53 protein-coding genes and 1 tRNA gene (1 of these 54 only partly in view) are annotated in these 57671 nt (G+C 46.4%); 46 read left to right on the forward strand and 8 right to left on the reverse strand.

Translation table 11 applies throughout. From position 1 onward, the window contains the following. From C2759_RS03940 to C2759_RS03950, 3 genes are all read left to right on the forward strand, one after another. Positions 1–21: the 3' portion of a phosphatidylserine decarboxylase gene (locus C2759_RS03940; RefSeq protein ID WP_215356370.1), read on the forward strand. Its footprint begins 627 nt before the window's first position; the window shows 21 of its 648 coding nt (coding positions 628–648); its start codon lies beyond the left edge, outside the window; its stop codon occupies positions 19–21. A gap of 28 nt (positions 22–49) precedes the next feature. Then, a complete protein-coding gene (pssA, locus tag C2759_RS03945) occupies positions 50–913 on the forward strand; it encodes a CDP-diacylglycerol--serine O-phosphatidyltransferase (protein WP_046329935.1) in 864 nt (287 codons plus the stop codon). A gap of 269 nt (positions 914–1182) precedes the next feature. Further along, the gene (locus C2759_RS03950) at positions 1183–2730 is read left to right on the forward strand and encodes a 2-isopropylmalate synthase (RefSeq protein WP_215356371.1); all 1548 of its coding nucleotides are present in this window, start codon (positions 1183–1185) and stop codon (positions 2728–2730) included. 39 nt (positions 2731–2769) lie between these two features. Here the strand turns inward: C2759_RS03950 and C2759_RS03955 are convergent, their stop codons facing one another. After that, positions 2770–3363 (reverse strand): YSC84-related protein, encoded by a 594-nt coding sequence (locus C2759_RS03955; RefSeq protein WP_215356372.1) that lies wholly within the window; start codon positions 3361–3363, stop codon positions 2770–2772. An 85-nt stretch (positions 3364–3448) separates the two neighbouring features. Between C2759_RS03955 and C2759_RS03960 the strand changes: the two genes are divergently transcribed. From C2759_RS03960 to C2759_RS04090, 27 genes are all read left to right on the forward strand, one after another. Then, positions 3449–4654: a patatin-like phospholipase family protein gene (locus C2759_RS03960; protein ID WP_215356373.1), complete on the forward strand. Its 1206-nt coding sequence runs from the start codon at positions 3449–3451 to the stop codon at positions 4652–4654. A gap of 226 nt (positions 4655–4880) precedes the next feature. Next, positions 4881–5150, forward strand: coding sequence for a 30S ribosomal protein S15 (gene rpsO, locus C2759_RS03965; RefSeq protein WP_112204355.1), 270 nt, complete (start codon positions 4881–4883; stop codon positions 5148–5150). Between the two features lie 271 nt (positions 5151–5421). Continuing rightward, positions 5422–7587, forward strand: a complete 2166-nt coding sequence (pnp, locus tag C2759_RS03970; RefSeq protein ID WP_215356374.1) for a polyribonucleotide nucleotidyltransferase — start codon at positions 5422–5424, stop codon at positions 7585–7587. A gap of 27 nt (positions 7588–7614) precedes the next feature. Then, positions 7615–8613 (forward strand): NAD(P)H-quinone oxidoreductase, encoded by a 999-nt coding sequence (locus C2759_RS03975; protein WP_215356375.1) that lies wholly within the window; start codon positions 7615–7617, stop codon positions 8611–8613. Between the two features lie 17 nt (positions 8614–8630). After that, positions 8631–9389, forward strand: coding sequence for a triose-phosphate isomerase (gene tpiA / locus C2759_RS03980; RefSeq protein WP_215356376.1), 759 nt, complete (start codon positions 8631–8633; stop codon positions 9387–9389). Positions 9390–9411: 22 nt separating this feature from the next. Next, on the forward strand, positions 9412–9759 hold the full coding sequence (secG, locus tag C2759_RS03985) for a preprotein translocase subunit SecG (protein WP_215356377.1): 348 nt from the start codon (positions 9412–9414) through the stop codon (positions 9757–9759). Between the two features lie 85 nt (positions 9760–9844). Further along, positions 9845–9929 (forward strand) — tRNA-Leu (locus tag C2759_RS03990). A gap of 109 nt (positions 9930–10038) precedes the next feature. Continuing rightward, positions 10039–10398: an NADH-quinone oxidoreductase subunit A gene (locus tag C2759_RS03995; RefSeq protein WP_011902892.1), complete on the forward strand. Its 360-nt coding sequence runs from the start codon at positions 10039–10041 to the stop codon at positions 10396–10398. Positions 10399–10403: 5 nt separating this feature from the next. Then, the gene (locus tag C2759_RS04000) at positions 10404–10886 is read left to right on the forward strand and encodes an NADH-quinone oxidoreductase subunit B family protein (protein ID WP_011902891.1); all 483 of its coding nucleotides are present in this window, start codon (positions 10404–10406) and stop codon (positions 10884–10886) included. Between the two features lie 3 nt (positions 10887–10889). Further along, positions 10890–11489 carry an NADH-quinone oxidoreductase subunit C gene (locus C2759_RS04005; RefSeq protein ID WP_215356378.1) on the forward strand — a complete coding sequence of 200 codons (600 nt, stop codon included), beginning with the start codon at positions 10890–10892 and terminating at the stop codon, positions 11487–11489. Between the two features lie 3 nt (positions 11490–11492). Then, a complete protein-coding gene (locus C2759_RS04010) occupies positions 11493–12746 on the forward strand; it encodes an NADH-quinone oxidoreductase subunit D (RefSeq protein ID WP_215356379.1) in 1254 nt (417 codons plus the stop codon). Positions 12747–12769: 23 nt separating this feature from the next. Further along, positions 12770–13276 (forward strand): NADH-quinone oxidoreductase subunit NuoE, encoded by a 507-nt coding sequence (gene nuoE, locus C2759_RS04015; protein WP_215356380.1) that lies wholly within the window; start codon positions 12770–12772, stop codon positions 13274–13276. Next, positions 13273–14571, forward strand: coding sequence for an NADH-quinone oxidoreductase subunit NuoF (nuoF, locus tag C2759_RS04020; RefSeq protein WP_215356381.1), 1299 nt, complete (start codon positions 13273–13275; stop codon positions 14569–14571). Before nuoE ends, nuoF begins: the two co-directional genes overlap by 4 nt. Positions 14572–14602: 31 nt before the next feature. Beyond that, on the forward strand, positions 14603–16918 hold the full coding sequence (gene nuoG / locus C2759_RS04025; RefSeq protein ID WP_215356382.1) for an NADH-quinone oxidoreductase subunit NuoG: 2316 nt from the start codon (positions 14603–14605) through the stop codon (positions 16916–16918). 8 nt (positions 16919–16926) lie between these two features. Continuing rightward, positions 16927–18000 carry an NADH-quinone oxidoreductase subunit NuoH gene (gene nuoH / locus C2759_RS04030; RefSeq protein WP_215356383.1) on the forward strand — a complete coding sequence of 358 codons (1074 nt, stop codon included), beginning with the start codon at positions 16927–16929 and terminating at the stop codon, positions 17998–18000. A gap of 11 nt (positions 18001–18011) precedes the next feature. Beyond that, entirely contained in the window at positions 18012–18503 is a 492-nt protein-coding gene (gene nuoI / locus C2759_RS04035) for an NADH-quinone oxidoreductase subunit NuoI (RefSeq protein WP_215356384.1), read from the forward strand. Between the two features lie 21 nt (positions 18504–18524). Then, positions 18525–19172 carry an NADH-quinone oxidoreductase subunit J gene (locus C2759_RS04040; protein WP_215356385.1) on the forward strand — a complete coding sequence of 216 codons (648 nt, stop codon included), beginning with the start codon at positions 18525–18527 and terminating at the stop codon, positions 19170–19172. Beyond that, the gene (nuoK, locus tag C2759_RS04045) at positions 19169–19477 is read left to right on the forward strand and encodes an NADH-quinone oxidoreductase subunit NuoK (protein WP_015420930.1); all 309 of its coding nucleotides are present in this window, start codon (positions 19169–19171) and stop codon (positions 19475–19477) included. The genes C2759_RS04040 and nuoK overlap by 4 nt, the downstream gene beginning before the upstream one ends. A 2-nt stretch (positions 19478–19479) precedes the next feature. Then, on the forward strand, positions 19480–21540 hold the full coding sequence (gene nuoL, locus C2759_RS04050) for an NADH-quinone oxidoreductase subunit L (RefSeq protein WP_215356386.1): 2061 nt from the start codon (positions 19480–19482) through the stop codon (positions 21538–21540). Between the two features lie 24 nt (positions 21541–21564). Then, complete coding sequence (locus C2759_RS04055; RefSeq protein ID WP_046329954.1) at positions 21565–23031, forward strand: NADH-quinone oxidoreductase subunit M; 1467 nt, start codon at positions 21565–21567, stop codon at positions 23029–23031. Positions 23032–23041: 10 nt separating this feature from the next. Continuing rightward, positions 23042–24547, forward strand: coding sequence for an NADH-quinone oxidoreductase subunit NuoN (gene nuoN / locus C2759_RS04060; RefSeq protein ID WP_215356387.1), 1506 nt, complete (start codon positions 23042–23044; stop codon positions 24545–24547). A gap of 105 nt (positions 24548–24652) precedes the next feature. Further along, a complete protein-coding gene (locus C2759_RS04065) occupies positions 24653–25255 on the forward strand; it encodes an NUDIX domain-containing protein (RefSeq protein WP_215356388.1) in 603 nt (200 codons plus the stop codon). 60 nt (positions 25256–25315) lie between these two features. After that, the gene (locus tag C2759_RS04070; RefSeq protein ID WP_215356389.1) at positions 25316–25843 is read left to right on the forward strand and encodes a DUF1178 family protein; all 528 of its coding nucleotides are present in this window, start codon (positions 25316–25318) and stop codon (positions 25841–25843) included. An 81-nt stretch (positions 25844–25924) separates the two neighbouring features. Further along, positions 25925–26677 carry a transporter substrate-binding domain-containing protein gene (locus tag C2759_RS04075; protein ID WP_215356390.1) on the forward strand — a complete coding sequence of 251 codons (753 nt, stop codon included), beginning with the start codon at positions 25925–25927 and terminating at the stop codon, positions 26675–26677. Between the two features lie 44 nt (positions 26678–26721). Next, positions 26722–27375: an amino acid ABC transporter permease gene (locus tag C2759_RS04080; RefSeq protein ID WP_215356391.1), complete on the forward strand. Its 654-nt coding sequence runs from the start codon at positions 26722–26724 to the stop codon at positions 27373–27375. Between the two features lie 34 nt (positions 27376–27409). Then, positions 27410–28141: an amino acid ABC transporter ATP-binding protein gene (locus C2759_RS04085; protein ID WP_215356392.1), complete on the forward strand. Its 732-nt coding sequence runs from the start codon at positions 27410–27412 to the stop codon at positions 28139–28141. Further along, positions 28141–28806 carry an amino acid ABC transporter permease gene (locus C2759_RS04090; protein WP_215356393.1) on the forward strand — a complete coding sequence of 222 codons (666 nt, stop codon included), beginning with the start codon at positions 28141–28143 and terminating at the stop codon, positions 28804–28806. Before C2759_RS04085 ends, C2759_RS04090 begins: the two co-directional genes overlap by 1 nt. A gap of 86 nt (positions 28807–28892) precedes the next feature. Here the strand turns inward: C2759_RS04090 and C2759_RS04095 are convergent, their stop codons facing one another. Then, entirely contained in the window at positions 28893–30413 is a 1521-nt protein-coding gene (locus C2759_RS04095; RefSeq protein ID WP_215356394.1) for a CoA-acylating methylmalonate-semialdehyde dehydrogenase, read from the reverse strand. Positions 30414–30565: 152 nt separating this feature from the next. Between C2759_RS04095 and C2759_RS04100 the strand changes: the two genes are divergently transcribed. Both C2759_RS04100 and C2759_RS04105 read left to right on the forward strand, forming a co-directional pair. Beyond that, positions 30566–31687, forward strand: coding sequence for an NADH:flavin oxidoreductase/NADH oxidase (locus tag C2759_RS04100; protein ID WP_215356395.1), 1122 nt, complete (start codon positions 30566–30568; stop codon positions 31685–31687). A 44-nt stretch (positions 31688–31731) separates the two neighbouring features. Beyond that, entirely contained in the window at positions 31732–32391 is a 660-nt protein-coding gene (locus C2759_RS04105) for a SprT family zinc-dependent metalloprotease (protein WP_215356396.1), read from the forward strand. A 12-nt stretch (positions 32392–32403) separates the two neighbouring features. On the opposite strand, the gene dnaQ is transcribed toward C2759_RS04105, so the two are convergent. From dnaQ to C2759_RS04130, 5 genes are all read right to left on the reverse strand, one after another. Continuing rightward, on the reverse strand, positions 32404–33114 hold the full coding sequence (gene dnaQ / locus C2759_RS04110; RefSeq protein WP_215356397.1) for a DNA polymerase III subunit epsilon: 711 nt from the start codon (positions 33112–33114) through the stop codon (positions 32404–32406). After that, on the reverse strand, positions 33114–36212 hold the full coding sequence (locus tag C2759_RS04115) for an efflux RND transporter permease subunit (RefSeq protein WP_215356398.1): 3099 nt from the start codon (positions 36210–36212) through the stop codon (positions 33114–33116). Before C2759_RS04115 ends, dnaQ begins: the two co-directional genes overlap by 1 nt. Next, positions 36209–37528 (reverse strand): efflux RND transporter periplasmic adaptor subunit, encoded by a 1320-nt coding sequence (locus C2759_RS04120; protein WP_215356399.1) that lies wholly within the window; start codon positions 37526–37528, stop codon positions 36209–36211. The genes C2759_RS04115 and C2759_RS04120 overlap by 4 nt, the downstream gene beginning before the upstream one ends. 114 nt (positions 37529–37642) lie before the next feature. Next, entirely contained in the window at positions 37643–38098 is a 456-nt protein-coding gene (rnhA, locus tag C2759_RS04125; RefSeq protein ID WP_215356400.1) for a ribonuclease HI, read from the reverse strand. Between the two features lie 4 nt (positions 38099–38102). Further along, positions 38103–38918 (reverse strand): class I SAM-dependent methyltransferase, encoded by an 816-nt coding sequence (locus tag C2759_RS04130; RefSeq protein WP_215356401.1) that lies wholly within the window; start codon positions 38916–38918, stop codon positions 38103–38105. Positions 38919–38924: 6 nt separating this feature from the next. On the opposite strand from C2759_RS04130, the gene gloB reads away from it, so the two are divergent. From gloB to C2759_RS04165, 7 genes are all read left to right on the forward strand, one after another. Then, positions 38925–39734 carry a hydroxyacylglutathione hydrolase gene (gene gloB / locus C2759_RS04135; RefSeq protein WP_215356402.1) on the forward strand — a complete coding sequence of 270 codons (810 nt, stop codon included), beginning with the start codon at positions 38925–38927 and terminating at the stop codon, positions 39732–39734. Then, positions 39716–41143: a transglycosylase SLT domain-containing protein gene (locus C2759_RS04140; protein ID WP_251367024.1), complete on the forward strand. Its 1428-nt coding sequence runs from the start codon at positions 39716–39718 to the stop codon at positions 41141–41143. The genes gloB and C2759_RS04140 overlap by 19 nt, the downstream gene beginning before the upstream one ends. 34 nt (positions 41144–41177) lie before the next feature. After that, positions 41178–43061, forward strand: a complete 1884-nt coding sequence (locus tag C2759_RS04145) for a propionate--CoA ligase (protein WP_215356403.1) — start codon at positions 41178–41180, stop codon at positions 43059–43061. Positions 43062–43305: 244 nt separating this feature from the next. Next, positions 43306–44499, forward strand: a complete 1194-nt coding sequence (gene carA, locus C2759_RS04150) for a glutamine-hydrolyzing carbamoyl-phosphate synthase small subunit (protein ID WP_215356635.1) — start codon at positions 43306–43308, stop codon at positions 44497–44499. Further along, a complete protein-coding gene (carB, locus tag C2759_RS04155; protein WP_215356404.1) occupies positions 44499–47762 on the forward strand; it encodes a carbamoyl-phosphate synthase large subunit in 3264 nt (1087 codons plus the stop codon). Before carA ends, carB begins: the two co-directional genes overlap by 1 nt. A gap of 19 nt (positions 47763–47781) precedes the next feature. Continuing rightward, entirely contained in the window at positions 47782–48258 is a 477-nt protein-coding gene (gene greA, locus C2759_RS04160; RefSeq protein WP_215356405.1) for a transcription elongation factor GreA, read from the forward strand. A 17-nt stretch (positions 48259–48275) separates the two neighbouring features. Further along, positions 48276–48761 carry a DUF4149 domain-containing protein gene (locus tag C2759_RS04165; RefSeq protein ID WP_215356406.1) on the forward strand — a complete coding sequence of 162 codons (486 nt, stop codon included), beginning with the start codon at positions 48276–48278 and terminating at the stop codon, positions 48759–48761. 77 nt (positions 48762–48838) lie between these two features. On the opposite strand, the gene C2759_RS04170 is transcribed toward C2759_RS04165, so the two are convergent. Next, positions 48839–49465 (reverse strand): YhbY family RNA-binding protein, encoded by a 627-nt coding sequence (locus tag C2759_RS04170; protein ID WP_215356407.1) that lies wholly within the window; start codon positions 49463–49465, stop codon positions 48839–48841. 137 nt (positions 49466–49602) lie between these two features. On the opposite strand from C2759_RS04170, the gene C2759_RS04175 reads away from it, so the two are divergent. The 7 genes from C2759_RS04175 to pstA all read left to right on the forward strand — a co-directional run bounded on the left by C2759_RS04175 (position 49603) and on the right by pstA (position 57619). After that, a complete protein-coding gene (locus C2759_RS04175; protein ID WP_215356408.1) occupies positions 49603–50277 on the forward strand; it encodes an RlmE family RNA methyltransferase in 675 nt (224 codons plus the stop codon). Positions 50278–50404: 127 nt separating this feature from the next. Continuing rightward, positions 50405–52282 carry an ATP-dependent zinc metalloprotease FtsH gene (gene ftsH, locus C2759_RS04180; RefSeq protein WP_215356409.1) on the forward strand — a complete coding sequence of 626 codons (1878 nt, stop codon included), beginning with the start codon at positions 50405–50407 and terminating at the stop codon, positions 52280–52282. Beyond that, the gene (gene folP / locus C2759_RS04185; protein WP_371816920.1) at positions 52275–53159 is read left to right on the forward strand and encodes a dihydropteroate synthase; all 885 of its coding nucleotides are present in this window, start codon (positions 52275–52277) and stop codon (positions 53157–53159) included. The genes ftsH and folP overlap by 8 nt, the downstream gene beginning before the upstream one ends. A 40-nt stretch (positions 53160–53199) precedes the next feature. Next, the gene (gene glmM, locus C2759_RS04190) at positions 53200–54540 is read left to right on the forward strand and encodes a phosphoglucosamine mutase (protein WP_215356411.1); all 1341 of its coding nucleotides are present in this window, start codon (positions 53200–53202) and stop codon (positions 54538–54540) included. Between the two features lie 117 nt (positions 54541–54657). After that, positions 54658–55680: a phosphate ABC transporter substrate-binding protein PstS gene (gene pstS / locus C2759_RS04195; RefSeq protein ID WP_215356412.1), complete on the forward strand. Its 1023-nt coding sequence runs from the start codon at positions 54658–54660 to the stop codon at positions 55678–55680. An 86-nt stretch (positions 55681–55766) separates the two neighbouring features. Next, positions 55767–56756 (forward strand): phosphate ABC transporter permease subunit PstC, encoded by a 990-nt coding sequence (gene pstC, locus C2759_RS04200; protein ID WP_046329978.1) that lies wholly within the window; start codon positions 55767–55769, stop codon positions 56754–56756. Next, positions 56753–57619, forward strand: coding sequence for a phosphate ABC transporter permease PstA (pstA, locus tag C2759_RS04205; RefSeq protein WP_215356413.1), 867 nt, complete (start codon positions 56753–56755; stop codon positions 57617–57619). The genes pstC and pstA overlap by 4 nt, the downstream gene beginning before the upstream one ends. Positions 57620–57671 lie beyond the last annotated feature (52 nt).

Here is a 57671-nt window from a genome sequence, read left to right on the forward strand (position 1 = left end):
CGCGTACCCGGCTTAGATTAATTAAGTCGTTTTTAACTGGGAATACTCTTTGCCTACATTTCGCCGTCGTGGCCGTATCGATCGCAGTCGCTTAGCAAACTCTCGTACTGATCGCACTCAAGATGAGTGGGCAGAAGACTTGGGTGATGGGATTGATTTTGAAGTCGAAGAATTACATGTAGATAAGCCACGCAAACGTAGCAAAGGCATTTACCTGCTTCCCAATGCATTTACTACCGCAGCCTTATTCTGCGGTTTCTTTGCCATCGTCAATGCGATGAACCACCAGTTTGAGATTGCTGCTATTGCCATCTTTGCATCTTTAGTTTTGGATGGCATGGATGGTCGCGTTGCTCGTATGACTAATACCCAAAGTGCTTTTGGTGAGCAATACGATTCTTTGGCTGACATGGTGTCGTTTGGTGTGGCGCCAGCATTGGTTGCTTACGAGTGGGCCTTAAAAGACCTGGGTAAGTGGGGTTGGTTAGCTGCCTTTACTTATTGTGCAGGGGCAGCCTTACGTTTAGCGCGCTTCAATGTGAATACTGGCGTAGTAGATAAGAAGTTTTTCCAGGGCTTGCCTAGTCCAGCTGCTGGCTCCTTAATTGCTGGCTTTATTTGGCTGGCTGACGACAACAAGATCCCTGTACGCGACAGCGCTATCCCATGGATCACTTTCTTCTTAGCGGTTTATGCTGGCTTGACCATGGTATCCAATGCCCGCTTTTATAGTGGCAAGGCCTTAGATGTGCGTTATCGCGTGCCTTTTGGCGTCATGGTTCTCATGATCCTGACCTTCGTTCTGATTTCTTCTAACCCACCTTTAACTCTGTTCGGCCTCTTTGTGGTGTATTCCATTTCCGGCTATGTGATTTGGGCTTGGGAGCATCTGAGTGGCCGTCGTTTTAGCTAATTTATAATATTTAGGTTATATTTAATCAATGTTGATGAATTTCTCACTCTCTAACTTGCCTAGCGGGAAACTGCTTCTAGCGCTAAGCCTTGAGCTTGGGGCAGGTAAGGCCTGAGTTAATGAGATTAAAGTAATTCATTAGCCGCCACATACCAGCCCCAGCAAATTGCTGGGGTTTTTGTTTTTAGGGGTAGTAACTAGTGTTTAGTAGTTAGTAAATATAAATTAGCAGTAAGCATAATGAAGCAATATTGAACCGGAGAGTAGTGATGAGCGACAAAGTAATCATTTTTGATACCACCTTACGTGATGGTGAACAATCACCTGGCGCTTCCATGACCAAGGATGAGAAGGTTCGCATTGCTCGCCAGTTAGAGCGCCTTAAGGTGGATGTGATCGAAGCTGGATTTGCTGCGAGCTCAGAAGGTGATTTTCAGGCAATCTCTGCAGTGGCGGCAGCCGTGAAGGATTCGATTGTCTGCTCACTCGCACGGGCTAATGACAAAGATATTACTCGGGCTGCTGATGCATTAAAGGCTGCAAACGCAAAACGGATCCATGCATTTTTGGCAACTAGCCCATTGCATATGGCAGTGAAATTACGCATGTCTCCAGAAGAGGTTTTGGAGCAGGCTAAACGGTCCATTCGTTTTGCTAGAAACCTGGCCGAGGATGTGGAGTTCTCAGCAGAAGACGGCTATCGCTCAGAAATGGATTTCTTGTGCAGAGTGGTGGAAGGAGTGATTAACGAGGGTGCTACTACTATCAATATTCCGGACACCGTAGGCTACGCTACTCCAGAGTTGTATGGTGAGTTCATCAAGACTTTACGTACTCGAGTCCCCAACTCTGATAAAGCAGTGTGGTCGGTGCACTGCCACAATGACTTGGGTATGGCCGTCGCTAATTCCTTGGCGGGCGTCAAAATTGGTGGTGCACGTCAAATTGAGTGCACCGTGAATGGTTTAGGTGAGCGTGCTGGTAATACAGCATTAGAAGAAATTGTGATGGCCTTGCGTACTCGCAAAGATTATTTCGATCTGGTTTGCGGTATCGATGCCACTCAAATTGTTCCTGCATCGAAGTTGGTTTCGCAAATTACCGGCTTTATTGTTCAACCGAACAAGGCAGTTGTGGGTGCCAATGCGTTTGCGCATACCTCGGGAATTCATCAAGATGGCATCTTAAAGAATCGCGATACCTACGAGATCATGCGTGCAGAAGATGTGGGTTGGGCTACTAATAAGATTGTCTTGGGTAAATTATCTGGCCGTAATGCTTTCAAGCAGCGCTTACAGGAATTAGGTATTGCGATTGAAGCTGAAGCGGATTTGAACGAAGCTTTTGTTCGCTTTAAGTCATTGGCCGATCAAAAATCAGAAATCTTTGATGAAGACATTATTGCCATCATGTCAGACTCTGCTGCAGCTGAAGAAGGTGAGTTTTATAAATTCATTTCTTTAAGTCAGCATTCTGAAACAGGTGAGCGACCACAGTCTAAAGTGACCTTCCGGGTTGGTGACAAAGAGGCTAGCTCCGAGGCTGAGGGTAATGGTCCAGTCGACGCGAGCTTGAATGCCATCGAGCAGATCGTGAAAAGCGGGGCAGAGCAATTGCTCTACTCCGTAAATGCAATTACCTCAGGCACTCAATCTCAGGGCGAGGTTACTGTCAGACTTGCAAAGGGCGGACGTATCGTGAATGGTGTTGGAACTGATCCGGACATCATTGCGGCTTCAGCGAAAGCCTATTTATCAGCGCTAAATAAATTGCACGATCCTAGCCAAGCAAAGCTCAATGCCCAGATGACACCTTAAGAAGTTTCCGGCGGCATCTGCAGGCCCTGTACTGATGTCTTATTTATTTAGATCTGTGTTTTTATAATACTTAGTGCCTTTGCCGGTGATTTCAGCGGCAAGGCCTGAGTCTGTCAATTGATACATTAATACGCCAGGTGCTACGTTAGCAGCATCTTGGTATGCACCACCATTAGCCTCATACTTAGCGGCAGCTGTAACTTGACCGCCAAATGTCCATCCAGAATTAACAAAGTCATTCAGTGCGCTTTGTGTTTGAAATACGAAAATATTTTGGAAGGATTTAATTCCAATGCCCAGTCCAGCTTGAACTTCAGCCATGTTCATGTAAATCGGTTTGGCGCCATCCTTTAAAATGACAACACCGCTACCAGTACCGCCGCCAGCAATCAGAATCTTCATTCCAAAGTTGCTAAAGGTCGCGTAACCGACAGATTTATCAATGACCTCTTTTGCTTTGGGTTGAGCTTGGTAAAGCGCCTTCAGAGTCTCGTCACTCTTTTTGAGGATGTCTTGGCGTTGCTGGGCAATGGTTTTTTCGGCGGCAAAAGGATTTGAAAATTGTGCAAAACTGAATGTAGAAAATAGAGTTAATAGACCAAAGGCTAATGCTTGAATGAATTTAGTTTGCACCGATTTTTTCCTTTGCTGTATTTTCGCAATGAGTGAATTCCATCTTTATACTCCAACAAGCCTTCTTATTAAATAACAAACCAATATGACTCTGTTAGCTCGCTGTATCTTTACTCTCTTCATACTTTCCTTGGTAGGTTGCGGCAGTTTGCAGCGCAAAGCGGTAGTGCCATCGCAGCAGATGGGTCAAGCGCAAATTGCCGGTCTTACTTGTGCGCGCTATATGGTGGCCAGTCAATCGAGCGTAGACCAGATGGCCATGGATATTCAGGCGGGATTTAAGGTGAGGGATGAAAAAACCTTAAATGCACCGGCAAATTATTTATCCCTCTCTGGTGGTGGCGATGATGGTGCCTATGGTGCTGGATTATTAATAGGGTGGGCGGACCGCGGCGATCGCCCGCAATTTAACTTGGTCACTGGTATCAGCACTGGCGCATTAATTGCCCCATTTGCTTTTATGGGCAAAGAATATGATCCGGTCTTACGCGATGTTTATACAAAATATGGCCCTCAAGATATCTTCACGGAACGTGGATTAATCTCAGGCATTTTGAGTGATGGCTTATCTGACACCACCCCCTTGTTTCAATTGATCTCAAAATATATTGATGAAGATTTTCTGAAGAAGGTGGCAAATGAGTACACCAACAAAAACCGCTGGCTTTTGATTGGGACAACTAATTTAGATGCAGGTGTGCCTGTAGTTTGGAACATGGGCAAGATTGCCAGTATCGGTACTCCAGAAGCCTTAGAGCTCTTTAGAAAAGTCATGCTGGCTTCTGCATCGATTCCTGGGGCCTTTTCTCCGGTGATGTTTGATTTTGAGGTTTCTGGCCAGAGTTTTCAGGAGATGCATGTCGATGGCGGTGCTATTACTCAGGTATTTCTCTATCCAAGCGCCTTATCCCAGCGAGCTCAAGATTTAAAACTCAAGCTACAAAAGCAGCGCAATGCCTACCTTATTCGCAATGCCCGCTTGGATCCTGAGTGGCGCGAGACAGAGCGGGGCACCTTAAGCATCATTCAGAGAGCGATTTCCAGCATGATTCAGACTCAAGGAATTGGCGATCTCTATCGCATTTATCACACTACCCAGCTTGATGGAGTCAGTTTCAATTTGGCTTTTATCGGGTCAGACTTTAAGTTCCCCCACAAGACTGAGTTTGACACCGCCTATATGCAAGCCCTTTTTGATTATGGTTACAAGCAGGGGCTGGGCGGTAAGGAGTGGCAAAAGTACCCGCCAGGCTACAAAAAGGGATTTGATGGAGAAATGCCTAAAAAATAGGCATTTTTAGTCAGTTTCTTCATTATTCTCATATAAATCAATGGCTTAAAAAGGTATCCACTGCTCAAGCCTTATTTGAGTGCCTAGCCCTAGGGTCAGGAATTTAAGGTGAATCTGCTACAATTCGAGGGCTTTGATTCTTAAAGCTTTTTTGTTTTATTTGATTAATAAATGCACGACACAAATTGGGTGAAAGCTCAGGTGTTCGCAAGTAAGGAGTATGAAAATGGCAGTTGCTGATATTAAGACGGCGGAAATCGTCAAAGATAACGCGCGCAGCGCAAACGATACGGGTAGCCCTGAAGTTCAAGTTTCATTACTAACAGCCCGCATCAATGAATTAACTCCCCATTTCAAAGCTAACGCTAAAGATCATCACAGCCGTCGTGGTTTGTTGAAGATGGTTTCACGCCGTCGCCGCCTTTTGGATTACCTTAAGGGCAAGGATTTGGGTCGCTATCGCGCATTGATCGAGAAATTAGGTCTCCGTAAGTAATTCTTATCGGTATTGCAATGCCATCTATCTTAGGGTTGTTTCGTCACCGAATCAGTCTTAAGCAGATGGCATGTTTTTTGGGCGCTTCAAGATTATTTGTGTAGGGGATCGTGTCATTCCAATGAGTTTCTGGGTTCAAAACCCCAGTGTCTCCCTGGAATGGCATCCCTTGTAATCTGCAAACGCTCCAGTGTTGTCGTGACACTGCTTTATCCCACGACAAGCGTGAAATCCATGTGGCTTTTGCGTGAACAATTTGGAGAAGATCAGAATGACTATGTTTAAAAAAGCAGTAAAGACGTTTCAATGGTGTAACCATCAAGTAACAATGGAAACAGGCGAGATTGCTCGTCAAGCTGGTGGTGCTGTGATTGTTAATGTGGATGACACAGTAGTAATGGGTACAGTAGTTGCCTCTAAATCTGCTAAGCCAGGCCAGTCATTTTTCCCATTGACTGTTGATTACCTAGAGAAAACTTACGCAGCAGGAAAAATTCCTGGTGGTTTCTTCCGTCGTGAAGGTCGTCCATCAGAAGGCGAGACATTGATCTCCCGCTTGATCGATCGTCCATTGCGTCCGCTGTTCCCAGAAGGCTTCTTGAACGAAGTCCAAGTAGTGGTTCATGTGTTGTCTATCAACCCAGACGTTCCTGCTGATATCCCTGCATTGATCGCTGCTTCTGCAGCTTTAGCTGTTTCAGGTATCCCATTTGCTGGCCCAGTTGGCGCAGCACGTGTTGGTTACGCTAACGGTCAATATTTGTTAAACCCAACTCGTACAGAGCAAGCTACTAGCGAAATGGATTTGATTGTTGCTGGTACACAAGCGGCTGTATTGATGGTGGAGTCAGAAGCCAATCAGTTGTCAGAAGAAGTGATGTTGGGTGCAGTTGTATACGGTCATGACCAAATGCAAACTGCAATTAACGCTATCAATGATTTAGTGCGCGAAGCTGGCAAGCCAGAGTGGGATTGGACTGCTGCTCCTAAAGATGAGCCATTTATCGCTAAGGTCACTGCATTGGCTGAATCGCCATTGCGTGAGGCTTATCAGATTCGTCAAAAGGGCGCTCGTTCAGACAAGCTCAAAGAAATTACTAAAACAGTTGTAGCTAAGTTACAAGAAGAAGGTGATGTTGATGCTGTTGCCGTGAACGACATCTTGTTTGAAATTGAAGCCAAGATTGTGCGTAGCCAAATCTTGAATGGCGAGCCACGTATTGATGGTCGTGATACACGTACCGTTCGTCCGATCGAAATTCGTAATGGCGTATTGCCACGTACACACGGTTCTGCATTGTTTACTCGTGGTGAAACACAGGCTCTCGTAGTAGCTACTTTAGGCACTGCACGCGATGAGCAGATCATCGATGCGCTCGAAGGTGAGTACCGTGATCGCTTCATGTTCCACTACAACATGCCTCCGTTCGCTACTGGCGAAACAGGTCGTGTAGGTAGCCCTAAGCGTCGTGAAATTGGTCACGGTCGTTTAGCTAAACGTGCATTGATTCCAGTATTGCCAAGCGCAGAAGATTTTGCTTATAGTATTCGTGTAGTTTCAGAAATCACTGAGTCCAATGGCTCTTCATCCATGGCTTCCGTTTGCGGCGGCTGTTTGGCAATGATGGACGCTGGTGTTCCAGTAAAAGCTCACGTAGCTGGTGTTGCAATGGGCTTGATTTTGGATGGTAACCGTTTTGCTGTGTTGACCGATATCTTGGGTGATGAAGATCACCTGGGCGATATGGACTTCAAAGTAGCAGGTACTGCTAACGGTATTACTGCTTTGCAAATGGACATTAAAGTTCAAGGTATTACTAAAGAAATTATGCAAGTTGCATTGGCTCAAGCTAAAGAAGGTCGCTTGCACATTTTGAGCAAGATGCAAGAAGCAATGGGTTCAGTTCGCACTGAATTGTCTGCACATGCTCCACGTATGGTTTCTTTTAAGATTCATCCAGACAAGATTCGTGAAGTGATCGGTAAGGGCGGCGCAACAATTCAAGCCTTGACTAAAGAAACAGGTTGTAGCATCGACATTAAAGATGACGGCACGGTAACAATCGCCTCTACTTCTGCTGAAGGCATGGCTGAAGCAAAAGCACGTATCGAAGGCATCACTGCTGAAGCTGAAGTAGGTAAGATCTACGAAGGCCCAGTTGTGAAGTTGCTCGAGTTCGGTGCTTTAGTAAATATTCTTCCAGGTAAAGACGGTCTCTTACATATCTCAGAAATTTCTAATGAGCGCGTAAAAGAAGTTAAGGACTATTTAGCAGAAGGCCAAGTAGTGCGCGTGAAGTTGTTGGCTGCGGATGAGCGCGGTCGTTTGCGTTTATCTCTTAAGGCTGCGATGGCTGATGAGGGCGGCACGATTGCTCCTTTAGCTGGCGCTACTGAAGCCTCTGATGCAGCCCCTGCATCTGGCGAAAACGCTTAAGTAATTTAGTTAGCAAGCGGAATTCATATGCGCGTAATGGAGATCAAAGAATTTGGCGCACCAGAAATGCTGGTGGCGGCCACTCGTCCTGACCCAGTGGCTCCGGCCGCTGGAACGGGTGAGATCTTGATTAAGGTAATCGCTGCTGGAATTAATCGTCCAGACGTTTTACAACGTAAAGGCCATTACCCAGTCCCAGCAGGCGCATCTGATATTCCGGGTCTTGAGGTAGCAGGTGAGATTGTTGGAGGTGACTTAGCTCACGCTGACAATCTGTTTGGCCTCAAAGTTGGTGATAAGGTTTGTGCGCTGGTACAGGGTGGCGGTTACGCAGAATTGTGTACGGCTCCTATTGCGCAATGCTTGCCTTACCCCAAAGGATTTACTGATCAAGAAGCGGCATCTTTACCTGAAACTTTTTACACTGTATGGAGCAATGTCTTCATGCGTGGTGAGTTATCTGAAGGTGAAACTTTGCTAGTGCAAGGCGGCTCTAGTGGTATTGGTGTCACAGCCATTTTGATTGCAAAAGCTTTAGGTCATAAAGTATTTGTTACTGCTGGTACAGATGAGAAGTGTGCTGCTTGCGTGGCTTTGGGTGCTGACTTAGCAATCAACTATAAGACGCAAGACTTTGCAGAAGAAGTAAAAAAAGCAACTGACGGCAAAGGTGTCAATGTGATACTCGACATGGTTACGGGCGCTTACGTACAAAAAGAAATTGATTGCCTAGCTGACGATGGTCGTATTGTGATTATTGCAATCATGGGTGGCTCAAAAGCAGAGGTGAATACGGGGCAAATTTTGCGTCGCCGTTTAACTATTACTGGTTCTACTTTGCGCCCACGTCCAGTGTCATTCAAGAAGCAGATTACCCAGCAGTTGCATGCGCGCATCTGGCCTTTACTAGATGCAGGCAAGTTAAAGCCAGTGATTTATAAAACATTCGCCTTAGACCAAGCGGCTGATGCCCATCGTTTGATGGAGTCTTCTGAGCACGTTGGCAAAATTGTTTTGACCGTTTAAGTATTGAGCTAGATTTAATGCGCCCACTCACTGTTATCGGTAATTGGAAAATGAACGGCAGTTTTGCTAGTAACGCAGACTGGGTTAAGACTGTTTGTCGTGGCATGGAGCAGGGAATGCCTGCAGGTCGTAAGTATGTAGTGTGTGCTCCAGCACCTTATTTGTCACAGTGCGGTGATTTAATTCGTGACTGTTCTTTAGCTTTTTTAAGTTTAGGTGCTCAAGATGCATCAGCTTATTCAGCGGGGGCTTATACCGGTGATATTGCAGCCTCTATGCTGAAAGAATTAGATTGTGCCTATGTCATAGTGGGGCATTCGGAGCGCCGCCAGCACCATCAGGAGGCTGATGAGCAGGTGGCAGAGAAAGCACTTCAGGTATTGGACAATGGCATGATTCCTGTGATCTGTGTCGGTGAGTCTGCGGATGATCGCAATTCTGGTCGCGAAGTTGAGGTTGTAAGGGGGCAGATTTCAAAGCAAGTTGCCATCTTGCAAGACCGTTTGGCGGATTGTCTCATTGCCTATGAGCCTGTTTGGGCTATTGGCACAGGTAAGGTGGCCAGCGCTGAAATAGCTCAGGATATGCACAGAGCGATTCGATTACAGTTGGCGGAGTTTAATGAGGATGTAGCTTCCCATGTGGGAATTTTGTATGGCGGCAGCGTCAAGCCTGATAATGCCGTTGAACTATTTGCAATGCCGGATATTGATGGTGGATTGATTGGGGGTGCTTCATTGAACCCTCAAGATTTTTTAGCTATTTGTCAGGCCTAGATTTTTTATTTGGAGATAAGCCATGGAATGGTTTAAGACTTTATTAATCGTATTACAAGTTATTTCAGCTTTGGCTGTGATCTTGCTGGTCTTGCTTCAGCAGGGCAAGGGTGCCGATATGGGAGCTGCTTTTGGTTCTGGATCTTCCGGCAGCCTTTTTGGCGCCAGTGGATCGGCCAACTTCCTCTCCCACACAACTGCTATCTTTGCTGCAATCTTTTTTGTTTGCACTTTAGGCATTACTTGGATCGGGAATAAAAAGGAAGTCAGTCCCGGAATTTTGTCTGGAACCGTGGCTCCCGTTGCGACTCCTGCTGTCGAGCCAGTAGCTCCAGTTCAAGATCCGACCAAGCCAGCAGTTCCAAAGTAAAAAATAGGGTTTTAAGTAGTTTCTAGCGCTATTTTTGCGGTAAATGAGTGGTGCAATGCAGTAGAATTGACAAGTTTTACAAGATGCCGACGTGGTGAAATTGGTAGACACGCTATCTTGAGGGGGTAGTGGCTTAGGCTGTGCGAGTTCGAGTCTCGCCGTCGGCACCAAATTGTAAAAATTGTAGGGTTTTATGCCCTAAATCAAGGTTTTTTGTAGTGGAGTAATTGATAATTTGGAACTTCATAGGATTTACCAGACGAACGACTCAGGGCCATTTTGAATCTCGCTAATTACTTTCCCGTTCTGCTTTTTATCCTCGTAGGTATTGGGGTTGGTTTAGTACCCATGTTCCTCGGAAAAATTTTGGCTCCTTCGAAGCCAGATGCTGAAAAACTGTCGCCTTACGAGTGCGGTTTTGAGGCCTTCGAAGATGCGCGTATGAAATTCGACGTACGCTATTACCTTATCGCCATCCTATTTATTTTATTTGACTTAGAAACTGCATTCCTGTTCCCATGGGGTGTGGCTCTGCGTGATATTGGTTGGTTTGGTTATGCCTCTATGGTGATTTTCCTATTGGAATTTATTGTGGGCTTTGTATATATCTGGAAAAAGGGCGCTCTCGACTGGGAGTGATCGATATGGCATTAGAAGGCGTTCTCAAAGAAGGATTTGTTACCACTACTGCGGACCAGTTAATTAACTGGACTCGTAATGGTTCTTTATGGCCAATGACATTCGGCCTCGCTTGCTGCGCTGTAGAAATGATGCATGCAGGCGCATCCCGTTATGACTTGGATCGTTTTGGCGTGGTATTCCGCCCATCTCCTCGCCAGTCAGATTTGATGATTGTGGCCGGCACCTTGTGCAACAAGATGGCACCGGCCCTTCGCAAGGTCTACGATCAAATGCCTGAGCCACGCTGGGTGATCTCGATGGGCTCTTGTGCCAATGGTGGTGGTTACTACCATAACTCGTATTCAGTAGTTCGCGGCTGTGACCGCATCGTGCCAGTCGATATTTATGTTCCTGGTTGCCCTCCTACTGCAGAAGCTTTGATCTACGGAATTATTCAGTTGCAATCTAAGATCGCTCGAACCAGCACGATTGCGCGGAAGGCTTAAACCATGTCAGATCGTTTAGTTCAACTTGTTGCTAATTTAGAAAAAGTTCTAGGGAAGCGCGCTCAGTCAATTGAAGTTGCTTTGGGTGAAGTAACTGTAGTTGTTAATGCAGAAACTTACTATGAATCCGCTGTGTTGTTGCGTGATGAGCCTTCATTGGCCTTTGAGCAATTAATCGATTTATGCGGCGTGGATTACCAAGACTACCGGGACGGGCAGTGGGGTGGTCAGCGTTTTGGCGTAGTGACACATCTTTTGTCTGTGGCTCATAACTGGCGTTTGCGCGTGCGCGTATTTGCAGCAGAAGATGCTTACCCAGTAGTTGCTTCTCTAACACCGGTATGGGCCTCAGCAAATTGGTTTGAGCGTGAGGCATTTGACCTTTACGGTATCTTGTTTGATGGTCACGAAGACTTGCGTCGCATTTTGACTGACTACGGTTTCATCGGTCACCCATTTAGAAAAGATTTCCCAATCTCAGGTAACGTAGAAATGCGTTATGACCCAGAGTTAAAGCGTGTGGTGTATCAGCCCGTTACGATCGAAGCGCGTGAAATCACTCCACGTATCGTGCGCGAAGAGCAGTACGGAGGCTCGGTTTAAGTCATGGCACAAATTAAGAACTACACCCTCAACTTTGGTCCTCAGCATCCTGCTGCGCACGGCGTCCTTCGTCTCGTGTTAGAGCTCGATGGAGAGGTGATCCAGCGTGCTGATCCGCATATTGGTTTATTGCATCGCGCTACAGAAAAATTAGCAGAGACACGTACTTGGATTCAGAACGTTCCATACATGGATCGTCTGGACTATGTATCCATGATGGCAAACGAGCATGCCTACGTGATGGCGATTGAGAAGTTGCTTCAAGTGGACGTGCCTTTGCGTGCTCAGTACATCCGGGTGATGTATGACGAGTTAACCCGTTTGCTAAATCACCTCTTGTGGATCGGCTGTCACGGTTTAGACGTTGGTGCTATGGCCGTATTTTTGTATGCCTTCCGTGATCGTGAAGATATTTTCGACATGTACGAAGCTGTATCCGGTGCGCGTATGCATGCTGCCTACTACCGACCAGGTGGTGTCTATCGCGATCTGCCAACACAGATGGCGCAGTACTCTAAGTCTAAGATTCGTAGTACCTCTGCCATTAAGCGCTTGAATGAAAACCGCAGCGGTACATTGCTTGATTTCATTGAGCAATTCTCCAATGGCTTTGACGCTAACGTAGATGAATATTGCAATCTTTTAACCGATAACCGTATTTGGAAGCAACGCTTGGTGGGTATTGGTGTCGTGACTCCTGAGCGTGCTTTGCAACTCGGCTTCACTGGCCCTATGTTGCGTGGTTCTGGTATTGAATGGGATTTACGTAAGAAGCAGCCGTACGAAACTTACGACAAACTTGACTTTGATATTCCTGTTGGCGTTAATGGCGACTCTTATGACCGCTATTTAGTTCGTATGGAAGAGATGCGTCAATCGAACCGCATCATTAAACAGTGCGTAGCTTGGCTCAAAGCAAACGATGGTCCTGTCATGAGTGACAACCATAAGGTATCTCCGCCAAAGCGTGTGGATATGAAAACCAATATGGAAGAGTTGATTCACCATTTCAAACTCTTCACTGAAGGTATGCACGTTCCTGATGGTGAGGCTTATTCTGCAGTTGAGCATCCAAAGGGTGAGTTCGGAATTTACTTCATTTCTGATGGTGCAAATAAGCCATATCGTATGAAGATTCGTGCGCCAGGTTTTGTACATCTTTCTGCAATGGATGAGATGTCACGTGGCCACATGTTAGCTGATGCTGTAACAATTATTGGAACCCAAGATATCGTGTTCGGGGAGATTGACCGCTAATACAGCGCGCCAAGGATGAATTCATGACAACAACTCTTCAACTATCTGATAAAACGCTGGCAGATATCGCACGTAACGTTGCGAAGTACCCTCCAGAACAAAAGCAATCTGCTGTGATGGCATCTCTAATTGCCGCGCAAACCGAAGTGGGTTGGGTTTCACCTGAGGTGATTGAAACAGTTGCCCAAATTTTAGAAATGCCAACCATTGCAGTAGATGAAGTAGCCACTTTCTACAACATGTATGACACCAAAAAAATTGGTAAGTACAAGTTGGTGATTTGTACAAATCTACCTTGCCAACTGATGCATAGCGAGACTGCAGCAAGCTATTTAAAAGAAACGCTCGGCATTGGTTACAACGAGACAACGCCTTGTGGGACCTTCACCTTGAAAGAGGGTGAGTGTATGGGTGCTTGCGGTGATTCTCCAGTGTTATTGGTGAACAATAAGCGCATGTGTAGCTTTATGAGTAAAGAAAAAATTGATGCGCTATTAAGCGAACTCCGTGCAGAAGGGAAGTCAGCATGACCAGCTTGCACGATAGACACATTAAGCCTTTGATCCTGGCAGGATTGAATGGTGAGAACTGGCGTTTAAAAGATTACGAAAGCCGCGGCGGTTATCAGCAGCTGCGTCGCATCATCAATGACAAGATTGCACCAGATGCCATCATTGCTGAATTAAAAGCATCTTCATTGCGTGGTCGTGGGGGCGCAGGCTTTCCAACTGGATTGAAGTGGAGCTTTATGCCCCGCCAATTTCCCGGCCAAAAGTATTTAGTTTGCAATAGTGACGAAGGTGAGCCGGGTACATTTAAAGACCGCGACATCATGCGTTACAACCCGCATGCGTTGATTGAGGGCATGATTATTGGTGCCTACACTATGGGTATCTCTGTAGGCTACAACTATATCCACGGTGAAATTTGGGAAGTCTATTCTCGCTTTGAAGAGGCGCTTGAAGAAGCCCGTGCTGCCGGATATCTAGGTGACAAAATCATGGGAAGTGATTTCAACTTCCAGCTACATGCTTCTCCGGGTTGGGGTGCTTATATCTGCGGTGAAGAAACTGCACTTTTGGAGTCACTTGAAGGCAAGAAGGGTCAGCCACGCTTTAAGCCACCTTTCCCTGCCAGTTTTGGTTTGTATGGCAAGCCAACTACGATCAATAACACTGAAACATTTGCTGCTGTGCCATTCATCATGGCAATCGGTGGCCCAGCGTATTTAGAGTTGGGCAAGCCGAATAATGGTGGTACGAAGATTTTCTCTATCTCTGGTGACGTGACTTATCCAGGTAACTATGAAATTCCATTGGGAACTCCATTCGCTGATTTGCTCAAGCTTGCTGGTGGCATGCGTGATGGCATTCCACTGAAGGCTGTGATTCCCGGAGGATCATCTGCCCCAGTAATCCCCGGTGCGGAGATGATGACGCTCACGATGGATTACGACAGCATTGCAAAAGCGGGTTCCATGTTGGGATCTGGCGCAGTCATTGTCATGAATGAAACACGCTGTATGGTTCGCGCCTTAGAACGCCTTTCCTATTTCTATCATGAAGAATCTTGTGGTCAGTGCACCCCATGTCGTGAAGGTACTGGTTGGTTATGGCGCATCGTCAGTCGTATTGAGCACGGCGAGGGTCGTCCAGAAGACTTGGATTTATTGAATGATGTAGCAGCCAATATTCAAGGCCGTACGATTTGCGCCTTGGGTGACGCAGCTGCCATGCCAGTTCGGGGCATGTTGAAGCATTACATGGATGAGTTTGTGTATCACGTAGAACATAAGCGCTGCTTAGATTCTGTTAAACCTTTATAAGACATTGAGCACGGGACATCTTAAAGTGAGCATGGTTGAAATCGAATTAGATGGTAAGTTAGTAGAGGTTCCGCAAGGTTCGATGGTGATGCACGCCGCGAATAAGCTTGATGCGTATATCCCACACTTCTGCTATCACAAGAAATTATCTATCGCTGCTAATTGCCGTATGTGCTTGGTAGAAGTAGAGAAGGCACCAAAAGCGTTGCCAGCTTGCGCAACACCAGTGACGCAAGGCATGAAGGTATTCACGCATTCCGCTAAAGCAGTTGAAGCGCAGCGCTCAGTGATGGAGTTCCTTCTCATTAACCATCCATTGGATTGCCCAATTTGCGATCAAGGTGGTGAGTGCCAGTTGCAGGATTTGGCGGTGGGTTACGGCAAATCGAATTCACGTTACGAAGAAGAGAAGCGTGTTGTATTTCATAAGAATGTAGGACCACTCATCTCCATGCAAGAGATGACCCGCTGTATTCACTGCACCCGCTGCGTACGCTTCGGCCAAGAAGTGGCTGGCGTCATGGAATTGGGTATGGTCAATCGCGGTGAGCATTCTGAAATCACTACCTTCGCAGGTCAAACTATTGATTCAGAGTTATCTGGAAACATGATTGATATTTGCCCAGTTGGTGCTTTAACAAGTAAGCCATTCCGTTATGCGGCACGTACTTGGGAATTAGGTCGTAAGCGTTCAGTAAGTCCACATGACAGCCTTGGCGCGAACACTACTATTCAAACAAAATCCAACAAGGTTATGCGTGTTGTTGCTCTAGAGCACGAGGCAATTAACGAATGCTGGATTAGCGATCGTGATCGCTTTGCTTATGAAGGCTTAAATAGCGCAGATCGTGTAACAACGCCCATGGTGAAGCAGGGTGGCCAGTGGCTTGAGACTGACTGGCAATCCGCAATGGATTATGTTGCTCATTCTCTCAAGACCATTTCCTCTGAAAGTGGTCCAGATGCAGTTGCTGCTCTAGCGCATCCAATCTCCAGTACAGAAGAGTTGTACCTTCTCCAGAAGATGATTCGTGGTTTAGGTTCCAATCAAATCGAGACACGCTTACGTCAAACTGACGTTAAGGGTTCTGCCTCTGCCCCATGGTTGGGTATGCCGATTAGCAAATTAACTGAATTGGATCGTGTTTTAGTAATTGGTAGCTTCTTGCGTAAGGAGCAGCCATTAATTGCTGCACGTTTACGTACTGCAGCGAAACGTGGTTTGCAAGTTTTACGTATTGATGCAGGTGGCGATGATTGGTTGATTCCTAATACTGGTATTGCTGCTACACCTAGCGCATGGATCAATGTATTAAGTGAAGTTGCTTTAGCTGTAGCTAAGGCTAAATCAGTCTCTGCTCCAGCGGGAACGCCAAACTTGGCAGTGACCGCTACTGCGCAAAAGATTGCGGATAGCTTGCTATCTGGAACATCTACTTCAGTTTTGCTGGGCTCTGCCGCAATAGCTCATCCACAGGCATCTGATTTACATCTGTTGGCGCAATTTATTGCCGAGCAAACTGGTGCAACTTTAGGTTTCTTGCCGGTTGGCGGCAATGCTGTTGGTGCTAGCTTGATCAATGCTAATGGTGTTGGTGTTGAATCAATCCTCTCTGGTGATCGTCGTGCTGTAATCTTGACGAATATCGAGCCCGATGCGGATTTACCAAATCCTACGCAAGCTCGCGCTGCATTGTCTAAAGCTAATACGGTGATTGCATTAAGTGCTTATAAGAGCGCTGATCTTCTTGAGGTAGCTGATGTCATTCTGCCTATCAGCACATTCACAGAGACTGTGTCTACTTTTGTTAATGCAGAAGGTCGTGCGCAAACGATTCAGCCAGCTGTTAAGCCATTGGGCGATTCCCGTCCAGCATGGAAGGTTCTCCGTGTTCTTGGCGGATTATTGAATTTAGATGGCTTCCTCTACAACATGCCTGAAGAGGTATTGGGTGAAGCGCTTGGTGAAAACTACTGCACTAAGCTCAGCAATCAATCTACAGCCACTAGCTTGTCTAATGGCAATGTAACTCCATTAGCGGGATTAGAGCGTTTATCTGATGTCGGCATTTACGCTGGCGATCAAATCGTACGTCGTTCATCCGCATTACAGTTAACGAGCGATGCTAAGCATGGCAATCAAGTTGGTTTGGGTCAAGTGCTCTTTAATGAGTTGGGCTTGAAAGAGGGTGATGCTGTACGAGTGACTCAAGGTAGCCAATCCGTAGATTTGCCTGCCACATTGGAAGCGAACCTAGCCAAGGGCGCCGTCAGAATTTCTGCAGGCACGATGGCTAGCGCTCAATTGGGATCGATGTTTGGTCCTGTTACCGTTGGCAAGGCATAAGGGACGAGATGGATAATTTCTTGAACCTCGTTACCACCCAAGGTGAAGCAATATTTGGCTCTCTTTGGCCGCTCGTTTGGGCTTTGGTACGTATTGTGATTATTGTGTTGCCGATGTTTGCTGCCGTTGCTTATATGACTCTTTGGGAGCGTAAGTTAATTGGCTGGATGCATATCCGCCTTGGACCAAACCGCGTTGGTCCGTTGGGATTACTGCAGCCGATTGCCGATGCTTTGAAGCTCTTGATGAAGGAGATTATTTCTCCAACACAAGCAAGTAAGGTCCTGTATTTCATTGCACCAGTGATGGTGATCATGCCAGCTTTTGCCGCTTGGGCTGTCATTCCCTTCCAAGCCAAAATGGTCTTAGCTGACGTGAACGCTGGATTGCTGTATGTGCTGGCCATTTCATCTATTGGTGTTTATGGAGTGATCTTGGCGGGCTGGTCATCCAACTCTAAGTATCCATTCCTTGGCGCCATGCGCGCTTCTGCCCAAATGATTTCTTATGAAATTGCCATGGGCTTTGCTTTGGTTACGGTGTTGTTGACCTCCGGCTCTTTAAATCTGAGCGCAATTGTTGCTTCACAAGAGCAGGGCTACTTCGCTAGCATGGGCTTGAACTTCCTTTCTTGGAACTGGTTGCCATTGCTGCCAATGTTTGTGATTTATTTCATCTCTGGTGTTGCCGAAACTAACCGTCATCCATTTGACGTGGTTGAAGGTGAGTCTGAGATTGTTGCGGGTCACATGGTTGAGTACTCGGGTATGGCGTTTGCGATGTTCTTTTTGGCTGAATACGCCAATATGATTTTGATCGCTGCTCTAGCATCCACCATGTTCTTGGGTGGATGGTTACCAATTGTAGATTTGCCAATCCTTCGCGATATTCCCGGCTTCTTCTGGCTATTTGCTAAAACCTTCTTCCTTTTGTCCTGTGTCATCTGGTTGCGCGCCACGTTACCACGCTATCGCTATGACCAGATTATGCGTTTGGGTTGGAAGATCTTTATCCCCATCTCCGTATTCTGGGTAGTTGTCGTTGGCGCATGGGTTGTATCTCCATTGAATATTTGGAAATAAGTTGATCAATCATGTTTAAGAAAATTTCCCAATTCCTCGATAGTTTGATGCTGAAAGATATTTTGGTCGGTATGTCGATTACCGGTCGCTATCTTTTCAAACCTAAAATTACGATTCAATACCCTGAAGAGAAGACACCTCAGTCTGTTCGCTTCCGTGGTTTACATGCTTTACGCCGTTATGAGAATGGTGAAGAGCGTTGTATTGGTTGCAAATTGTGTGAAGCGGTTTGTCCTGCTTACGCAATCACGATCGAAACAGCTGAGCGTGATGACGGTACGCGTCGTACCAGTCGCTACGACATTGATTTAACTAAGTGTATTTTTTGTGGCTTCTGTGAAGAGGCTTGTCCGGTTGACGCTATTGTGGAAACGAATATTTTTGAGTATTTCGGTGAGAAACGTGGCGACTTGTATTTCACCAAAGACATGCTCTTGGCAGTAGGCGATAGGTATGAAAAAGATATTGCCGCTAACCGCGCAGCTGATGCGCCTTATCGTTAATCGAATCGAGCACAAGAACATATGACATTCGATACTTCTACATTATTTGCAGCATTCTTTTACGCTTTCGCTGGCCTCTTAGTGCTCTCAGCATTGCGTGTGATTACCGCGCGCAATCCAGTTCATGCCGCACTCTTTTTGGTCCTCGCTTTTTTCTGCGCCTCTGGACTGTGGATGCTACTCAAAGCGGAGTTCCTGAGCTTAGCTTTAATTCTGGTTTACGTTGGCGCTGTGATGGTACTCTTCTTGTTCGTGGTCATGATGCTCGATCTGGATCTTGAGCATTTACGTCGCGATTTCAAGAAATTCCTCCCCGTGGCTTTTTTAATGGGTGCGGTCATCGTACTAGAGCTATCTATTGTCTTGATTCGCAGCTTTATCGGTACCAGTACCCCAGTACAGCCAATGCTTGAAGAAATGGCTACTAGCAATACACAAGCTTTAGGCATGCTGATTTTCGTTGACTATGTCTATGCCTTCGAGGTTGCTGGTGTCATTCTGTTGGTGGCCATTATTGCTGCCGTCGCATTGACCTTACGTAATCGTAAGGATTCGAAAGCCCAAAATATTCATGAGCAGGTAAACGTGAATTCTTCTGATCGTATGCGCATTGTCAAGATGGATTCTGATATGGCCGCAAAGCAAGACTCGCGTGGGGAGAAGAAATGACCATTACCCTGGCTCACTATTTAGTACTCGGCGCAATTTTGTTTGCGACCAGCGTGATTGGTATTTTCTTAAACCGTAAGAACATCATTGTGCTGTTAATGGCAATTGAATTGATGCTCCTCTCAGTAAACATGAACTTTGTAGCCTTCTCTCATTATTTGGGTGATATGGCTGGTCAAGTATTCGTATTCTTTATTTTGACTGTGGCTGCTGCTGAGGCGGCAATCGGTTTGGCAATTTTGGTCGTTCTCTTCCGTAAGGTAGACACCATCAATGCTGAAGACCTTGACCACCTAAAAGGCTAGTCATGCAATTGACCCTAACTCTTCCTGTTCTCTGCGCAATTCCGCTGGCGCCATTATTTGGCTCTGTTATTGCGGGATTCTTTGGTACCAAACTAGGCGGTAACCGTATCGGTAATGGTGCTTGTCAGTTCGTTACCATTTTGGGTGTGATGGTTGCCTTTGTTCTGTCTTGTTTTGTTCTTGTACAGGTCATGGATGGTTTCTATTTCAATGGCACCGTGTATCGCTGGATGCAATTAGGGGAACTCAATTTAGACATTGGCTTCTTGATTGATCCACTGACAGCCACCATGATGTGTGTTGTGACTTTTGTCTCCTTAATGGTTCATATTTACACCATTGGTTATATGAAGGGTGAGGAGGGTTACAACCGTTTCTTCTCTTACATTTCACTCTTTACCTTTGCTATGTTGATGCTGGTAATGAGTAACAACCTCTTGCAGCTCTTTTTCGGTTGGGAAGCAGTGGGTGTGGTTTCTTACTTGTTGATTGGCTTTTACTATGAGCGTCAATCGGCTGTATTTGCCAATATGAAAGCTTTCTTGGTCAACCGTGTTGGTGACTTTGGTTTCATTCTCGGTATTGGCTTGTTGCTAGCTAGCACTGGTTCCATGAACTACGACGTGATCTTTGCTCAGAACACCGCTTTAGCTGCACAAACATTACCGGGTACTGGCTGGAACTTGGTCACTGTAGCCTGTATCTGCCTCTTCATTGGTGCAATGGGTAAATCAGCTCAATTCCCATTGCACGTTTGGTTGCCAGACTCTATGGAAGGCCCAACCCCAATTTCTGCATTGATTCATGCTGCAACCATGGTGACTGCCGGTATCTTCATGGTGTCACGCATGTCACCTCTATTTGAGTTATCTGATGCGGCATTGAGCTTTATCTTAGTGATTGGTTCGATTACTGCGCTCTTTATGGGATTCTTAGGCATAGTCCAGAACGATATCAAGAGGGTGGTCGCTTATTCAACACTGTCTCAGTTGGGCTATATGACTGTCGCTTTGGGTGTATCTGCTTATCCAATCGCCATTTTCCATCTGATGACCCATGCATTTTTTAAGGCACTGTTATTCCTTGCTGCGGGTAGCGTGATTCTAGGCATGCATCATGAGCAAGATATGCGCAAGATGGGTGGCCTCTGGAAGTACATGCCAATCACTTGTCTCATGATGTTGTTAGGCAATTTAGCATTGATTGGTACGCCATTCTTCTCGGGTTTCTATTCAAAAGATTCGATCATTGAAGCGGTAGCCGCCAGCCATATTCCTGGCGCTGGTTTTGCTTACTTTGCAGTGATGGCCAGCGTCTTTGTAACTGCCCTGTACTCATTCCGTTTGTATTTCTATGTGTTCCACGGTAAAGCTCGTTGGGGTCATGAAGACGCTCATGCCCACGATCACCACCATGATCACGCAGAGCAGGGGGATGATCACGCACACCACGGTTTAGCTCCCGGTCAAAAACCACATGAGTCGCCTTTCGTTGTTACTTTGCCACTGATCTTGCTGGCGATTCCATCAGTCATCATTGGTTACTTCACGATTACGCCTTTATTGTTTGGCACTTTCTTTGGTGACTCTATCTTTGTTGATATTGGTAAGCATCCTGCCATGAAAGAGCTTGCCGAAGAGTTCCATGGTCCGATTGCGATGGCAATGCACTCATTTACTTCACCAGTATTGCTATTGGTTGTTCTCGGCGTGTTGACTGCAGCGATTGGCTACCTCTGGGCTCCAAAGTTGCCTGGTGTAGTGGCTCAAGCATTTGCACCAATCAAGAAGTTGATGGACAACAAATATTATCTCGATGATTTAAATCAAGCGGTATTTGCTAAAGGGTTGTTATGGATCGGCGGTGTCTTGTGGCATCGCGGTGATAAGCAGGCCATTGACGGTTTCTTGGTTAATGGTAGTGCGCATGCAGTAGGGCGCTTCTCCACAGTTATCCGCCATTTGCAATCCGGTTATCTCTATCACTATGCCTTCGCAATGATTGCGGGCTTGGCGGTATTGTTGGCTTGGGTTTTATACGCTTACCTGCCTTTTGTTCGCTAGGCCTTTGTTACTTAAGTAGCCATCATGATTCTTTCTTTCGCCATCTGGATCCCGATTTTCTTCGGCATCATTATTTTGTTCTACGGTTCAGAGAGGCCTACAGCTGGTGTTCGCTGGTTAGCCCTCTTTGGTTCTGTGCTGGGCTTTATTGCAACGCTGCCATTGATTATTCATTTTGATATTGCCAATCCTGGCATGCAATTTGTTGAGAAGATGAGCTGGATTCCGCGTTACGACATTAACTACTATTTGGGTATCGACGGAATATCGGTTTGGTTTATTGTTTTGACAGCTTTTATCAACATCCTCGTAGTGATTGCTGCTTGGGAAGTAATTGATAAGAAAGTTTCGCAATACATGGCCTCCTTCCTAATCCTATCTGGATTAATGATTGGAGTGTTCGCAGCTCTAGATGCTTTGTTGTTCTATGTATTCTTCGAGGCAACCCTCATCCCGATGTACATCATCATCGGTGTATGGGGTGGCCATAACCGCATCTATGCGGCGTTTAAGTTCTTCTTGTACACCTTGCTTGGCTCTCTGCTGACTTTGATTGCCATGCTGTACTTGTATAACGCAACAAATACTTTTGATATCTTGGCTTGGCATAACGCTCGTCTAGATATCGTTGAGCAAATCCTCCTGTTCTTTGCTTTCTTCATGGCTTTTGCTGTTAAGGTACCAATGTGGCCATTACATACTTGGTTGCCAGACGTTCACGTTGAGGCTCCCACTGGCGGATCTGTTGTGTTGGCTGCGATCATGTTGAAGCTAGGTGCCTATGGCTTCTTGCGTTTCTCATTGCCAATTGCTCCAGATGCAAGTCAGTACCTTGGCCCATTCATCATCTTCTTATCTTTAGTCGCTGTAATCTATGTTGGTGCAGTAGCGCTAGTTCAAAAAGATATGAAAAAGCTGGTGGCCTATTCATCAGTAGCGCATATGGGTTTTGTAACGCTTGGTTTCTTCCTCTTTAGCCCTCTGGGTATTGAGGGCGGTATTGTGCAGATGATTTCTCATGGCTTTGTTGCTGGTGCGATGTTCCTTTCCATTGGCGTGCTGTATGACCGCATGCATACTCGTCAAATTGCAGATTACGGCGGCGTCGTGCACCGGATGCCTGCCTTCACAGCCTTTGCAGTGTTGATGGCAATGGCGAACTGCGGCTTACCTGCTACCTCTGGATTCGTTGGTGAGTTCATGGTGATTTTGGCTGCTGTGGATTATGACTTTGTTATTGGCATCTTGGCAGCGACTGCTTTGATTTTGAGCGCCGCTTATTCCCTATGGATGGTCAAGCGTGTATTCTTTGGCGCGATTACCAATCAGCATGTTGAGGAATTAAAAGACCTCAATGCGCGCGAGTATTTCATGATGGCAGTGCTATCTATCTGCGTGATCGGTATGGGTGTTTATCCAAAGCCTTTTACCGACATCATTCATCCAGCTGTGATTAATCTGCTGCAGCATGTTGCTGTTAGCAAACTCTGAGTAAAAGCTAATGCAAGCATTTGACCTATACGCCGTCCTGCCAGAACTTGTTTTACTGGTAGTCGCCTGCCTGTTGTTGGTAGCGAGTGTTTATGTACCTGAGCGTCAGCCAGCAACCCCGGGAGTGGAGCAGGATATATTCCATACGCCACGTGGTGTTGGTTTTGTTTACTTTTTCACCATCATCTTGTTGGTGTATTTGATTTTTGCATTTATAGCTCGCATAGGGGATGTATCCATCGTAGCTATGAACGGCTTATTTCAGTCGGACCCCATCTCAAACCTCCTGAAAGCGTGTTCTTGTGCTGCAGTATTGATGAGCTTAGTGTATTCAAAGCAATATCTGACTGATCGCGCATTGTTCCGACCTGACTTTATTGTTTTGGTTTTGCTAGCATTATTAGGTCAATTTGTATTAATTTCCGGTGCAAACTTACTCACACTTTATCTAGGTCTTGAGCTGATGGCTTTGCCAACTTATGCTTTGGTTGCGATGCGTCACAGCAACGAGAAGAGTGTTGAGGCAGGCATTAAGTACTTCATCCTTGGAGCTCTGGCATCTGGTTTCTTGCTTTACGGCATGTCTATGTTGTATGGCGTAACTGGTTCGCTCGATTTAATTGAGATCTTTAGAACTGTTGCGGATCCTCGTGTGAATCATTTGGTTATGGCCTTCGGCTTGGTGTTTATTGTTTCTGGCTTGGCCTTTAAGTTAGGGGTTGTGCCGTTTCATATGTGGGTTCCTGATGTGTACCAAGGCGCCCCGACAGCAGTAACTTTAATGATTGCAGCTGCACCCAAGTTAGCTGCCTTTGCCCTGCTATTTAGACTCTTGGTAAATACTCTTTTGCCACTGATGGGTGATTGGCAGCCAATGCTAGTGATCCTTGCTGTTCTATCCCTAGTGGTTGGAAACGTCACCGCCATTGCGCAAACCAATATCAAGCGGATGCTAGCTTACTCTGCGATTGCGCAAATGGGCTTTGTGTTGCTGGGTATGTTATCCGTTTTTGATGATCATGCATTTAGCGCGTCAATGTTCTATGTGATTACCTATGTATTGACTACCTTAGGTAGTTTCGGCCTCATCATGATGTTGTCACGCAAAGGTCATGATTGCGAAACCATTGATGACCTCAAGGGGCTAAATAAGCGCCATCCTTGGTTTGCCTTTATTGGCTTGGTGATGATGTTCTCTTTAGCTGGTATTCCGCCAACAGTAGGCTTTGCTGCCAAACTTGGCGTACTTGAAGCTTTGGTTGATGGTGAGCATACCTTCTTGGCAGTTATTGCGGTGATCGCATCCTTGATTGGTGCTTTCTATTACTTGCGAGTTGTTAAGGTGATGTACTTTGATGAGCCAAAAGAAGAGCATGCTGGTGAGATTTCTGGATCTGGCTTTGCTCGTGGATTATTGAGCTTGAATGCAATATTGGTTTTAGCCTTAGGAATCCTCCCAGCTAGCCTAATGGCTATTTGCTTAGATACTATGCGCCGCACCCTATTAGGCTCCTAATCAAAATCATCCTTTAGCTAGCGATAAAGGCTCCTGATAGGAGCCTTTTTCTTTGCTGTCACCTAGATTTTGTATGATGGACGTTCAATTAATGAAAGACGCACCATGACTGAAAAATCATTTAAAGACCTGCCAATCGGTGATGCCCATTTGAGGGAAGAGCGCTTATCTGGTGAAGATATTTATGGCGGCATCTTTTTGAACATGAAGCGCGATCAAGTCAGCCTACCAGATGGAAATCAGGCTGTACGTGAATATCTTACACACCCTGGTGCAGTCGCTATTCTGGCAATCTTAGATGATGGCAGGGTGTTGATGGAGCGCCAATATCGCTATCCCATTGCAAAGGCCTGTATTGAGATTCCTGCGGGTAAGCTGGAAGTTGGTGAGGATCGATTGCTTTGCGCCCAACGCGAGCTTGAAGAGGAGACGGGCTACTCTGCAAGTCAGTGGAGTTTTATTCGCCGTATCCATCCCGTGATTTCTTATTCGACAGAATTTATTGACATCTATCTCGCTGAGGGTTTAGTGTCCGGCAAAAGCCACTTAGATGATGAAGAGTTTTTAGACGTATTTGCCGCCCCTCTAGAGCAATTATTAGAGTGGGTAGAGCAGGGAGAGATTACCGACGTGAAGACAACCATTGCGACCTATTGGTTGGATCGCTATCGTCGTGGTTTAGCAAGTCCTAAGGCAATCTCGGGGTAATTCAACTATCCCTTAAAATAGGACTATTGAATTTGGTATTTTTGCCCCTATATAGGTCTTATGAAAGTTTATAACCTAGCTTGCCCCCTGTCTCATCGCTTTGAGGGATGGTTTGCCTCTGAGGAGGATTGCCTTGCTCAGCAAGACAAGGGGATGCTGGCGTGCCCTATTTGCGATAGTACAGAAATTTCCCGGATGCCATCGGCTCCACATATTGCTAAAACAGGGTCTAGTAAAGAGGCCCCGACTTCAACTGAACTAACCGTCGCAAGCTCAGCCGAAACTGATCATGCCGGTGTCAGCGGCACATTGAGTGGTGATGTCCTTGCTTTGACTGGTAACGATCATTCTCAGTTAGAGGCACAGGTACAGGCAGCCTTTTTAAAGGGCATGCGCGAATTAATGGGTAAATCTGAAGATGTGGGAAGCTCTTTTGCAGAAGAGGCTAGAAAGATTCATTACAAAGAGTCACCCGAGCGCAGTATTCGTGGTCAAACCACTCTTGACGAAGCTGAGGCGTTGCGCGATGAGGGGATTGAGGTGTTGGCAATGCCTATCATGCCCGCCTTCAAAAACACCTTGCAATAGCCAGCAGCCTCCTAATTCCCCTATACTTGGTGAGTCCCCAGAGTTTGGATGTCACCATTGATTAGGATAGGAGAAGTACCCATGAAACGCTTTTTTCTAGCATTGTTTGCTGCTGTTCTAGCGCTCACCATTGTGGCTTGTTCCAAGTCCTCAGACACTAAAGAAATTAAGGTTGCCGTTTCTCCTGCATCTCCTCCTATGTTATTTGATGACAAAGGGCAGATCGTTGGCGTTGACATGGATATCTTCCAGGGATTCTGTCAGTCACGTGGATGTACTTTAAAAGTAACACCATATGATTGGGCAGGAATGTTGGGTGCCGTCTCTAGCGGTCAGGCTGATGTGGCTTTCTCAGGAATTTCTATTACTGACAAACGTAAGGAGGTGATGGATTTTTCTCAGCCTTACTATGACAATGCCTGGCATCTTGTCAGCATGAAGAATAAAAATATTCAGATTACTGATTTGAACCAACTCAAGAAATACTCCATTGGCTATCCACGTGGCATGGCCTACGATGACCTGATTAAGAATGAGCTAGAGCCTAAAGGCTACTATTCACTCAGCAAGGTGAAACTCTATCCCTCGTACGCAGAAGTGATTACCGATTTGCAGAATGGTAATCTGGATTTAGCCTTTATTGAGGAGCCAGTATTTCTAAATTACGAAAATAAACTGCAGCTACCGATTCAGAGTAGCTACGAATTCAAGGGTTTTGATAAGCTAGGCTTTGCTTTTGCTAAAGGTTCTAAGCTGCGCGATGATTTTGATAAATACCTCAATGAACTTGGCCCAGAAAAAATCAAAGCCATTTTAGATAAGTGGATGAAATAAGCTTCATTAATTCATACCGCAATTAGTAGTCGAAAGCCTGCCCTGTGACCTTTCTGGATATTCTTACCCAGTTAGCCCAGGGCATTTCTTATACAGTTCTAGTTACTCTCGTCTGCTCAACAACGGGCTCAGTGGTCGGCTTATTTTTAGCAAGCCTTCGCCGTCTCGATATTTCCTGGCTCACTCTGTTGATTGACTGCTATACCTATGTCTTTAGAGGTGTACCCGTTTTGGTCTTGCTATTTATGGTGTACTTTGGCTTACCAGGGATTGGCTTTAAGGTTCCACCTTTGATGGCGATGGCGCTCAGTTTAGGCCTGGTAGCATCTGCCTATTTGGTTGAAGTATTTCGAGGGGCATTTAACTCAGTAGATCCAGCTGAGGTTATTGCGGCTCAGGCCATGGGAATGACTCGTACCCAGGTGCTAAGATTTATTGAGTTACCGCAGATGCTACGATTTTCAGTGCCAGGCATGGTCAATGAGTTCACTTCAGTACTCAAATATTCTCCATTTGCCTATACGGTGGGGATTCCGGAGATTACCAAGCAAGCTATGACACTCACTTCAACCACCTTACGTGGCATAGAGGTCTATCTGGCTGTGGGCATTTTATATTTCGTGATTTACCGAATTTGCTTGGTCGGTGTTCAGCTTCTGAGTAAGCGTTTCCAAATTCCAGGGATGACTCCAGCATGAGCACCAGGACTATATTATTTAAAGAGGTAACTCCGTGGCATTAATTCAAGTGAGGGATTTGGTAAAAGAGTTTGATGGGCAAACCGTCTTATCCAACATCAACCTGGATTTAAAAGAGGGCGATGTTCAGGTCTTGATGGGCGCCTCTGGCTCTGGTAAATCCACTTTATTGCGTTGCCTAAATCGTTTGGTTGAGCCAACCTCGGGATCTATTGTTTTTAGGGGCAAGGAAGTATTACATCCTGACGTGGATGTCCGCGAGCTGCGCAAGCAAATTGGTTTTGTATTTCAGCAATTCGCCCTTTACAGTCACCTCACTGTGTTGGACAACGTCTCATTAGGTCTGCGCAAATTGCATCAGATGGGTAAAGCAGAGGCTAAAGAAAAAGCCCTCTTGGAACTATCCCACTTTGAAATGACATCCCATCAAGATAAATATCCCTCACAACTTTCTGGTGGACAGAAACAGCGGGTGGCTATAGCCCGTGCACTCGCCATGGATCCAGCAGTCTTGGTGCTCGATGAACCTACCTCAGCACTAGACCCTGTTATGTCTAGAGATGTGGCGGATCTCATCAACCGCTTGCATGGCGAGGGGATCACGATGATCTGCGTGACCCATGACTTGAACTTGGCACGCAATATTGCAGATACCGTGATGTTTCTAGATCGCGGTGTCATTCGGGCTGATGATCGAATCGATGTATTGAGTCAACATGCCGATCCAGATATCAAAGCTTTCTTTGGCGCCGAGGAGAAGCGTTAATGGGTGGGTGGTCATCATTCATTCGTGATCTCACGGAGCAGATGCCTTTGATATTGACTGGGTTAGTGAAGACCTTGCAATTGGCGGGCTTGATTAGTGTTTCAGGACTACTTTTGGGCATCGTCGTGTTTTATCTCACGCTGAGTAAAAATCAATATGTGCGCAGTGCCATCAATTCTTACATCTCCTTTTTTATTGGCATGCCTTTAATTGTTTTATTGTTCTTGATGTATTACGGCTTGCCACAGTGGGGCATTCGACTCTCTCCATTCACAGTCGCCTTTATTGGCTTTACATTTAATGTGGCGGCTTATAACGCAGCATATTTAAAGACTGCCTTTAACGGATTGGATAAAAGTCAGTTAGAGGCGGCAAGTGCGCAGGGCTTTAGCCCTTTGCAAATCTTTCGGTTGATCACTTTGCCACAGGTAATTCGTCTTTCTATTCCAGCGCTTACCAATCAAGTGATTGCAAACCTGAAAGACAGTTCAGTTGCCTTCTTGATTCAGTACACCGAATTCTTTGCTCGGGTACAAGAGCTGGCCGCAACCAACTTCCAGTTCTTTAAGGCTTATTTTTTGGCTGCCTTAGTCTACTTGGCTTTGGTATCCGTGATTGTATTGTTTGCTCGTGCCATCGAGAGACGTTATCTTATTCCTGCTTAGCATTAGGACTTAATTAGTATGAATGAAAAAAATAGCGACCCTCGGGTCGCTATTGTTATCTGCAGATACTCTCTGCGGATGAATGCTTACTTCGAAGTCGGCATCACAAACTCTGCGCCCTTAGCAATACTCTCAGGCCAGCGCTGCATCACACTCTTTTGCTTGGTGTAGAAACGAACACCTTCTTTGCCGTAAGCATGCATATCACCGAAGAGAGATTTCTTCCAACCACCAAAACCATGCCAAGCCATTGGAACTGGAATAGGTACGTTAATGCCAACCATGCCTACCTGAACGCGGCGCGCAAATTCACGTGCAATATTACCGTCGCTTGTAAAGCAAGCTACGCCATTACCAAACTCGCAAGAGTTCACTAAATTAAGGGCTTCGGTGAAGTTCGCTACGCGCATACAGGAGAGCACTGGCCCGAAAATTTCTTCTAGGTAGATCTTCATGTCTGAGGTAACGTTGTCGAAAAGGCTGCCACCGATAAAGAAGCCATTCTCATGGCCTGCTACTTTCAAACCACGACCATCTACCAGTAGCTTTGCGCCAGAAGCAACACCGCTATCAATGTAGCCAGTAATGCGCTCTAAAGCAGCTTTAGTAACGATAGGACCCATTTCGGCATCGAGCTCCATACCATTCTTCACCTTCAGGGTCTTGGTACGCTCGATGAGTTTTGGCATGATTTTCTCGGCAACATCACCAACCAAAACCGCCACTGAGATTGCCATGCAACGCTCACCAGCAGAGCCATAGGCTGCACCAATCAAAGCATCAATCGTTTTATCGATATCAGCATCAGGCATCACCACCATGTGATTCTTAGCACCACCTAATGCTTGGGAGCGCTTACCAAAGTGTGCGCAACGCTCATAGATGTAGTTGGCAATTGGGGTAGAGCCTACAAAACTCACTGCCTTGACATCGGGATTCTCAATCAAGGCATCCACAGCTTCTTTATCGCCTTGCACCACGTTAAATACGCCATCTGGCAAACCAGCTTCTTTTAATAGCTTGGCCATGAATAAGGATGCGGACGGATCAGTGGGGCTAGGTTTCAGAATGAAGGAGTTGCCACAGGCAATCGCGACTGGGAACATCCACATTGGTACCATAACCGGGAAGTTAAAAGGCGTTACGCCAGCAACCACACCTAAAGGTTGGCGCATCACCCAGTTATCAATATCGGTAGACACTTGCTCGGTGTAATCACCCTTGAGTAGTTCTGGAATGCCGGTAGCGAACTCCACAATTTCAATGCCGCGGGTAACTTCACCCTGGGCATCAGTAAATACTTTGCCGTGTTCAGCAGTAATGATGGCGGCCAACTCATCACGGTTCGCGTTGAGTAGCTCAAGATACTTAAACATAATGCGGGCACGGCGCAATGGTGAGGTCTGACTCCAAGTCTGGAATGCTGTCTGAGCATTTGCTACAACATCATCAACCTCTTTGCGGCTAGCTAAGGCTACGCGTCTTGCGACAGCGCCTGTAGAGGGATTAAATACATCGGCGAAACGACCATCTTTCGGGTTGACGACTTTACCGCCAACGAAATGGCCAATATCTTCTTTTGATGTGAATGCTTGGGGTGCGCTCATAGTGTTTACTTAATATTCTATTGTCTGGTTTTAGGTTCAATAAAGGTGCTTGGACTAGATTCCGCACAACTTTGTGGTCTCGTTTATTCTACTGAGTCTATTTTATCGCTTTAGCTAGTTTTACGCTTTTTTTCGGCCCTAAAGGTAAGCAAATGAGTCTTTTATTCTCCAGTTATGTTCTGAGCTCCCCTAAGGGGCCTTTAACCCTTTCAAACCGGGTGGTTGTAGCGCCAATGTGCCAATACTCTGCAGTCAATGGCGAAGCTCAGGATTGGCATCTAATGCACTGGGGCAATCTCCTCAATAGTGGCGCAGGACTTTTCATTATCGAAGCCACTGGTGTGACCCCTGAAGGGCGGATTACGCCTGTATGCCTAGGTCTATGGGATGACCGCACAGAAGCAGCCCTAAAAGACAAGCTGACGAGAGCCCGGAGTTTAGCCCCAGCTACTCCGGTATTTATTCAGCTGGCGCATGCTGGTCGTAAGGCCTCAAGTGCAAGTCCTTGGGCTGGTGGTCAATTACTCTCTAAAGAGCAGGGTGGCTGGGATATGGTTGCTCCTTCAGCCATCCCGCAGCTCAAGGATGAACGCTTGCCGCATGAGCTCTCAAAAACAGAGTTAGCCGAGCTCATTACTGCATTTGTTATGGCGGCGAAGCGAGCTGAGCGGATTGGGATTGATGGCATTGAGTTGCATGGTGCCCATGGCTATCTGTTACATCAGTTTTTGTCGCCGATCGCCAATCAACGGACGGATGATTATGGCGGTTCTTATGAAAATCGCATCCGCTTCCCATTGGAATTATTTGCCGCGGTACGAAAAGCCTATCAAGGTGTTTTAGGTATCCGCATCTCTGCAAGCGATTGGATTGAGGGTGGTTGGACACCTGAAGAAACAGCTGATTTTGCTACTCGATTGAAGCCCTTGGGATGTGATTTTGTTCATATTTCGTCAGGGGGGATTTCTCCATTGCAAAAGATTGCGATTGGGCTAAATTACCAAGTGCCATTTGCCAAGATTGTGAAAGACAAGTCTGGTATTCCAACGATGACAGTTGGCTTGATTACTGACCCTCAGCAGGCTGAAGATATCTTGCAAAAAGGAGATGCAGATTTAATCGCTCTAGCACGTGCATTTTTGTATAAACCCCGTTGGGCATGGGAGGCTGCTGCAGCTTTGGGCGGCATCGTGCCTTCAAATGAGCGTTACTGGCGCTGCTTACCGCGTGAAGCTCAGGCCATTTTTGGCGATGTCAAAGTAGGGCAGCGATAATTCCTGTCAAACAACATAACTATATTGAATGAAGTGATCAATAAATGAAGCAACACTCCCTAAGAGAATCTTGGTTAGAAGATGCTGTGAGACATTTGGAGCCAGTATTCTCAAAGGCGGGATATGCCATACCCCCAGTGAGAGTGTCTTGTGGCTTCCCGGCCTCTAGTAGTCCGAGAACAACATTGGGACAATGTTGGCCACGCGAGCGCTCTGGTGGTGGAGTTAACGAGATCTTTATTTCACCTAAGTTAGACGATCCCGTTCAGTTATTAGACACCTTGGTGCATGAGCTATGCCATGCCGTGGACGATTGCTTCAGCGGCCATGGTGAGGACTTCAAGGGCATTGCTCAGACTGTTGGTTTGGAAGGTCCCGCCAGAATGGCGCATGCGACCGAAGAGTTGGTGGTGCGTCTCATGATGATTAGCCAAGAGCTTGGGCCATACCCACATCAGGCAATTGTTTTTCCGCCTCCAAGACCGAGTAATGCTAGTCGCAATAAAGCCAAATGTAGCCAGTGTGGATATGAGGTAACGCTACTCAAGAAGTGGGCAACTTATGGCGCACCTATTTGCCCAAAAGACAATATTCGAATGCAAGAAGCGTTGATCGAGACGATCGAAAATACAACTGAGCACGATACAGAGTCTGTTGCAGGATCCAAACCTAAAGCGGATGAAATCCGCCGCGCTATCAGCTAACGAAAATACGGGTTAACTAGCGGCAGCAGAGGGGTTCCAAACGGGATCCTTCTTGCTTGCCTTGGCAATTTCAGCCAAGATTTTTTCATGTAACTGGCAATCTTCCTCACTCGCTGCAACTATTTTTAGCTTTGTTGGCAAAGCTTTGGTTTGTCCTGAAGCATCAGTGCCAACGGTGTAATCAATCAGGTCAATCGATAAGTCTTCTTGACCGCGCGTCATCGCTACATAAACTTCAGCTAATAATTGGGCGTCTAATAAAGCGCCATGCAAGGTTCGATGTTGATTGCTAATCGCAAAGCGTTCACACAAGGCATCAAGTGAATTGCGCTTGCCCGGAAACATTTGGCGGGCATCAAGGAGAGTGTCAGTAATTTTGGAGGCAAGACCCCTAAAAGCTGGGCGCTTGAGCAGTGCAAATTCGTTATCGAGAAAGCCTAAGTCAAACGCCGCATTATGAATAACTACTTCAGCCCCATCAACAAACTCAATTAACTCTTCCACAATATTTGAAAATACCGGCTTGTCGGACAGAAACTCACGAGAGAGCCCATGTACCGCAAAGGCGCCGGCATCGATATCACGCTCAGGATTAATGTAGTAATGAAAGGTGCGATCAGTTAGGCGACGACCCACCATCTCAACGCAACCAATTTCAATAATACGATCGCCTGTAGCGGGATTGAGACCAGTTGTTTCGGTATCGAGAATAACTTGACGCATTAGGTACCTTCTAAGACAGATGGAGGTATTTCAAGGGGGCCGTTACCCGCATATTTATCTAGATACAGATAGATTACGGGAGTAATGATGAGCGTTACAAACTGCGAGAAGATTAAACCGCCAGCTACGCTGATTCCCAAGGGTTGACGCAATTCAGCACCTGCGCCTAAACCTAATGCAATGGGAAAGGCGCCCATCAAGGCAGCAATCGTAGTCATCATGATTGGTCTGAAGCGCAATATGCAAGCCTCACGGATAGCCTTTTCTGGTGACATACCTTGGTTGCGCTGGGCATCCAAAGCGAAGTCAATCATTAGGATCGCATTCTTCTTGACGATACCGATCAGCAGCAGGATGCCAATGGATGCAACTACGGTTAACTCAAAGCCAAAAATACGCAGAGCCAAAATCGCACCAATCGCAGCTGAGGGTAGGCCGGCCAAAATAGTCAGAGGATGAATGTAGCTTTCGTAGAGTACGCCGAGCAATATATAAATAACGCCTAAAGCAGCCAAGATTAAGATGACTTGTCCCGACTGATTGTCTTTGAATACCGCGGCATCACCACCATAGCTGGTAATGATTGAAGGCGGAAGCCCGATCTCTTTTTCGTACCCATCAATTGCTTTGGTTGCATCACCTAGGAACACATCTGGCGCCAGGTTGAAGGAAATGGTCACCGCTGGAATTTGACCTTGATGATTCACGGCTGTTGGACCAACAGTGCGCACAAAACTGGCCAGACTGGAGAGGGGAATTAACTTATCTGTTGCGCGACCTCTGACATAGACCTTATTTAAATCAGTTTCAAATTGACGGTCACTCTCAGCGGTTTCTAAGATGACGTAATAGGTGTTGACTGGCGTGTAGATAGTTGACACTTGGCGTTCACCAAATGAGTTGTAAAGCGCACCACGAATATCAGCGATCGTTACACCAGCGCTAGCCGCTTTTTCACGATCGATCTCAATCTTGACATTAAGACCTTTCATCTTGGAATCGCTTGTGACATCTCTAAAGATCGGATTGCTGCGTATCTTATCTGTCATCTTGTCAGCCCACTCATTCACGCCTTCAAAGCCTACACTTTGAAGCGTAAATTGGTAGCGGCTCTTACTGCTTCTACCACCGAGCTGTAAGTTTTGAACTGGACGCATATAAACCTGCAGACCTGGAACATCTTTGAATTTATTTCTAAGACCTTCGATCACCTTACTCATCTTTTCTCGATCGCCCTTAGGTTTTAGGATGATGAAGAAGCGACCAGTATTTCTACCTGCACTTTGGCCGCCACCCAAGATGGAGATGGAGTTAGCCACATTGGGATCATTATTGACAATCTCAGCCGCACGATCTTGAAGCTCCAACATGGTTTTGAAAGAGGTGTCTTCTGAAGCTTCCGTGGTAGCGGTGATTTGTCCAATATCCTCTTCAGGAAAGAAGCCCTTCGGACTATTGCTAAATAGGTAGATAGTGATGAAGAAGCTGGCAACTGCACCCCACAATACTTTTTTGCGATTAAGCAGTGCTAAGTCCAAATAGTGAACATAGGTCTTTAGAGACCAGTCAAAAATCCGATCAAACTGTTTGGTGACAGCATATTCTTTTGGATGATCACCAGGCTTCGGTAAAAAACGGCTACAGAGCAGTGGCACTATGGTCAGAGAGACTACCGCCGATACCAAGATAGACAGCGAAACCACCACTGCAAATTCTCTAAAGAGTAGGCCGATTGGGCCGGCCATAAAGAAGAGGGGGATAAACACCGCAACCAAAGATATGGAGATGGAAATGATCGTGAATCCCACCTCTTTGCTGCCCTTGAGAGATGCCTTCAGAGGATCCATGCCTTGCTCAATGTAGCGCATGATATTTTCAAGCACAACAATGGCATCGTCCACTACCAAGCCAACTGCCAAGGTAATTCCTAGCAAGGAAATATTGTCTAAGCTGTAGCCCAATACATAGAGTAAAAAGAATGCACCGATTAGGGAAATTGGCAGGCTAATCGAGGGGATGAGGGTTGCAGAGATGCGCTTTAAGAACAAAAATATCACCAACACGACGAGGAAAATAGTTAACGCGAGCGTGATGTTGACATCATGAATTGCCTCAATGATGGATAGGGACCTATCGTTGATGAGCGTCAACTTAATAGATGCTGGCATTTGCTCTTGAAGTCTAGGCAATAATTTTTTGATTGTTTTGACCAGATCTACCGTATTAGCATTAGGCTGTCGCAAAATACCAATAGCAATCGAGCGCTCCCCACCTGATGTGGCGAAGGTCTTCACATCCTCGAAGCTTTCTTGGACGTCTGCAACATCTCGAAGATACACCGGCAAGCCATTGCGCTGGGCAATGACTAGGTTGCCAAATTCTTCTGCTTTTACTAATTGAGGATTAGCATAAATAGTAATCAGTTGACGTGGTCCATCCAGGGTTCCTACTGGACTATTGGTATTGGCTTTATTAATCGCAGTGGCCAACTCTTCCATGGTGATATTGCGGTTGCCCAAAGCATCGGGGCGAACGCTGACACGAACGGCATAGCGCTTTGCACCATACACTTGCACTTGAGAAACTCCGCTAATCGTAGAAATATTCGGAGCTAGAAGATTCTCTGCGTAATCATTGATTTCAGCAAGGCTGATCGATGGCGAGCTTACCCGGATAACAAGAACTGCAGTATCAGCAGGATTGATTTTGCGATAAGACGGGGGAACCGTCATTTCAATAGGTAACCTACGCTGCGCACGTAGTAAGGCGGCTTGTACGTCTACTGCAGCTTTATCAATATCTCGCTCACTCGTAAACTCCAGGGTGATACTAGTAGATCCCAAGGTATTAGTTGAGCTAATGACCTTGATGCCATCAATCGTTGAAAATTCTTTTTCAAGTGGTAGCGCCACAGAAGACGCCATGTTTTCTGGAGCGGCTCCCGGAAGGCTTGCGCTAACTGAAATGATGGGGGTATTAAAACTAGGTAGTGCTGCAACAGGAATGTTGAAGTAGGCAACGGTGCCTGCTATTACTGTGGAAATAGATAGCAGCACCGTCATCACGGGGCGTCTAATACATAATTCAGAGAGCGTCATTTTTTCTCAGGTGCGGGAGAGGGTGCCGCTGTTTTAGCTGGAGGAGCGGTAGCAGCTGCCTTTTTTGCTTCTCGGATCTTGCTACCAGGACGCAGGTTTTGCTTGCCTTCAATAACCACACGGGAGCCTGCATCAATACCACTAATAACAGAGGTGCCTTGGTATTCATAAACAACTTTGATGGGCTTAGGTTGAACCTTGTCATCCTTGTCCACAAGATAAATCAGGCGACCTTTTGGGCTAATGACAATAGCCTCGGATGGGACTGCAATCGCATCTTTGATGGTATTGGCACTCAATGAGACTCGGGCAAATTGACCGGGCAAAAGGGTCATCTTCTCGTTGGGTATCTGAGCACGCACTCTTACTGCCGCAATACTGGGGTCTACTTGGTTATCAATCACCAGCACTTCACCTTCGTAAACAGATGCTGCATTGTTACCAACGCTTACTTTCACCTTCAACGGGGTATCGGCTTGCTTGCCTTCCATCAATAGGGGAATATCTTTCTCGGGCACTACAAACTGAACATTGATGGGATTGAGTTGAGTAATGGTCACCATAGACCCAACGCTCGAAGTTGCAGTAGAGCTGGTCGCAGTTGTTACTACGTTACTGGCTTGTACCAGTGATCCTGGGAATACGTTGATGATGCCGGCTCGTCCTGCGATTGGTGAGCGAATGGAGTCATAAGAGAGTTGAACTTCAGCAGACCGAGCAGCTGCCTGAGCGGACTTGGCATTGGCAAGAGAGGTTTCTAATCCCGCTTTGGAGATAAAGTTTTTAGTAACCAACTCTTGAGCGCGCAAGTATTGCTTTTGAGCATCATCCGCTAGCGCTTTTAATTTCTCATAATTAGCGCGATCGTTACGATCATCGAGAGTGAAGAGCAGTTGACCTTCTTTAACTTCTTGTCCATCTTTAATGTGAATTGTTTTGACCGTATTGGTAGTCATTGGCCGAATATCGACGATGCTGTTAGAAATAATCGTACCAGTGGCTTCAATAATGAGTGGAATATTTTTCTTCTCAACTATGACGCTAGTGATAGTTTGAGTACCCCCACCAGTTTTGGTATTGACTGGAAAATAATAGTCATAGGCTTTAGATCCAGCATACAAAATCAGCAGCACAATCAAAATGCGCCACTTATAATTCAGGGTGAACGCTTTGACTGTGGCGTAGTTTATTTTTCTTAACTGGCTTAGATGCGGGGAAGTTTTTTTCCAAAGAGTGCAGAGATGACTCATGACCCAGTTTTTGAGTATTGGAAGCTTAGCGACTACCTTGTCGAGTGCAGATTCAATTTTTGACACGGTCTCGTTTTTTCTTGGTTTTGCATGGGTTTAGCGGTCAACTCTTCATCAACCTTGAATGGATTCATTCTCTCATAAGACCGTAAAAATGGGGTCTGTGAGCGACTGCCTAGCTTAGGGCAGAAATTCTTCCACACCTTTATTCGCCAATAGGTCTGCGAGCTCATTACCAGGGTGGCCGTTATGCCCACGAACCCAGTGCCAACTAATTTGATGATCGGGTATCAGGGCATCTAATTCTTGCCATAAATCGGCATTTTTGACGGGATCTTTGCTAGCAGTCTTCCAGCCCCTTTTTTTCCAGCCCTCAAGCCACTCCGTCACACCCTTTTGTACATACTGAGAGTCGGTCCAGAGTTCTACCGAGCTGGTTTGCTTAAGGGCTCGCAGCGCGTGAATTACGGCGCTAATTTCCATCCGATTGTTAGTGGTATGTTCAGCGCCACCATGAAGGTGCTTTTCATGGCCGCCTGAGCGCAGGACGGCACCCCAACCTCCGGGCCCGGGGTTACCTTTGCAGGCACCATCGGTATAAATGACAATGTGAGGAAGTGGTTTGGCATCAGACATGCTGTTAATTTACTCGGTCTTGCTTATTTACCAACTGCTGGCGACTTTCAGCTACTGGGTTCAATTGAGTGATGGCTGGGATGCGCAGACCTTGGACCTGTCCGATGAGGCGAATACCTTGCTGGCGCTTAATGGCGGAAACTAAGAATACGGCTCCAAAAATAGGCCACCAGCGATTGCCAGCAGGTTCCATAAAGTCCATTCTAGCCATGCCTGACTCACCACTCAAGGGTAGTTTGTAGCAGCCAAAATGGCCTCTATCGAGTGAGAAATTTAATAGTTGCAACCAATCTTTAATTCTGAGTAAGCCTATAAATTGACCATCTCTTGGTAAATAGGGACTACCGATCAATCTGCTGAGATATTGACGCATACCCCAAAGACTGGCCGGGTTGAATCCAGAAATAATCAAGCGGCCCTCAGGGCGAAGGACGCGCTCAGCTTCTCTGAGAATTTGATGGGGATCAGCGGCAAATTCCAAGACATGTGGCATCACTAATAAATCGATGGATTCAGAAGCAAAAGGCAGCTCATTGGCGTTGCCTTCAATCTGATGCCATTTAAACTGGTCAACCTGTTTTTGGCGATCATGAGTATGAATGAGCAGGGCTTGCAAGGGCATGCGGTTTTCTGCCAAGGTGTTCATTTGCGGCAAACCAATTTGCACGGCATAAAAACCAAATACATCAGCCACGATCTGATTGAAGCATTTCTGCTCCCAGGCCAGTACATAGCGCCCTGGAGGTGACTGAAGCCACTTTTCCCAGGAACTCCAGGGTGGCGCAGGCATCTGAGAAGGTGTGGGTGGGGTTGGTATCATGGGTCTATGGTGAAGAATACTTTATTGCAAGTTTGGCCGATACCGGCTTTTGATGACAATTACCTCTGGTGTATCCATGATGGCCAGTCTGCCTTGATCGTTGATCCAGGTGATGCTGCCCCCGTGCTGCAATATCTCGAGCAAAATAAATTGACTCTGAAGGGTATTTTAATTACCCATCACCATGCAGACCATACCGGGGGCATCCTTACTATATTGAATACCCTCGGCTCGTCTATCCCGGTATATGGCCCAGCTGCAATTGATATTCCAGGCCGCACGCATGCCGTGATGGAGGGTGACAAGATCGAAGTGACTGCACCACGTATTAGCCTTGAGGTTTACGAAGTGCCTGGCCATACTTTGAGTCACATTGCTTACTTTGCGAACATGCAGGCCAATGTAGTTGAGCCTATGCTGTTCTGTGGCGATACCTTGTTTGCGTCTGGCTGCGGTCGCTTGTTTGAGGGCACTCCAACCCAGATGAGCCAGTCTCTCGCGAAGTTCATCGCCTTACCTAAAAACACTCTGGTGTATTGCACACATGAATACACCTTATCCAATATTCGCTTTGCGCTGGCGGTTGAACCTAATAATGCCAACCTGATTACTTGGGCGGAAACTGCTAAAGCTCTGCGCGATCAACGGCTACCAACATTACCAACGACCATTGGACAAGAATTGCAAGTCAATCCATTCATGCGCTGTGATCAACAGGCGGTCATCGATGCGGCCCTTGAGGTCTCGGGTGAAAAATCTCTACCCACACCTGCTCATGTCTTAGCGGTAATTCGGGCATGGAAGGATCGGTTCTGATGTTGTGGCGCTATGCGGCGATATTGCTGATTTCGGTACTAACAGGTTGCGCTAGTACTGGAGATTGGTCTTCTGATGTGCCGACTCGTCAGGATCCGCGCGCCTCTAATGCGAAGCGGGTAAATTTAAAAAACCAATCTGTCAGCGATCTGTACGCACCATCAAGCAATCTCTGGATTCGGATTCGGGATGGTTTCGAGATGGAGCCCATGAACACGCCGCTGGAGATCGAGCAAGTGCGCTGGCTTAGCGCACGCCCAGAATATGTCCAACGCTCAATGGCTCGCTCATCACGTTATCTGTTTTATATCGTGCAAGAAGTCAATGCACGCAAGATGCCAACCGAGATCGCTTTACTCCCGTTTGTCGAGAGCGCATTCGTGACGCATGCCAAATCTAGCGCAAAGGCCATGGGCTTGTGGCAATTTATGCCGGCAACCGGTAAAGATTTTCAGTTAACGCAAAACGTCTTTAGGGATGAGCGAAGGGATGTCTTGCAATCTACTGATGCCGCCTTAGATTACTTGCAACGTCTTCATAAACAGTTTGGCAGTTGGGATCTTGCCTTAGCTGCGTATAACTGGGGTGCAGGTAATGTCTCAAAAGCGCAAAAACGTAATCTTGCTGCTGGACTCCCTACGGATTACTTGAGTCTCAAGATGCCCAATGAGACTCGCAACTATGTTCCAAAGTTAATGGCCTACCGGCAGATTGTTTTAGATCCAAAAGCCTATGGCATTGTTCTGCCAGATTTAGAAAACCATCCTTATTTCGTTGCCGTGGATGTCGGGTCTGATATTGATGTGTCTCTAGTAATTCAGTTAAGCGAAATTCCAGAGAGCGAGTTTCATAGCTTGAACCCTTCTTTCAATAAGCCAGTCATCTTGAGTAATGCTAATCAGCAAATCTTGCTACCGTTTGGGCATGCTGAGGTCTTCCAAGAAAATCTCAAGAAGTACACCAAGCCACTATCTTCATGGACTGCGGTACAGGTGACTAAGACTGAATCAGTCGACCAGGCTGCAAAAACACTGGGTGTGGATGCTGAAACCTTAAGAGCAGTCAATGGCATACCTAAAGGCATGAGAATTCGGGCGGGTTCAACGGTTTTAGTGCCTAAAACTAATCATCGCCCTGGGGATATCTCAGTAGCATTGGCAGAAAATGGCAGTCTTAATTTGCTTAAGTCAGGACCGCCAGCGCCTAAAAATTGTTCAAAAGGGGCTAAGTGCCCGGTAGTAAAGATTGGAAAAGCTGGCACTAAGGGTAATTCTTCAGCAAATAATGCTGCAACTCAGCATAAATCCGCATCGACAGGGCTTGCAAAATCTGCGAAAAATGGATCTTCGAATACAACTAGCTCGACTCCCAAGGCTTCAACTAGCAAGGGAGCTAGCAAGATTCAGTAAACCCAGACACATTAATTTACTTTTTAGGTTGACCATGTCCTATAAATCAGAACACGAACGCTCCATTAAAGACCCAGATGGATTCTGGGGAGAGCAGGCAAAACTCATTCATTGGGAAAAACCATTTAACAAGGTTCTGGATTACGCAAACCCTCCGTTTGCAAAATGGTTCGAGGGTGGATTAACCAACCTCTGCTACAACGCAGTTGATCGTCATCTCAAAGATCGTGCTGATCAGAATGCTTTAGTCGCTGTTTCAACAGAAACGAATCTAGAAAAAGCATACACATACAAAGAGCTTTACGAAGAAGTTAATCGCATTGCAGCCATCTACAAAGCGAACGGTGTTCAAAAGGGCGATCGCGTCCTGATTTACATGCCGATGATTGCTGAGGCCTGTTTCGCTATGCTCGCTTGTGCACGTATTGGTGCCATTCACTCTGTGGTGTTTGGTGGCTTTGCATCACATAGTTTGGCATCACGTATCGATGATGCAAAACCGAAAATGATTGTGACTGCAGAAGCGGGGGCGCGAGGTGGTAAAGCAGTCCCTTATAAGCCTTTACTCGATGAAGCAATCAAGCTCGCGAGCTACAAGCCTGAGAAAGTTCTGATTGTGAATCGTGGACTCACTGAGTTCGCTACAGTAGCTGGTCGCGATTTGGATTACATAACTGAACGCCAAAAGCACCTCAATGATTTGGTACCGATTGAGTGGGTGGATGCAACCCACACATCCTATATTTTGTATACCTCTGGTACTACTGGTAAACCCAAGGGCGTGCAACGTGACACCGGTGGTTATGCAGTTGCCTTGGCCTCCACCATGAAGCACATCTTCTGTGGTAACCCAGGTGAGACCATGTTCTGTACATCAGATATTGGTTGGGTAGTCGGTCATAGCTACATCATTTACGCGCCATTGATCAACGGCATGGCAACCATTCTTTACGAAGGTACTCCCTTGCGTCCTGATGCAGGTATTTGGTGGGAACTGGTTGAAAAGTACAAAGTATCAGTCATGTTTTCTGCACCAACTGCTGTTCGTGTTCTTAAGAAACAAGATCCTGCCTTCTTAACTAAATACGATCTCTCGAGCTTGCGTGCTTTGTTCTTGGCAGGCGAGCCTTTGGATGAGCCAACCGCAACCTGGATACATGATGCGATTAAGAAGCCGATCGTAGATAACTATTGGCAGACAGAAACAGGTTGGCCAATGCTGGCAATCCAGCGTGGGGTAGAAGTGATGCCACACAAGTTTGGCTCACCTGGTGTCCCATCATTTGGTTACAACATGAAGCTATTAGATGACGCTACTTCGGAAGAGTTGGGTCCAGATCGGAAGGGCGTAATTGCGATTGAGGGTCCTTTACCTCCGGGCTGCATGCAAACTGTCTGGGGTGATGACAAGCGTTTTGTGAGTACTTATTGGGAAACTATCCCCGGTAAGACCATTTACTCTACTTTTGACTGGGGCATCAAAGATGCGGATGGCTACTTCTTTATCTTAGGCCGAACTGATGACGTGATTAACGTTGCCGGTCATCGCTTAGGCACCCGTGAAATTGAAGAGAGCATTTCTAGTCACCCAAATATCTCAGAAGTGGCAGTAGTGGGTATTGAGGACAAACTGAAGGGTCAGGCTGCGATTGCCTTTGTGATTCCAAAGGATGCCTCTGATACGGCTACTCTAGAAGCTGAGTGCATGAAGACCGTAGATACCACTCTAGGTGCAATTGCTCGTCCAGGTCGGGTTTATGTAGTCACAGCCTTGCCCAAGACTCGCTCAGGCAAGATCGTCCGCCGTGCTCTCCAAGCTGTAGCTGAAGGGCGCGATCCTGGCGACATCAGCACAATGGAAGATCAAACTGTTTTAGCCCAAATTAAGACCATCATCGAGCAAAGCGCAAAGTCTTAAACCCAGCTTGGCAGCATCCAAATAAGCCCCTCAGTCGCTCGATTCAGGGGCTTATTACCTTGCAAGCCTCATTGGCTGGGAATCCAAGGGTTTATACGCAAAACTGGTATGATTCAAGGGTTCAAAACTTAATAAATTACCCTAGCGCTTAAAGACACTCACCTCCCGCACAAACAGTCCTGGGTTGGTCTTTTTGGGGTGTTGAGCGTCGGATGGAGCAGGGACTGGAGATGGTTTGTCACCCTTGCTTCCTTCTTTTCCCCCCGCCGTGTTGGCCTTAGCCGACGGCACTCTATTTCCCGGTCTTAGTATTGGCGCTCCTGGCGAAACTACCGGCGAAGTTGTTTTCAATACCGCACTTACTGGTTATCAAGAGATCATCACTGATCCTAGCTACTCACGCCAAATTGTTACCTTGACTTACCCACACATCGGAAACGTTGGGGTAAACGCTCAAGATGCTGAGTCAGATCAGATTCATGCAGCTGGCTTAGTTGTAAAAGACCTCTCTAAGCGTGTCTCGAATTTTCGCTCTGAAGAAACTCTGGATAGTTACCTCATAAAAGCAGGGGTGGTTGGTATTTCTGGTATTGATACCCGTAAGCTCACTCGCATCCTGCGCGATAAGGGCGCTCAGTCCGGCGCTATTGTTGCTGGCAAGATGGGTGAGGACGTAGAGGTTCTTGGTAAGAAAGCCTTGGAGCTAGCTAAAGCTTTTCCAGGTATGGCTGGTTTAGATCTAGCTAAAGTTGTGACAACAAAGTCCCCATACCAAAGGCGCGAAGCTGAGTGGGATCTGCATGGTCCTGACGGTAAGCCCGCATACAGAACTCTAGATGCTAGTAAGCCAATCAAAAAAGTAGTTGCCTATGATTTTGGTGTGAAGCGTAATATTTTGCGCATGCTCACTGAGCGTGGCTGTGAGTTAACCATCGTTCCTGCGCAAACTAGCGCCACTGAAGTCCTGGCCATGAACCCGGATGGTGTGTTCTTCTCAAATGGCCCCGGAGATCCCGGCCCTTGCGATTACGCGATTGCCGCTGCAAAAGAAATTATTGAAAAGGGTGTTCCAACATTCGGCATTTGTTTAGGCCACCAAATTATGGGCTTAGCTGCTGGCGCTAAAACTTTGAAGATGAAATTTGGCCACCATGGTGCGAATCACCCTGTAAAGGATTTGGATACCGGGCGAGTTGCAATTACTTCTCAGAATCATGGTTTTGCAGTTGATGCAAATACTTTGCCTGACAACATTCGCGTTACGCACGTATCTTTATTTGATGGATCACTGCAAGGTCTGGCTTGGAAAGACAAGCCTGCTTTGTGTTTCCAAGGCCATCCTGAGGCCTCACCGGGCCCTCACGATATTGCCTATTTATTTGATCGTTTTGTGGAGCTCATGAATGCTGCCGCTGTTAGTAATAAGGGGGGCAAATAATGCCTAAGCGTAGCGACATTAAGAGCATTCTGATTATTGGCGCTGGTCCAATTGTGATTGGACAGGCCTGTGAGTTTGACTATTCTGGTGCACAAGCTTGTAAAGCTTTGCGTGATGAAGGTTACAAAGTCATTCTGGTAAACAGCAATCCTGCCACCATCATGACCGACCCTGAGATGGCCGATGTGACTTATATCGAGCCGATTACTTGGGAAGTGGTCGAGCGCATTATTGCGACTGAGAAACCTGATGCGATTTTGCCAACGATGGGTGGTCAAACTGCCTTGAACTGTGCACTCGATTTGCATCGCCATGGTGTCCTCGAGAAATACGGTTGCGAATTGATTGGCGCTTCACCAGAAGCAATTGATAAAGCGGAAGATCGTCAAAAGTTTAAAGATGCGATGACCAAGATTGGTCTGGGTTCTGCGAAGTCTGGCATTGCGCACTCCATGGATCAAGCGCATGAAGTGCAGCAACGTATTCAGAAAGAGACTGACAGTTTAGGTTTTCCAGTAGTTATCCGTCCTTCATTCACGATGGGTGGATCAGGTGGAGGTATTGCTTACAACCGTGAAGAGTTTGAAGAGATTTGTAAACGCGGTTTAGATTTATCACCAACCCGCGAGCTCCTGATTGAAGAGTCTCTCTTGGGTTGGAAAGAGTTCGAGATGGAAGTAGTGCGTGACCGCGCTGATAACTGCATCATCGTTTGCTCAATCGAAAACTTAGACCCGATGGGTGTGCATACCGGTGACTCGATCACCGTTGCTCCTGCACAAACCTTGACAGATAAAGAGTATCAAATTTTGCGCAACGCCTCGATTGCGGTCTTGCGTGAGATTGGTGTGGATACTGGTGGTTCAAACGTGCAGTTTTCGATTAATCCAGTTGATGGTCGGATGATCGTCATTGAGATGAACCCACGTGTGTCACGTTCATCTGCCTTGGCGTCTAAAGCAACCGGTTTCCCGATTGCTAAGATAGCTGCGAAGCTGGCAGTGGGCTACACCTTAGATGAGTTGAAGAATGACATCACCGGTGGCGCTACGCCAGCATCCTTTGAGCCATCAATCGATTACGTAGTTACGAAGATCCCCCGTTTTGCGTTTGAGAAATTCCCACAAGCAGATTCTCGTTTAACCACACAGATGAAGTCCGTAGGTGAGGTGATGGCCATTGGTCGCACCTTCCAAGAATCTTTCCAAAAAGCATTACGCGGTTTAGAGGTTGGTGTGGATGGTCTGGATGAAGTTTCTACAGACTTAGATGACATCATTCAAGAAATCGGTGAGCCAGGACCGGACCGTATTTGGTATCTGGCAGACGCGTTCCGTATGGGCATGGGCTTGGATGAGGTTTACAACGAGACGAAGGTGGATCCTTGGTTCTTGGAGCAAATCGAAGAACTCATCACCATGGAGACTGAGCTCAAGCAGCGTAAGCTCGATAGTTTGTCAGCACCTGAACTGCGTTTCATTAAGCAAAAAGGTTTCTCAGATCGCCGCTTAGCTAAATTATTGGGAGTAGATGCCTCTTCCGTTCGCGCTGCACGTCATCGCCTCAAAGTGGTGCCAGTCTATAAGCGAGTAGATACCTGTGCCGCTGAGTTCTCTACGAATACAGCTTATCTGTACTCCACTTATGAAGCAGAGCATGGTGAGTGTGAATCTCAGCCAAGCACTAAAGACAAGATCATGGTTTTGGGTGGCGGCCCTAACCGTATCGGTCAAGGTATTGAGTTTGACTACTGCTGCGTTCATGCGGCATTGGCAATGCGCGAAGATGGTTATGAAACCATCATGGTGAACTGCAATCCAGAAACGGTTTCTACTGATTACGACACGTCCGATCGCTTGTATTTTGAGCCTTTGACTCTCGAAGATGTTCTAGAGATCGTGGCAATTGAAAAGCCAAAAGGCGTCATCGTTCAGTATGGCGGCCAGACTCCCTTGAAGTTGGCTTTGGATCTCGAGGCCAATGGGGTGCCAATTATTGGTACATCACCAGACATGATTGATGCTGCAGAAGATCGCGAGCGTTTCCAAAAGCTATTGCATGAATTAAATTTGCGTCAGCCGCCTAACCGTACTGCTCGTGCTGAAGATGAAGCTCTCAAGCTTGCGGAAGAAATTGGTTACCCATTGGTAGTGCGTCCTTCCTACGTATTAGGTGGCCGTGCGATGGAAATCGTTCATGACGGCCGTGATCTTGAGCGCTATATGCGTGAAGCGGTCAAAGTCTCTCATGACTCACCAGTGTTGCTAGATCGCTTTTTGAATGATGCGATCGAGTGTGATGTGGACTGCATTAGTGACGGTGAGCAGGTATTTATCGGTGGCGTGATGGAACACATTGAGCAAGCTGGTGTGCACTCAGGTGACTCTGCCTGTTCCTTGCCACCATATTCCTTATCTGACGAAACGATTGCAGAAATCAAACGTCAAACTGCAGCGATGGCTAAAGGTTTGAACGTTGTTGGTTTGATGAACGTACAGTTTGCGATTCAGCACGTCGATGGCAAAGATGTTATCTATGTACTCGAGGTAAACCCGCGTGCCTCTCGTACCGTTCCTTTTGTATCAAAAGCAACTGGTTTGCAGTTAGCGAAGATTGCAGCGCGCTGTATGGTGGGTCAAACACTAAAACAGCAGGGTATTTTGAATGAAGTGAAGCCAGCTTATTTCTCAGTAAAAGAAGCTGTATTCCCATTCAATAAGTTCCCTGGTATTGATCCGATCCTAGGTCCAGAGATGCGCTCTACGGGCGAGGTAATGGGTGTTGGTAAGACTTTTGGCGAAGCGCTTTTCAAATCCCAATTAGGCGCAGGAATTAAATTGCCTAAGAGTGGTACCGTGCTCTTGACGGTAAAAGATAGCGATAAGCCAAAGGCAGTTGAAGTGGCTAAACTGTTGCATCAATTGGGATTCCCCATGGTTGCTACTAAAGGTACTGCCGCAGCAATTGAGGCAGCTGGCTTACCAGTGCGTGTAGTCAATAAGGTGAAGGATGGTCGTCCACACATTGTTGACTTGATTAAGAATGGTGAGATCTCCTTGGTGTTTACTACAGTGGATGAGACCCGTACTGCAATTGCAGACTCCCGTTCCATTCGTACTAGCGCTCAAGCCAATAATGTGACCTACTACACTACGATTAGTGCGGCACGTGCGGTAATGGATGGTTTGATGACATCGCAAAATGGCAACAAAGGGTCACTTGAGGTGTATTCATTGCAAAATCTACACAAGACTCTCAATTAAATTCAGTGAGGTAAGCAGCATGAACACAATCCCTATTACCAAGCATGGCGCAGAACTTCTCAAAGAAGAGTTGCATCGCTTAAAGCATGTAGAGCGCCCATCCGTGATTAATGCAATCTCTGAAGCGCGTGCACAAGGTGACCTGTCTGAGAATGCCGAGTACGATGCTGCCAAAGAAAAGCAAGGCTTTATTGAAGGCCGTATTCAGGAGCTTGAAGGAAAGCTATCGGCTGCACAGATCATTGATCCGGCTAGTCTAGATGTAAATGGTCGCATCGTATTCGGTGCCACTGTTGATCTCGAAGATCTAGAAGATGGCACGAAGTTTACTTATCAAATCGTCGGTGACGATGAGGCTGATATCGCAGTTAATAAGATCTCCATTAGTTCGCCTATTGCTCGCGCATTGATTAGCAAGGAAGAGGGCGATGTGGTTGCGGTTCAGGCTCCTGGTGGCAATCGCGAGGTAGAAATTCTTGCGGTCCGTTATATCTAATACAAGCCAGAATCTATATGCAGACTTTAGAGGCTCCAGATCACCCTGTAGCTCAAAGACTATTTATTGTGATTGCAGGTTTGTGGGTTGGTAGCATACTCGCGGTAGGTTATCTAGTTGCCCCAGCCATTTTCAGTACGATGACCGATCGCCAAGCTGCCGGAATGGTTGCTGGTAGCGTCTTTAAATTAGAGGCCTATGTTAGTTTGATTGTGTGCATTGGCCTGATGGTCTTGGCCAATCTCCTAGTGAATCGTGGTCTCAGTCAATTTAAGTTCATTCGCTGGCTCTTGTTGGCAATGTTGCTGTGTGCAATCGCAGCTAGCTTTATCTTGATTCCCTGGATGAACACGCTGAGAGATGATGCCCTAATGCAAGGTATGCCAGTAATGCTTTCTCCTTCAGCCACTTTGTTTGGAAGACTGCATGGTGTCTCCAGCATTCTGTTTATGCTCCAAAGCATTTTGGGGATTTTTTTAGTTTGGCGATTGACTAAGAGATAGAGTGGCCTAAAAGTAAGGCAATAAAAAACGCCGACTAGCGACGTTTTTTTACTCAGTACTTTTTAATGCTCCAGAGATCAAGATCCTAATGATTTCTTCTTAGTGCTACTCATGCGTACCTTGCGTTTCTTAATAGGCGCAGGCGCTGCAACCGCTTTGCGGTAACCCGGTGATGACCAACCAATTTTAGATTCAGCAGCATCAGCACGTAGAACCCGTTTCTTAGGGGCAGCATTTTTGACCGCAGCCACTCTTTCAAAAGGAGATTTGCTAGCTGCTGAGCGTCGATCTGATCTCTCGGAAGTGCTAGTACGAACACCAGCTTTAGCTACCACGCGATTTGGTTGGCGCTTAGTGCGGGGCGCTTGCAATGTCTTTTTAGTTTGCTTACTGGAACGACTCAAATTGATGAGTGCTGCATCGACAACATCAATCGGCCTCCAAACCACTAGTAATTTACCAATGTGATGAACGGGTGCAGCACCCAGCTTGTCGCAGAGCTCTTCATAGATGGCGATACGGGCTTCACGATCATCACCAAAAACACGAACTTTGATCAAGCCGTGGTGAGAGATAGCTGATTTAGCCTCTTTAATGACCGCAGGGGTAAGGCCATCGCCACCAATCATGACGACTGGGCTGAGACCATGAGCGTCGGCTTTAAGGGATTTACGTTGTGCGGGAGTAATAGTAAGTGCTGTCATGGGCTTGATGATAGAGCATTAGGGCTATAAAACAGGGTTTTCGGGCGTATTTGAGTCAGTATCACTATGTTTCGAGTCGATTCCTTTTGCCTTGTAGAGCATAAACAAGGAAAATGATCGACGAAAGTGGGTAAGTTGTGGCAAAGAATAAATTTAATAAAAGTTGGTTGCAGGATCATCTCAATGATCCGTACGTGAAGATGGCCCAAAAAGAGGGTTATCGCGCACGAGCTGTCTATAAGTTGAGCGAAATAGATGAGCAGGATCGACTGATCAAAGCGGGTATGACGATTGTGGATCTGGGGAGCGCTCCTGGGAGCTGGTCTCAGTACGCTCGTAATCGCTTAACTGAGCTCGGTAAAAATAATCCCAATATTGAGTCTGGTAAGCCAGATGGAACCATTATTGCGATCGATATTCTGCCGATGGAGGATATTGCCGATGTTTCCTTTATTCAGGGGGATTTTCGGGAAGATGAGGGTTTAAAGGCCTTAGAAGCGCTTTTACCGGCGAATGCAGATGGAAAAGTCGATTTTGTGATGTCCGATATGGCCCCCAATTTATCGGGAGTGGGGGTGGCAGATGCGGCCCGAATGGCCTTTTTGGCCGAGATTGCCTTGGATTTTTCAGTCCAGCACCTGAAGTCTGACGGGGCTCTATTGATTAAGTGCTTTAACGGCAGCGGCTATAGTCAGATTGTGGAATCCTTTAAAAAGGTCTTTAAAACAGTGGCTTCTAGAAAGCCAAAAGCCTCTAGAGCCAAGTCCTCGGAAATCTTTTTATTAGGCCGAGACCTTAAGGCGCCCAAATAACCCCCCAAAATGAGGGGTTTATAAAATAAATTAGCTCTTCGCTATTGAAAAAGCCTAGTAGTAGAATCAAATACTTAGGTATAGCAATCCGCTTTAACTCCCGGATTAATCCGGCAAAGGTCTCCTTTTGAATAGCAATATGTTGCAAAAAATCGGCGTGTGGCTCATTGTGGGTTTGGTCTTGTTTACTGTTTTTAAACAGTTCGACAAGCCCAAAGACCAGAATCAGGTCACGTATTCTCAATTCATGGACGATGCCAAGGCAGGCAAAGTTAAGCGAGTGGATGTGCAAGGTCGCACATTGCAGGTCACTCCAAATGACGGCAACAAATATTCGATTATTTCCCCTGGAGATATTTGGATGGTTGGCGACTTGATGAAGTTTGGTGTCCAGGTTACTGGTAAAGCGGATGACGAACCGAATATGTTGGTCTCTGCTTTGTATTACCTTGGACCCACTTTACTAATTATTGGTTTCTGGTTCTTCATGATGCGTCAGATGCAAGGCGGCGGTAAGGGCGGAGCATTCTCTTTCGGAAAATCCAAAGCTCGTCTAGTTGATGAGAATAGTAATACTGTGACCTTTGCCGATGTTGCCGGTTGCGATGAAGCAAAAGAAGAAGTCTTTGAGATTGTGGATTTCTTAAAAGACCCACAAAAGTTTCAAAAGCTAGGTGGCCACATTCCGCATGGTGTATTGCTAGTAGGTCCTCCGGGTACTGGTAAGACTTTGCTGGCTCGCGCAATTGCGGGTGAAGCGAAGGTGCCGTTTTTTGCGATCTCTGGTTCAGACTTTGTCGAAATGTTTGTTGGTGTCGGTGCATCACGTGTGCGCGACATGTTTGAAAACGCCAAGAAGAATTCCCCTTGCATCATCTTTATTGATGAGATCGATGCTGTTGGTCGTCATCGTGGCTCCGGTATGGGCGGCGGTAATGATGAGCGCGAGCAAACTCTCAACCAGATGCTTGTCGAGATGGATGGTTTTGAAAGTAATAGCGGCGTGATCGTAGTTGCTGCGACTAACCGCTCCGATGTTTTGGATAAAGCCTTATTGCGCCCAGGGCGTTTCGATCGTCAAGTGCACGTCGGCTTGCCAGACATTCGTGGCCGCGAGCAAATTCTGCAAGTGCATATGCGTAAGGTTCCAATTGATCCAGACGTCAATGCAGCAGTATTGGCACGTGGTACCCCTGGTTTCTCAGGCGCCGATCTAGCTAACTTGGTAAATGAGTCAGCATTGTTTGCGGCCCGTCGTAATAAGCGCGCTGTGGATATGAAAGACTTTGAGGATGCAAAAGACAAGATCTATATGGGTCCTGAGCGTAAATCAGCCGTTATGCGTGAAGAAGAGCGTCGTAATACGGCGTATCACGAGTCTGGTCATGCGGTAGTAGCTAAGGTGTTACCTAAAGCTGACCCAGTGCATAAGGTCACCATCATGCCGCGCGGTATGGCTTTGGGTGTTACTTGGCAGCTGCCTGAGTTTGATCGTGTGAACTTATATAAAGATCGCATGATGGAAGAGTTGGCGATTTTGTTTGGTGGCCGTGCTGCTGAAGAGGTCTTCTTGAACTCCTCAAGTACAGGCGCTTCAAATGACTTCGAGCGTGCTACCAAAATGGCGCGTGATATGGTGACTCGTTATGGTATGAGCGATAGCTTGGGTACTATGGTTTACGTGGATACAGAGTCTGAAAGCATTTTTGGGCGCAACAGCACGAAGACAGTTTCTGAGTTAACTCAGCAAAAGGTGGATGCAGAGATTCGTGCATTGGTTGATAGTCAGTACGCATTGGCAAGATCGATCCTTGAGCAAAACCGTGACAAGGTGGAAGCGATGGTGACTGCATTGCTTGAATGGGAAACCATTGATGCTGAGCAGATTACCGACATCATGGAAGGTCGCCCACCACGCGCTCCGAAGCCACCACCAGCAACCCAGTTTGGTAACTCTGCTGGTACGCCAGGTCCTGCTGCCGGTGCTGCCCCAGCCACTGCGTAGTAAAGTGAGCAAGCAAACTCTGCCCGCAACATGGTGTTGCGGGCGTTTTCTTTTTGACTTTAGCAAACGTCAGCGCCCACTAGTGATGGGCATTCTAAATGCAACACCAGATTCCTTTTCTGATGGCGGTATGTTTAGAACTCCAAGCGATGCTATTGCCCAGGCAGAGCGCATGATTGCTAATGGTGCAGACATCATTGATATTGGCGGTGAGTCAACTCGCCCTGGTGCTGAACCCGTCTCTTTGCAAGAAGAATTGGATCGCGTCTTACCAGTGATTGAGGCATTAAAAGGTTGTGGCGTTGCCTTATCAATTGATACCTATAAAGCTGAGACTATGCGTCAAGCTCTCCAGGCTGGAGTCGATTGCGTTAATGACATTTGGGCATTGCGACAAGAGGGTGCAGTAGAGGTCATCATCGAGAGCGATCAGCAAAATCCAAATAAGCAGTGCGGCCTTGTCCTAATGCATATGCAGCGTGATCCACAGACTATGCAATTTGATCCCGAGTATCAGGATGTGATTGCTGAAGTAAAGGCATTTTTGCAAGAGCGTGCAGCATTACTAGAGAGCCAAGGCGTCGCCAAAAATAGAATTGCTATCGACCCGGGTTTTGGTTTTGGCAAGAGCCTAGAGCACAACCTCAAGATGCTGGCAGATTTTGATCAATTCTCGCAACTGGCTTATCCGGTATTGGCGGGGATGTCTCGCAAATCCATGTTGGGGAAGTTAACAGGTCGTGACACTAATGATCGTGTGGCGCCTAGTGTGGCAGCCGCCATTTTGGCTGCCGATCGGGGAGCTCGAATTATCCGTGTCCATGACGTTCAAGAGACAGTCGACTCCTTGAAGCTCTGGGAAGCTATTCAGGAATAAGCTAGTCAGTCAAATACCCACAAGTTTTATAATCAAGCCCATGAAAAAACAATACTTTGGTACTGATGGTATCCGCGGCGAAGTAGGGCAATTTCCGATTGTTCCGGAGTTCATCACGCGCCTTGGTTATGCTGCGGGCAAAGTACTGGGTAGCCAAGCAAAGACTGGTGAGCGCTGCAAGATTCTGATTGGTAAAGATACGCGTGTCTCAGGTTATTTATTAGAAGCTGCCTTAGAGGCTGGCTTTGCTGCTGCTGGTGTTGATGTGATGTTGTGCGGTCCAATGCCAACTCCTGGGGTTGCTTACCTTACTAAAGCATTGCGCTTATCTGCAGGTGTCGTCATTTCTGCTTCACACAATCCTTATCACGATAACGGTATTAAATTCTTCTCCGCACAAGGCGGTAAGTTAAGCGATGAGTTTGAATTGGCTATTGAAGCTGAGCTTGCTAAACCGATGGGTTGTGTCAGCTCAAAAGAATTAGGAAAAGCATTTCGTATTGATGATGCTGCTGGTCGCTATATTGAATTTTGTAAATCGACTTTCCCTGGCGAGCTCAATCTCAAAGGTAAGAAGTTGGTTGTCGATTGTGCTCACGGAGCCGCATACCATATTGCCCCTCATGTTTTTCATGAGCTCGGTGCTGAAGTAATCTCTATTGGTGTTCAGCCCGATGGCCGCAATATCAATGATGGCTTTGGCGCTACAGCCCCTGCAGCATTAATTGCCAAAGTTAAAGAAACCAAAGCAGATCTCGGCATTGCTTTAGATGGTGATGCTGATCGTTTACAAATGGTAGATGCCTCTGGCCGATTGTTTAATGGCGATGAACTGCTATACGTCCTTGCTAAAGACCGGATTGATCGTGGCCAAGCAATTGGTGGAGTCGTTGGCACCTTGATGACAAACCTTGCTGTGGAAAATGCAATTAAGAATTTAGGCATTGGCTTTGAGCGCGCTAATGTAGGTGATCGTTATGTCTTGGAGTTGCTCAAGCAAAAAGGCTGGATTATTGGTGGTGAAGGCTCAGGCCATCTCCTCTGCTTAGATCAGCACTCAACCGGTGACGGCACCATTGCCGCACTGCAGGTGCTAGCCGCTATGAGCCAGACCAAGAAGAGTTTGGGCCAACTCTTAGATTCCGTCAAAATCTTCCCCCAAGTGCTCCTGAATATCAAATTCAAGCCTGACTATGATTGGAAGTCCGATGAGGCCCTCAAATCCCAGATAAGCCAGGTCGAAAGCGAACTCAAGGGTACGGGTAGGGTGCTTATCCGTGCCTCAGGTACAGAACCAGTCCTGCGGGTCATGGTAGAGGCTCAGGACGGCAACATAGCCATGAATTCAGCTAAGCGTATTGCCGATCTGGTGCCAAAATAATAAATTGTTAAATTAATTGGATTAATTTCAACTAAAACACTTGTCATAAAAGAGTCATATAGACACCGTATCGTCCAAACATTGCAATGTTGCATATTTCTTTGAGGAACGACTCACATGAACTCATTTTTGAAAAAAGCGTTGGTTGTTAGCGCGATCTCTTTTGCTCCAGTTGCATTTGCAGCCGACATGACCGGTGCTGGCGCAACATTCCCATACCCAATCTATGCTAAATGGGCCGAAGCCTACAAAGCTAAAACTGGTTCTAACTTGAACTACCAATCTATTGGTTCTTCAGGTGGTATCAAGCAAATTAAAGCAAAGACTGTTGATTTCGGTGCAACTGATAATCCAGTGAAGTTTGAAGATTTAGAAAAAGATGGCATGGTTCAGTTTCCAGCCATTATTGGTGGTGTAGTGCCAGTGATAAACGTGGATGGTGTCAAGCCAGGCGAACTCAAGTTAGATGGCCCAACATTGGCCGATATTTTCCAAGGCGTGATTTCTGATTGGGGTGACAAGCGTATTGCTTTGATGAACCCAGGCGTTAAGATTCCTTCTGGTCCAATAACCGTTGTTCACCGTGCTGACGGTTCTGGTACAACAGCGATCTTTACTGACTACTTGGCAAAAGCCAGCACTCTCTGGAAAGATGCAGTTGGTGCAGGCGCTTCTGTTAAATGGCCAGCTGCTTCATCTGTCGGTGGCAAAGGTAACGAAGGTGTTGCTGCAAACGTTTCTCGCGTAAAGAATTCTGTTGGTTACGTTGAGTATGCATACGCCAAGAAAAACAAAATGGCTCACATTTCTTTGAAAAACAAAGATGGTAATTATGTGCAGCCTGATGATGCAACCTTTGCTGCTGCTGCTGCTGGAACTGATTGGTCTAAGATCCCTGGTATGGGCACATTTATTACCAATGCTTCTGGTGCTAAGTCATGGCCAATCACTGGTGCATCTTTCATCCTCTTGTACAAGAACCCAGATAACAAGGCAAATGCTGCTGAAGTAATGAAGTTCTTTGACTTCGGATTTAAAGAGGGTAAGAACATGGCTTTAGAGTTGGATTACGTTCCAATGCCTGATGTAACAACGGATTTCATTCGTAAGAATGTATTTTCTAAGGTTGTTACTAAGTAAGGTTGGATGTTTAAGATTTCTTAATCATTACTGAATAACAGCCCCATTAAAAGTGGGGCTGTTTCAATATTTAAATAAGCATAATCATGATTGAATCGACCCAGTCTCACTCAGCTCCGACGCCACAGGCGCTTAGCATTGCTAAGGTACAGCGCATTCAGGATTTCCTTTTTCATGGAATTACTCAATTCTTTGCTTTGACTGTCTTAATCACCTTGCTCGGCATTATTATTTCGCTAATCACGAACGCTTGGCCCGCTTTGAGCACCTTCGGCATCGGTTTTTTCTTTAGCGAAGAATGGGATGTCGTCCAGGGTCAGTTTGGCGGTCTAATTGCGATCTATGGCACCTTAGCCACGTCTATCATTGCTTTATTGATTGCTGTTCCTCTGAGCTTTGGTATTGCGGTTTTCCTCACTGAATTATGTCCAAGCTCTCTCCGTCGACCTTTAGGAACCGCGGTAGAGTTGCTAGCAGCTGTACCTTCCATCATTTACGGTATGTTTGGTTTGTTTATTTTTGCACCCTTATTTGCCGAGTATATCCAGCCAGCCTTGGGTGGAACACTCGGTCAGATTCCTGGTTTGGGCATTCTATTCTCAGGTGCATTCAACGGCATTGGCATCCTGAGTGCCGGCTTGATTTTGGCAATGATGATTTTGCCGTTTATTGCTTCTGTGATGCGCGATGTATTTGAGATTGTTCCACCTGTACTCAAAGAGTCTGCCTATGGTATCGGTTGTACTACTTGGGAAGTGGTTAAAAATGTAGTCCTGCCTTATACCAAGGCTGGTGTGATCGGTGGTGTGATGTTGGGTCTAGGCAGGGCACTTGGTGAAACCATGGCGGTCACCTTTGTTATTGGCAATGCACACCGCTTATCTCCATCCTTATTCTCGCCAGGCACTTCAATCGCTTCCACACTCGCTAATGAGTTTGGCGAGGCTGAAGCGGGTAATCATTTATCTTCCTTATTCGCCTTAGGTTTGGCGCTTTTCATCATCACATTTATTGTGTTGGCATTGGCTAAATTGATGCTCAACAATATGGAGAAGAAGCAGGGCTTAAAAACATGAGTAATTTTTCCAATATTGATTCCTCCCTTTTTGCGAAACGTAAGCGTACCAATAAGATTGGACTAACCCTGTCTATGGGCGCCATGGTCATTGGCATGATCTTTTTATTATGGATTTTGAGTGTGTTGTTATTTAAGGGCTTTGCTGCTCTCGATATCTCGTTATTTACCCAAAGCACACCTGCGCCAGGTTCTGAAGGTGGTGGTTTGGCAAATGCGATTCTCGGAAGTCTCATGATTGTTGCCAGTTGTACATTAATCAGTACGCCAATAGGTGTGCTGGCTGGTTTATATCTTTCTGAATATGGGGATAGGAGTAGAGTAGCTGCGATAACCCGTTTTGTTACTGACATCATGTTATCCGCTCCGTCCATTGTGATTGGTTTATTTGTGTATGCGCTCGTAGTTGCCCAAGTCCGTCACTTCTCAGGCTGGGCCGGTACGCTTGCTCTGACTTTGATTGCGGTTCCAGTAGTTGTTCGCACTACCGAGAACATGTTGCGCCTAGTCCCTGGCAGCTTGCGTGAGGCTGCTTATGCCTTGGGTACGCCGAAGTGGAAAGTGGCTTTTAAAATTTCCTTAAGAGCGGCGCAAAGCGGTGTGATGACTGGTATTTTATTGGCCTTAGCTCGGGTGAGTGGTGAAACAGCACCTTTATTATTCACCGCGTTAAATAATCAGTTCTTCTCTACCAATATGAATGCGCCAATGGCCAATTTGCCAGTAGTCATCTTCCAGTTTGCAATGAGCCCATACGACAATTGGGTAGAGCTTGCTTGGGGTGGTGCACTATTAATTACTTTTGCTGTATTGGGCTTTAATATTCTGGCTCGAGTACTATTTCGCGAGAAGGTCCAAGGGTAATGAGTAATATGAAAACAATGTTTGACTTAAACAAGATCGATGGTCAAGGAGC

This window comes from Polynucleobacter sp. MG-Unter2-18 (genome assembly GCF_018687675.1).
Classification (GTDB): Bacteria; Pseudomonadota; Gammaproteobacteria; order Burkholderiales; family Burkholderiaceae; genus Polynucleobacter.

Excerpts from the sequence above, each read along its gene's own strand:
- C2759_RS03950 (WP_215356371.1), top strand. The coding sequence starts at position 1,183 with ATGAGCGACAAAGTAATCATTTTTGATACCACCTTACGTGATGGTGAA.
- C2759_RS03960 (WP_215356373.1), top strand. The coding sequence starts at position 3,449 with ATGACTCTGTTAGCTCGCTGTATCTTTACTCTCTTCATACTTTCCTTG.
- rpsO (WP_112204355.1), top strand. The coding sequence starts at position 4,881 with ATGGCAGTTGCTGATATTAAGACGGCGGAAATCGTCAAAGATAACGCG.
- pnp (WP_215356374.1), top strand. The coding sequence starts at position 5,422 with ATGACTATGTTTAAAAAAGCAGTAAAGACGTTTCAATGGTGTAACCAT.
- C2759_RS03975 (WP_215356375.1), top strand. The coding sequence starts at position 7,615 with ATGCGCGTAATGGAGATCAAAGAATTTGGCGCACCAGAAATGCTGGTG.
- tpiA (WP_215356376.1), top strand. The coding sequence starts at position 8,631 with ATGCGCCCACTCACTGTTATCGGTAATTGGAAAATGAACGGCAGTTTT.
- secG (WP_215356377.1), top strand. The coding sequence starts at position 9,412 with ATGGAATGGTTTAAGACTTTATTAATCGTATTACAAGTTATTTCAGCT.
- C2759_RS04000 (WP_011902891.1), top strand. The coding sequence starts at position 10,404 with ATGGCATTAGAAGGCGTTCTCAAAGAAGGATTTGTTACCACTACTGCG.
- C2759_RS04005 (WP_215356378.1), top strand. The coding sequence starts at position 10,890 with ATGTCAGATCGTTTAGTTCAACTTGTTGCTAATTTAGAAAAAGTTCTA.
- C2759_RS04010 (WP_215356379.1), top strand. The coding sequence starts at position 11,493 with ATGGCACAAATTAAGAACTACACCCTCAACTTTGGTCCTCAGCATCCT.
- nuoE (WP_215356380.1), top strand. The coding sequence starts at position 12,770 with ATGACAACAACTCTTCAACTATCTGATAAAACGCTGGCAGATATCGCA.
- nuoF (WP_215356381.1), top strand. The coding sequence starts at position 13,273 with ATGACCAGCTTGCACGATAGACACATTAAGCCTTTGATCCTGGCAGGA.
- nuoG (WP_215356382.1), top strand. The coding sequence starts at position 14,603 with ATGGTTGAAATCGAATTAGATGGTAAGTTAGTAGAGGTTCCGCAAGGT.
- nuoH (WP_215356383.1), top strand. The coding sequence starts at position 16,927 with ATGGATAATTTCTTGAACCTCGTTACCACCCAAGGTGAAGCAATATTT.
- nuoI (WP_215356384.1), top strand. The coding sequence starts at position 18,012 with ATGTTTAAGAAAATTTCCCAATTCCTCGATAGTTTGATGCTGAAAGAT.
- C2759_RS04040 (WP_215356385.1), top strand. The coding sequence starts at position 18,525 with ATGACATTCGATACTTCTACATTATTTGCAGCATTCTTTTACGCTTTC.
- nuoK (WP_015420930.1), top strand. The coding sequence starts at position 19,169 with ATGACCATTACCCTGGCTCACTATTTAGTACTCGGCGCAATTTTGTTT.
- nuoL (WP_215356386.1), top strand. The coding sequence starts at position 19,480 with ATGCAATTGACCCTAACTCTTCCTGTTCTCTGCGCAATTCCGCTGGCG.
- C2759_RS04055 (WP_046329954.1), top strand. The coding sequence starts at position 21,565 with ATGATTCTTTCTTTCGCCATCTGGATCCCGATTTTCTTCGGCATCATT.
- nuoN (WP_215356387.1), top strand. The coding sequence starts at position 23,042 with ATGCAAGCATTTGACCTATACGCCGTCCTGCCAGAACTTGTTTTACTG.
- C2759_RS04065 (WP_215356388.1), top strand. The coding sequence starts at position 24,653 with ATGACTGAAAAATCATTTAAAGACCTGCCAATCGGTGATGCCCATTTG.
- C2759_RS04070 (WP_215356389.1), top strand. The coding sequence starts at position 25,316 with ATGAAAGTTTATAACCTAGCTTGCCCCCTGTCTCATCGCTTTGAGGGA.
- C2759_RS04075 (WP_215356390.1), top strand. The coding sequence starts at position 25,925 with ATGAAACGCTTTTTTCTAGCATTGTTTGCTGCTGTTCTAGCGCTCACC.
- C2759_RS04090 (WP_215356393.1), top strand. The coding sequence starts at position 28,141 with ATGGGTGGGTGGTCATCATTCATTCGTGATCTCACGGAGCAGATGCCT.
- C2759_RS04095 (WP_215356394.1), bottom strand. The coding sequence starts at position 30,413 with ATGAGCGCACCCCAAGCATTCACATCAAAAGAAGATATTGGCCATTTC.
- C2759_RS04100 (WP_215356395.1), top strand. The coding sequence starts at position 30,566 with ATGAGTCTTTTATTCTCCAGTTATGTTCTGAGCTCCCCTAAGGGGCCT.
- C2759_RS04105 (WP_215356396.1), top strand. The coding sequence starts at position 31,732 with ATGAAGCAACACTCCCTAAGAGAATCTTGGTTAGAAGATGCTGTGAGA.
- dnaQ (WP_215356397.1), bottom strand. The coding sequence starts at position 33,114 with ATGCGTCAAGTTATTCTCGATACCGAAACAACTGGTCTCAATCCCGCT.
- C2759_RS04115 (WP_215356398.1), bottom strand. The coding sequence starts at position 36,212 with ATGACGCTCTCTGAATTATGTATTAGACGCCCCGTGATGACGGTGCTG.
- rnhA (WP_215356400.1), bottom strand. The coding sequence starts at position 38,098 with ATGTCTGATGCCAAACCACTTCCTCACATTGTCATTTATACCGATGGT.
- C2759_RS04130 (WP_215356401.1), bottom strand. The coding sequence starts at position 38,918 with ATGATACCAACCCCACCCACACCTTCTCAGATGCCTGCGCCACCCTGG.
- gloB (WP_215356402.1), top strand. The coding sequence starts at position 38,925 with ATGGTGAAGAATACTTTATTGCAAGTTTGGCCGATACCGGCTTTTGAT.
- C2759_RS04140 (WP_251367024.1), top strand. The coding sequence starts at position 39,716 with ATGGAAGGATCGGTTCTGATGTTGTGGCGCTATGCGGCGATATTGCTG.
- C2759_RS04145 (WP_215356403.1), top strand. The coding sequence starts at position 41,178 with ATGTCCTATAAATCAGAACACGAACGCTCCATTAAAGACCCAGATGGA.
- carB (WP_215356404.1), top strand. The coding sequence starts at position 44,499 with ATGCCTAAGCGTAGCGACATTAAGAGCATTCTGATTATTGGCGCTGGT.
- greA (WP_215356405.1), top strand. The coding sequence starts at position 47,782 with ATGAACACAATCCCTATTACCAAGCATGGCGCAGAACTTCTCAAAGAA.
- C2759_RS04165 (WP_215356406.1), top strand. The coding sequence starts at position 48,276 with ATGCAGACTTTAGAGGCTCCAGATCACCCTGTAGCTCAAAGACTATTT.
- C2759_RS04170 (WP_215356407.1), bottom strand. The coding sequence starts at position 49,465 with ATGACAGCACTTACTATTACTCCCGCACAACGTAAATCCCTTAAAGCC.
- glmM (WP_215356411.1), top strand. The coding sequence starts at position 53,200 with ATGAAAAAACAATACTTTGGTACTGATGGTATCCGCGGCGAAGTAGGG.
- pstS (WP_215356412.1), top strand. The coding sequence starts at position 54,658 with ATGAACTCATTTTTGAAAAAAGCGTTGGTTGTTAGCGCGATCTCTTTT.
- pstC (WP_046329978.1), top strand. The coding sequence starts at position 55,767 with ATGATTGAATCGACCCAGTCTCACTCAGCTCCGACGCCACAGGCGCTT.
- pstA (WP_215356413.1), top strand. The coding sequence starts at position 56,753 with ATGAGTAATTTTTCCAATATTGATTCCTCCCTTTTTGCGAAACGTAAG.